This window comes from Vibrio sp. SSH13-20, assembly GCF_040104475.1.
Classification (GTDB): Bacteria; Pseudomonadota; Gammaproteobacteria; order Enterobacterales; family Vibrionaceae; genus Vibrio; species Vibrio harveyi.
Genome location: NZ_JBECOU010000001.1, coordinates 1,037,249 through 1,094,919, shown reverse-complemented (window position 1 = coordinate 1,094,919; position 57,671 = coordinate 1,037,249). Strand labels below are relative to the sequence as shown.

Annotated in this window: 54 protein-coding genes (2 of these 54 running past the window's edge); 33 read left to right on the top strand and 21 right to left on the bottom strand. The window is 44.0% G+C overall.

All coding sequences use genetic code 11. The features are described from left to right. From ABMY42_RS04870 to nirD, 5 genes are all read left to right on the top strand, one after another. Window positions 1-842 carry the 3' portion of a CmpA/NrtA family ABC transporter substrate-binding protein gene (locus tag ABMY42_RS04870; RefSeq protein ID WP_349266065.1) on the top strand. The gene continues 523 nt to the left of window position 1, outside the view, so 842 of the gene's 1,365 nt are visible here — the last part of the coding sequence; its start codon lies off the left edge, out of view; its stop codon occupies window positions 840-842. A gap of 72 nt (window positions 843-914) precedes the next feature. Next, a complete protein-coding gene (locus ABMY42_RS04865; RefSeq protein ID WP_005375889.1) occupies window positions 915-1,880 on the top strand; it encodes an ABC transporter permease in 966 nt (321 codons plus the stop codon). An 11-nt stretch (window positions 1,881-1,891) separates the two neighbouring features. Further along, window positions 1,892-2,728: an ABC transporter ATP-binding protein gene (locus ABMY42_RS04860; RefSeq protein WP_005450080.1), complete on the top strand. Its 837-nt coding sequence runs from the start codon at window positions 1,892-1,894 to the stop codon at window positions 2,726-2,728. A 10-nt stretch (window positions 2,729-2,738) separates the two neighbouring features. Continuing rightward, complete coding sequence (gene nirB / locus ABMY42_RS04855; RefSeq protein ID WP_349266064.1) at window positions 2,739-5,258, top strand: nitrite reductase large subunit NirB; 2,520 nt, start codon at window positions 2,739-2,741, stop codon at window positions 5,256-5,258. Further along, entirely contained in the window at window positions 5,259-5,594 is a 336-nt protein-coding gene (nirD, locus tag ABMY42_RS04850) for a nitrite reductase small subunit NirD (protein WP_069687627.1), read from the top strand. It abuts the gene before it with no gap. Window positions 5,595-5,696: 102 nt separating this feature from the next. Here the strand turns inward: nirD and ABMY42_RS04845 are convergent, their stop codons facing one another. Together ABMY42_RS04845 and ABMY42_RS04840 are read right to left on the bottom strand one after the other, a co-directional pair. Then, the gene (locus ABMY42_RS04845; RefSeq protein ID WP_349266063.1) at window positions 5,697-6,101 is read right to left on the bottom strand and encodes a DUF296 domain-containing protein; all 405 of its coding nucleotides are present in this window, start codon (window positions 6,099-6,101) and stop codon (window positions 5,697-5,699) included. Window position 6,102: 1 nt separating this feature from the next. Then, complete coding sequence (locus ABMY42_RS04840) at window positions 6,103-6,678, bottom strand: TetR/AcrR family transcriptional regulator (RefSeq protein WP_009701863.1); 576 nt, start codon at window positions 6,676-6,678, stop codon at window positions 6,103-6,105. 284 nt (window positions 6,679-6,962) lie between these two features. On the opposite strand from ABMY42_RS04840, the gene ABMY42_RS04835 reads away from it, so the two are divergent. The 4 genes from ABMY42_RS04835 to ABMY42_RS04820 all read left to right on the top strand — a co-directional run bounded on the left by ABMY42_RS04835 (window position 6,963) and on the right by ABMY42_RS04820 (window position 10,381). Continuing rightward, entirely contained in the window at window positions 6,963-7,577 is a 615-nt protein-coding gene (locus ABMY42_RS04835; protein ID WP_005450075.1) for a glutathione S-transferase, read from the top strand. 254 nt (window positions 7,578-7,831) lie between these two features. After that, complete coding sequence (locus ABMY42_RS04830) at window positions 7,832-8,092, top strand: hypothetical protein (RefSeq protein WP_349266062.1); 261 nt, start codon at window positions 7,832-7,834, stop codon at window positions 8,090-8,092. A 21-nt stretch (window positions 8,093-8,113) separates the two neighbouring features. Then, window positions 8,114-9,796, top strand: a complete 1,683-nt coding sequence (locus ABMY42_RS04825; RefSeq protein ID WP_349266061.1) for a SpoIIE family protein phosphatase — start codon at window positions 8,114-8,116, stop codon at window positions 9,794-9,796. Window positions 9,797-9,820: 24 nt separating this feature from the next. Next, window positions 9,821-10,381: a phosphohydrolase gene (locus tag ABMY42_RS04820; RefSeq protein ID WP_349266060.1), complete on the top strand. Its 561-nt coding sequence runs from the start codon at window positions 9,821-9,823 to the stop codon at window positions 10,379-10,381. 75 nt (window positions 10,382-10,456) lie between these two features. On the opposite strand, the gene ABMY42_RS04815 is transcribed toward ABMY42_RS04820, so the two are convergent. Next, window positions 10,457-10,882 (bottom strand): ester cyclase, encoded by a 426-nt coding sequence (locus ABMY42_RS04815; RefSeq protein ID WP_349266059.1) that lies wholly within the window; start codon window positions 10,880-10,882, stop codon window positions 10,457-10,459. Window positions 10,883-10,998: 116 nt separating this feature from the next. On the opposite strand from ABMY42_RS04815, the gene ABMY42_RS04810 reads away from it, so the two are divergent. The 4 genes from ABMY42_RS04810 (at window position 10,999) to ABMY42_RS04795 (ending at window position 17,896) form a co-directional block, all read left to right on the top strand. Beyond that, window positions 10,999-11,889, top strand: coding sequence for a LysR family transcriptional regulator (locus ABMY42_RS04810; RefSeq protein WP_009696291.1), 891 nt, complete (start codon window positions 10,999-11,001; stop codon window positions 11,887-11,889). A 298-nt stretch (window positions 11,890-12,187) separates the two neighbouring features. Next, window positions 12,188-13,507, top strand: coding sequence for a peptidoglycan DD-metalloendopeptidase family protein (locus ABMY42_RS04805; protein ID WP_349266058.1), 1,320 nt, complete (start codon window positions 12,188-12,190; stop codon window positions 13,505-13,507). A 765-nt stretch (window positions 13,508-14,272) separates the two neighbouring features. Beyond that, complete coding sequence (locus ABMY42_RS04800; protein ID WP_349266057.1) at window positions 14,273-17,161, top strand: Ig-like domain-containing protein; 2,889 nt, start codon at window positions 14,273-14,275, stop codon at window positions 17,159-17,161. A 135-nt stretch (window positions 17,162-17,296) separates the two neighbouring features. Beyond that, entirely contained in the window at window positions 17,297-17,896 is a 600-nt protein-coding gene (locus tag ABMY42_RS04795) for a cytochrome b/b6 domain-containing protein (RefSeq protein WP_009703574.1), read from the top strand. A gap of 83 nt (window positions 17,897-17,979) precedes the next feature. Here ABMY42_RS04795 and ABMY42_RS04790 read toward each other — a convergent pair whose 3' ends face one another. Further along, window positions 17,980-18,552, bottom strand: a complete 573-nt coding sequence (locus ABMY42_RS04790; RefSeq protein WP_005447112.1) for a YceI family protein — start codon at window positions 18,550-18,552, stop codon at window positions 17,980-17,982. Window positions 18,553-18,981: 429 nt separating this feature from the next. On the opposite strand from ABMY42_RS04790, the gene ABMY42_RS04785 reads away from it, so the two are divergent. Then, entirely contained in the window at window positions 18,982-20,541 is a 1,560-nt protein-coding gene (locus ABMY42_RS04785; protein WP_005447108.1) for a methyl-accepting chemotaxis protein, read from the top strand. Window positions 20,542-20,611: 70 nt separating this feature from the next. Here ABMY42_RS04785 and ABMY42_RS04780 read toward each other — a convergent pair whose 3' ends face one another. Beyond that, window positions 20,612-22,135, bottom strand: coding sequence for an AGE family epimerase/isomerase (locus ABMY42_RS04780; RefSeq protein WP_349266056.1), 1,524 nt, complete (start codon window positions 22,133-22,135; stop codon window positions 20,612-20,614). Between the two features lie 99 nt (window positions 22,136-22,234). Beyond that, a complete protein-coding gene (locus ABMY42_RS04775) occupies window positions 22,235-22,780 on the bottom strand; it encodes a sugar O-acetyltransferase (RefSeq protein WP_239212458.1) in 546 nt (181 codons plus the stop codon). A 329-nt stretch (window positions 22,781-23,109) separates the two neighbouring features. On the opposite strand from ABMY42_RS04775, the gene ABMY42_RS04770 reads away from it, so the two are divergent. The 6 genes from ABMY42_RS04770 (at window position 23,110) to ABMY42_RS04745 (ending at window position 28,530) form a co-directional block, all read left to right on the top strand. Continuing rightward, window positions 23,110-24,255: an AI-2E family transporter gene (locus ABMY42_RS04770; RefSeq protein ID WP_045487228.1), complete on the top strand. Its 1,146-nt coding sequence runs from the start codon at window positions 23,110-23,112 to the stop codon at window positions 24,253-24,255. Window positions 24,256-24,545: 290 nt separating this feature from the next. After that, window positions 24,546-25,391 carry an enoyl-CoA hydratase/isomerase family protein gene (locus tag ABMY42_RS04765; protein ID WP_005447102.1) on the top strand — a complete coding sequence of 282 codons (846 nt, stop codon included), beginning with the start codon at window positions 24,546-24,548 and terminating at the stop codon, window positions 25,389-25,391. A 443-nt stretch (window positions 25,392-25,834) separates the two neighbouring features. Further along, on the top strand, window positions 25,835-27,160 hold the full coding sequence (locus tag ABMY42_RS04760; RefSeq protein ID WP_045487225.1) for a sensor domain-containing diguanylate cyclase: 1,326 nt from the start codon (window positions 25,835-25,837) through the stop codon (window positions 27,158-27,160). 141 nt (window positions 27,161-27,301) lie between these two features. Next, window positions 27,302-27,652 (top strand): DUF3147 family protein, encoded by a 351-nt coding sequence (locus ABMY42_RS04755; RefSeq protein ID WP_005447099.1) that lies wholly within the window; start codon window positions 27,302-27,304, stop codon window positions 27,650-27,652. A 242-nt stretch (window positions 27,653-27,894) separates the two neighbouring features. Continuing rightward, complete coding sequence (locus tag ABMY42_RS04750; RefSeq protein ID WP_047515937.1) at window positions 27,895-28,167, top strand: DUF3601 domain-containing protein; 273 nt, start codon at window positions 27,895-27,897, stop codon at window positions 28,165-28,167. A 30-nt stretch (window positions 28,168-28,197) separates the two neighbouring features. After that, entirely contained in the window at window positions 28,198-28,530 is a 333-nt protein-coding gene (locus tag ABMY42_RS04745) for a hypothetical protein (protein WP_009696276.1), read from the top strand. Window positions 28,531-28,842: 312 nt separating this feature from the next. On the opposite strand, the gene ABMY42_RS04740 is transcribed toward ABMY42_RS04745, so the two are convergent. After that, complete coding sequence (locus ABMY42_RS04740; RefSeq protein WP_050907802.1) at window positions 28,843-29,673, bottom strand: AraC family transcriptional regulator; 831 nt, start codon at window positions 29,671-29,673, stop codon at window positions 28,843-28,845. 108 nt (window positions 29,674-29,781) lie between these two features. On the opposite strand from ABMY42_RS04740, the gene ABMY42_RS04735 reads away from it, so the two are divergent. Beyond that, window positions 29,782-30,258, top strand: coding sequence for a YHS domain-containing (seleno)protein (locus tag ABMY42_RS04735; protein ID WP_009699010.1), 477 nt, complete (start codon window positions 29,782-29,784; stop codon window positions 30,256-30,258). A gap of 138 nt (window positions 30,259-30,396) precedes the next feature. Here the strand turns inward: ABMY42_RS04735 and ABMY42_RS04730 are convergent, their stop codons facing one another. Beyond that, window positions 30,397-30,729: a PepSY domain-containing protein gene (locus tag ABMY42_RS04730; RefSeq protein ID WP_017818757.1), complete on the bottom strand. Its 333-nt coding sequence runs from the start codon at window positions 30,727-30,729 to the stop codon at window positions 30,397-30,399. 266 nt (window positions 30,730-30,995) lie between these two features. Between ABMY42_RS04730 and ABMY42_RS04725 the strand changes: the two genes are divergently transcribed. Then, window positions 30,996-32,300, top strand: coding sequence for a ferric reductase-like transmembrane domain-containing protein (locus ABMY42_RS04725; RefSeq protein ID WP_349266055.1), 1,305 nt, complete (start codon window positions 30,996-30,998; stop codon window positions 32,298-32,300). Between the two features lie 91 nt (window positions 32,301-32,391). Here the strand turns inward: ABMY42_RS04725 and ABMY42_RS04720 are convergent, their stop codons facing one another. Together ABMY42_RS04720 and ABMY42_RS04715 are read right to left on the bottom strand one after the other, a co-directional pair. After that, complete coding sequence (locus tag ABMY42_RS04720) at window positions 32,392-33,723, bottom strand: MFS transporter (protein ID WP_005447086.1); 1,332 nt, start codon at window positions 33,721-33,723, stop codon at window positions 32,392-32,394. A gap of 114 nt (window positions 33,724-33,837) precedes the next feature. Further along, entirely contained in the window at window positions 33,838-34,629 is a 792-nt protein-coding gene (locus tag ABMY42_RS04715; protein WP_349266054.1) for a CLCA_X family protein, read from the bottom strand. Window positions 34,630-34,878: 249 nt separating this feature from the next. Between ABMY42_RS04715 and ABMY42_RS04710 the strand changes: the two genes are divergently transcribed. Further along, window positions 34,879-35,883 carry a metal-dependent hydrolase gene (locus ABMY42_RS04710; RefSeq protein WP_349266053.1) on the top strand — a complete coding sequence of 335 codons (1,005 nt, stop codon included), beginning with the start codon at window positions 34,879-34,881 and terminating at the stop codon, window positions 35,881-35,883. On the opposite strand, the gene ABMY42_RS04705 is transcribed toward ABMY42_RS04710, so the two are convergent. Continuing rightward, window positions 35,880-36,272: a hypothetical protein gene (locus tag ABMY42_RS04705; protein ID WP_069687616.1), complete on the bottom strand. Its 393-nt coding sequence runs from the start codon at window positions 36,270-36,272 to the stop codon at window positions 35,880-35,882. The two genes, ABMY42_RS04710 and ABMY42_RS04705, sit on opposite strands and share 4 nt — an antisense overlap. A 486-nt stretch (window positions 36,273-36,758) precedes the next feature. On the opposite strand from ABMY42_RS04705, the gene ABMY42_RS04700 reads away from it, so the two are divergent. After that, a complete protein-coding gene (locus ABMY42_RS04700; RefSeq protein ID WP_005447081.1) occupies window positions 36,759-36,950 on the top strand; it encodes a hypothetical protein in 192 nt (63 codons plus the stop codon). Between the two features lie 110 nt (window positions 36,951-37,060). Next, window positions 37,061-37,519, top strand: a complete 459-nt coding sequence (locus ABMY42_RS04695) for a hypothetical protein (RefSeq protein WP_009699017.1) — start codon at window positions 37,061-37,063, stop codon at window positions 37,517-37,519. A 409-nt stretch (window positions 37,520-37,928) separates the two neighbouring features. On the opposite strand, the gene ABMY42_RS04690 is transcribed toward ABMY42_RS04695, so the two are convergent. Continuing rightward, window positions 37,929-40,646 carry an SO2930 family diheme c-type cytochrome gene (locus tag ABMY42_RS04690; protein ID WP_349266052.1) on the bottom strand — a complete coding sequence of 906 codons (2,718 nt, stop codon included), beginning with the start codon at window positions 40,644-40,646 and terminating at the stop codon, window positions 37,929-37,931. 45 nt (window positions 40,647-40,691) lie between these two features. Continuing rightward, entirely contained in the window at window positions 40,692-41,978 is a 1,287-nt protein-coding gene (locus ABMY42_RS04685; protein WP_349266051.1) for an outer membrane protein transport protein, read from the bottom strand. Between the two features lie 468 nt (window positions 41,979-42,446). On the opposite strand from ABMY42_RS04685, the gene ABMY42_RS04680 reads away from it, so the two are divergent. Then, window positions 42,447-43,424 (top strand): ribonuclease Z, encoded by a 978-nt coding sequence (locus tag ABMY42_RS04680; RefSeq protein ID WP_349266050.1) that lies wholly within the window; start codon window positions 42,447-42,449, stop codon window positions 43,422-43,424. An 87-nt stretch (window positions 43,425-43,511) separates the two neighbouring features. Here the strand turns inward: ABMY42_RS04680 and ABMY42_RS04675 are convergent, their stop codons facing one another. Further along, complete coding sequence (locus tag ABMY42_RS04675) at window positions 43,512-43,991, bottom strand: YbaK/EbsC family protein (RefSeq protein ID WP_187993081.1); 480 nt, start codon at window positions 43,989-43,991, stop codon at window positions 43,512-43,514. Window positions 43,992-44,120: 129 nt separating this feature from the next. Here ABMY42_RS04675 and ABMY42_RS04670 point away from each other — a divergent pair, with 129 nt between their 5' ends. The 3 genes from ABMY42_RS04670 to ABMY42_RS04660 all read left to right on the top strand — a co-directional run bounded on the left by ABMY42_RS04670 (window position 44,121) and on the right by ABMY42_RS04660 (window position 46,700). Then, window positions 44,121-45,662, top strand: coding sequence for a glutamate synthase-related protein (locus tag ABMY42_RS04670; RefSeq protein ID WP_050933067.1), 1,542 nt, complete (start codon window positions 44,121-44,123; stop codon window positions 45,660-45,662). 113 nt (window positions 45,663-45,775) lie between these two features. Then, window positions 45,776-46,228 (top strand): antitoxin Xre/MbcA/ParS toxin-binding domain-containing protein, encoded by a 453-nt coding sequence (locus ABMY42_RS04665; RefSeq protein ID WP_005426938.1) that lies wholly within the window; start codon window positions 45,776-45,778, stop codon window positions 46,226-46,228. A 1-nt stretch (window position 46,229) separates the two neighbouring features. Continuing rightward, window positions 46,230-46,700 (top strand): RES family NAD+ phosphorylase, encoded by a 471-nt coding sequence (locus tag ABMY42_RS04660; protein WP_005447071.1) that lies wholly within the window; start codon window positions 46,230-46,232, stop codon window positions 46,698-46,700. 47 nt (window positions 46,701-46,747) lie between these two features. Here ABMY42_RS04660 and ABMY42_RS04655 read toward each other — a convergent pair whose 3' ends face one another. Continuing rightward, window positions 46,748-48,595 carry an acyltransferase family protein gene (locus tag ABMY42_RS04655; RefSeq protein WP_349266103.1) on the bottom strand — a complete coding sequence of 616 codons (1,848 nt, stop codon included), beginning with the start codon at window positions 48,593-48,595 and terminating at the stop codon, window positions 46,748-46,750. A gap of 255 nt (window positions 48,596-48,850) precedes the next feature. On the opposite strand from ABMY42_RS04655, the gene ABMY42_RS04650 reads away from it, so the two are divergent. Continuing rightward, entirely contained in the window at window positions 48,851-49,126 is a 276-nt protein-coding gene (locus tag ABMY42_RS04650) for a nitrogenase-stabilizing/protective protein NifW (RefSeq protein ID WP_005441361.1), read from the top strand. A gap of 134 nt (window positions 49,127-49,260) precedes the next feature. Here the strand turns inward: ABMY42_RS04650 and ABMY42_RS04645 are convergent, their stop codons facing one another. Both ABMY42_RS04645 and gloA read right to left on the bottom strand, forming a co-directional pair. Continuing rightward, entirely contained in the window at window positions 49,261-50,361 is a 1,101-nt protein-coding gene (locus ABMY42_RS04645; RefSeq protein ID WP_349266049.1) for an alkene reductase, read from the bottom strand. A gap of 11 nt (window positions 50,362-50,372) precedes the next feature. Next, window positions 50,373-50,759: a lactoylglutathione lyase gene (gene gloA / locus ABMY42_RS04640; protein WP_017818768.1), complete on the bottom strand. Its 387-nt coding sequence runs from the start codon at window positions 50,757-50,759 to the stop codon at window positions 50,373-50,375. Between the two features lie 291 nt (window positions 50,760-51,050). Here gloA and ABMY42_RS04635 point away from each other — a divergent pair, with 291 nt between their 5' ends. Beyond that, a complete protein-coding gene (locus tag ABMY42_RS04635) occupies window positions 51,051-51,428 on the top strand; it encodes a MazG nucleotide pyrophosphohydrolase domain-containing protein (protein ID WP_017818769.1) in 378 nt (125 codons plus the stop codon). Between the two features lie 140 nt (window positions 51,429-51,568). Here the strand turns inward: ABMY42_RS04635 and ABMY42_RS04630 are convergent, their stop codons facing one another. From ABMY42_RS04630 to ABMY42_RS04615, 4 genes are all read right to left on the bottom strand, one after another. Continuing rightward, the gene (locus tag ABMY42_RS04630) at window positions 51,569-51,748 is read right to left on the bottom strand and encodes a hypothetical protein (protein WP_005447058.1); all 180 of its coding nucleotides are present in this window, start codon (window positions 51,746-51,748) and stop codon (window positions 51,569-51,571) included. Window positions 51,749-51,788: 40 nt separating this feature from the next. Further along, a complete protein-coding gene (locus ABMY42_RS04625) occupies window positions 51,789-52,127 on the bottom strand; it encodes an Hpt domain-containing protein (RefSeq protein ID WP_005447056.1) in 339 nt (112 codons plus the stop codon). 3 nt (window positions 52,128-52,130) lie between these two features. After that, entirely contained in the window at window positions 52,131-53,675 is a 1,545-nt protein-coding gene (locus ABMY42_RS04620; RefSeq protein ID WP_349266048.1) for a response regulator, read from the bottom strand. A 122-nt stretch (window positions 53,676-53,797) separates the two neighbouring features. Beyond that, window positions 53,798-55,942, bottom strand: a complete 2,145-nt coding sequence (locus ABMY42_RS04615; protein ID WP_038899498.1) for a serine/threonine-protein kinase — start codon at window positions 55,940-55,942, stop codon at window positions 53,798-53,800. A 318-nt stretch (window positions 55,943-56,260) separates the two neighbouring features. On the opposite strand from ABMY42_RS04615, the gene tagH reads away from it, so the two are divergent. Both tagH and tssJ read left to right on the top strand, forming a co-directional pair. Continuing rightward, window positions 56,261-57,433, top strand: coding sequence for a type VI secretion system-associated FHA domain protein TagH (gene tagH / locus ABMY42_RS04610; RefSeq protein WP_009699028.1), 1,173 nt, complete (start codon window positions 56,261-56,263; stop codon window positions 57,431-57,433). 9 nt (window positions 57,434-57,442) lie between these two features. Beyond that, a protein-coding gene (gene tssJ, locus ABMY42_RS04605; protein WP_009699029.1) for a type VI secretion system lipoprotein TssJ crosses the window boundary here: on the top strand, window positions 57,443-57,671 show its 5' portion. Its footprint extends 227 nt past the window's final position; 229 of the gene's 456 nt are visible here — the first part of the coding sequence; the start codon lies at window positions 57,443-57,445; its stop codon lies beyond the right edge, outside the window.

Here is a 57,671-nt window from a genome sequence, read left to right as displayed (position 1 = left end):
ACAACTATGAGTTGCGATACTGGTTAGCGGCAGGTGGGATTCATCCAGGCTTTTACGCACCAGACTCAGGCGATAACAGTGGCCAGTTGGATGCTGACGTTCTTTTGAGTGTTACACCGCCACCACAAATGCCAGCCACAATGGAAGCGGGCACGATCAAAGGGTACTGCGTAGGCGAACCATGGAACCAGCAAGCCGTATTCAAGGGCATTGGTACGCCAGTCGTGACCGATTACGAAATCTGGAAGAACAACCCAGAGAAAGTGTTTGGTGTTTCTAAAGCTTGGGCTGAGAAGTATCCAAACACGCACATTCGCGTAGTGAAAGCCTTGATTCGAGCTGCACATTGGTTGGATGAAAACGACAATGCCAACCGCCAAGAAGCAGTGAAGATGCTATCAAAAAGCGAATACGTTGGAGCGGATGCCGAAGTTATCGCCAACTCAATGACGGGCACATTTGAATACGAGAAAGGCGACAAACGAGACGTGCCAGACTTCAACGTGTTCTTCCGTCATAACGCCACGTATCCGTATTACAGCGATGCGATTTGGTATCTGACCCAAATGCGCCGCTGGGGGCAAATCTCAAGCGAGAAATCCGATGATTGGTACATGGATGTGGCAAAAGAGGTTTACCGTCCAGATATCTACCAACAAGCAGCTCAAGCGCTAATTGAAGATGGTGTGTTGAGCAAAAAAGACTTCCCAGATTTCAGCGCTGAAGATGGTTTTCGCGCGCCACAAACACACTTTATCGACAACATTGTTTATGACGGTCGTGAGCCAAATAAATATCTAGAGAAGTTCTCTATCGGGCTTAAAGGAAAAGACAAGGTTTAACCATAACGATAAACGCCACAGGCGAGGGGATTCGCTTGTGGCAACAAGGATGTAAATTTCTTAGGAGTGAGTATGTCTAGTAACGTCATTTCCCTTTTTCCTGCTAAGCAGGTAGTGAACCGAAGTCGGCTGGTGCTTTTGCCCGTCATTGGCTTGCTGATCTTTTTGGCAATGTGGCACTTAGCAGCGAGAGAAGTGCAAACTTCATTAGGTACGCTACCGGGACCTGTGCAAACTTTTCAGCAGTTCAGCAACCTTGTCGATGACCATTGGCAAGAGCGAGAAAAAGAACAAGCGTTTATCGAGCGTCAGGAAAAACGAAATGCTGCGAAGTTAGCCAAGAATCCAGACGCGGAAGTGAAGATTCGTCCTTACACAGGTAAGCCGACGTTCTTCGATCAAATCATAACAAGCTTAGTGACTGTGACTGCGGGCTTTTTGCTGGCGACGGTTATCGCGATTCCACTTGGCATCGTGCTTGGTCTGAATCAAGGACTGTATCAAGCGTTCAACCCAATCATTCAATTGCTCAAGCCCGTATCACCTTTGGCTTGGCTGCCTATCGTCACTATGGTGGTGAGTGCCACTTATGTGAGTGATGATCCGATGTTTGCTAAGTCGTTCATTAACTCTCTGATCACAGTAGCGCTATGTAGCTTATGGCCGACGTTGATTAATACCGCTGTGGGTGTAACGAGCGTTGATAAAGACTTAATCAACGTGAGCAAAGTGCTTCAACTTTCGTGGTGGCAGCACATTCGTACCATCGTTTTACCTTCTGCCATTCCAATGATCTTCACCGGTTTACGTCTCTCTTTAGGTATCGCTTGGATGGTGTTGATTGCGGCAGAAATGCTCGCTCAGAACCCAGGGTTAGGCAAGTTCGTTTGGGATGAGTTCCAGAACGGCAGTTCAGCATCATTGGGGCGCATCATGGTGGCAGTCATCACTATTGGTTTTATCGGTTTGATGCTCGATAGAGGCATGCTGCAACTTCAAAAGTGGCTGTCTTGGAATAAACAACAAGCGTTGAGATAAGGGAAAAGATCATGGAAAAAGCATTATTAGATCTAACGCGTTTAGGGATGCGATTCCCAACGCCAGATGGCGAGTTCATCGCGCTTAAAAACGTCGATTTACAAATCAATAAGGGCGAGTTTGTATCCCTAATTGGTCACTCTGGCTGCGGTAAATCAACGGTATTGAACTTAGTCGCAGGGCTACACATGCCAACAGATGGTGGTGTGATCGTTGATGGACGAGAGGTGGCAGGACCGGGACCAGACCGCGCAGTGGTGTTCCAAAACCATTCATTATTGCCTTGGTTAACCGTGTATCAAAACGTTGAGCTAGCTGTAAAACAAATTGCCGGCAAAAAGGGCAAAGCGTGGATTCAGGAACAAGTGAATCACTACTTGGAGTTGATTCAAATGCAGCATGCTGCGCACAAAAAGCCGGATGAAATCTCGGGCGGTATGAAGCAGCGAGTCGGCATTGCGAGAGCACTGGCACTTCAACCAAAGGTTTTGCTGATGGATGAACCATTTGGCGCGTTGGATGCGTTGACACGTGCACACCTACAGGATGCACTGATGAAGATCCAAGCCGAGCTAAACAACACTGTCATCATGATTACCCACGACGTGGATGAAGCCGTGCTGCTATCCGACAAAATCGTGATGATGACTAACGGACCGGCAGCAACCATTGGAGAAGTGTTAGAAGTGAATCTACCTCGCCCTCGTGAGCGTGTCGCACTGGCGGATGATGCGCAGTATCAAAAGTGTCGACAAGCGGTGTTGAAGTTCCTTTACGAGAAGCAATCCAAAGTCGAGATTCCTGCTTCGAAAGAAGACAAACCCAAAACCGCAGCGCAAACGGCATAAGGAGGCAACGATGAACAGTCCTTTAACGATTCCAGTAAAGAACGCATTGAGCCACATCGTTGTGGTAGGCAACGGTATGGTCGGGCAACACCTCGTCGAGCAATTAGTGCAGAAAAACGCGCATTTGGAGCACCGAATTACCGTGATTGGTGCAGAGCGTTTTATTGCATATGACCGTGTACAGTTGTCCTCTTTGTTTGCGGGTAAGTCTCATGATGATTTGATGCTGAGTAACCAAGAATGGTACGACATGCATGGCATCCAACTCGTACTTGGCAGCCAAGTAACAGGCATCGACAGAGAGCAAAAGCGCATTCTGCTTGATGGTGAAGATGTGCTGGGTTACGACCAACTCGTGCTCGCTACCGGTTCTTACCCATTTGTGCCGCCAATTGAAGGTAAAGACCGAGACAACGTGTTTGTCTACCGCACGCTTGATGACCTTTCACAAATCAAGAAGGCATGTGAAGGCGCAAGAACAGGTGCAGTGATTGGCGGTGGCTTATTGGGTTTAGAAGCGGCAAACGCACTTAAATTATTGGGGTTAGAAACTCACGTCATTGAATTTGCGCCTCGCCTGATGCCCGTACAGTTAGATGATGGTGCTGGCTTAGTGCTAAAAGAGAAGATTGAAGCGCTAGGGTTAACCGTACATACCTCGACGGGTACGGAGCGAATCTGCGATGGTGAAACGGCTAAACATCGCATGGAGTTTAAAGACAAAGATCCTCTCGAAGTGGATGTGATTGTCTTTTCCGCAGGGATTCGCCCTCAAGATGAGTTGGCAAGAATAGCTGAGCTAGAAGTAGGCGAGCGAGGCGGTATTGTGATTAATAACCAATGCCAAACCAGCGATGAGAACATTTACGCGATTGGCGAATGTGCCCTTTGGGAGCAGAAGATCTTTGGATTGGTCGCACCCGGTTACACGATGGCGAGAACCACTGCCGATGTTTTGACTGGTATGCCGAGCGAAGGTTTTAAAGGTGCAGACATGAGCACCAAACTTAAGCTGCTTGGGGTGGATGTGGCGTCTATCGGCGATGCACAAATGCAAACCGAAGGCGCACAGGAAATGGTATTGCAAGATGCGGTTGCAGGTATCTACAAAAAGCTGGTGGTTGATGCGAGCGGCACCCAATTACTTGGTGCGATTCTCGTCGGTGATAACAGCGATTACGATGCGCTCTTACAGTGTTATTTGAACAAAACAGTCTTGCCAGACCACGCGGCGAACCTGCTATTTGATACCGGAATGCTGGATGGAGAGATGCCAGACAGCGCCATCATCTGTTCTTGTCACAACGTCACAAAAGGTGACTTAGTTGCCGAGATTCAAGCCGGCACTACCAACCTAACGGACCTTAAAGCCAACACTAAAGCCGGTACTGGCTGTGGTGGCTGTAGCAATATGGTCAAGTCGGTATTGGATACTCAACTGGCAGCCATGGGGGTAGAGGTTAACAACCACCTTTGTGAGCACTTTGAGCTCAGTCGCCAAGAGATGTTCCATATTTGCCAAGTGGAACAAATCAAAGACTTCGACACCTTAATTGCACTGCATGGCAAAGGGCATGGGTGTGATATCTGTAAGCCGACAGCGGCATCTGTGTTTGCTTCTTTGTGGAATGAACACATCATGGAGCCTCAACATCAATCTCTGCAAGATTCTAACGATGCCTTTATGGCAAACCTGCAAAAAGATGGTTCTTACTCGATTGTACCTCGTGTTCCGGGCGGCGAAATTACACCAGACAAACTCATCGTGCTAGGCGAAGTCGCTCAGCAATACGATCTATACACCAAAATCACTGGCGGTCAACGCGTGGATTTATTTGGCGCGCAGTTAGAACAACTCCCTGAAATCTGGCAAACCTTAATCGATGCTGGTTTTGAAACAGGGCACGCCTACGGAAAATCGGTCCGCACCGTGAAATCTTGCGTCGGTTCTACTTGGTGTCGCTATGGTGTTGATGACTCGGTCGGATTAGCTATTGAGTTAGAGAACCGCTACAAAGGATTGCGAGCGCCCCATAAGCTTAAGTTTGCCGTATCGGGCTGTACTCGCGAGTGTGCAGAAGCGCAAAGTAAAGACATTGGGGTGATCGCCACCGAAAACGGCTGGAATCTATACGTTTGTGGTAATGGCGGCATGAGACCACGACACGCTGATTTGTTTGCATCCGACCTATCCAAATCAGAGTTGATCACCATGATCGACCGAGTATTGATGTTCTACGTCAGCACCGCAGATCGTTTGCAGCGTACGTCGGTGTGGATGGAGAATATGGAAGGGGGCTTAGATTACCTTAAACAAGTGATTTTGGATGACTCTCTCAACCTATGTGATTCATTGGATGAGCAAATGGCGCGAGTCATAGATACCTATCAATGTGAATGGAAGAGTACGCTGGATAATCCTCAGAAATTGCAACGCTTCCGTCCTTTCTTGAACAGCACGTCGGGCAGCAAAGTCTTGCCGTACCAACGTGTGCGCGGTCAGCGTATTCCAGTGAAACAGGAGGTGTAAATGGCAGCTTTAACAAAAGTGAAATTGTGTCAGCTTGATGACTTAATGCCGTTTATCGGTGCTACTGTATTGATTGAAGGCGAGCACGTTGCGCTATTCTACATTCCAGATAGCGGTGTTTACGCCGTTCAAGATTGGGACCCAATTGGTAAGGCTTATGTGATGAGTCGAGGGATTGTCGGTGATATCGATGGTGAGATGTGTGTTGCATCGCCTCTATACAAACAACACTTCAGTTTAAAGAGTGGGCAATGTTTAGAAGACGAAGTGCACTGTCTAAAAACGTGGCAAGTAATGGTCGACGATAATCAGGTTTGTTACTTAGTTGAAGAATGATCCTCGAAGTTCTTTAGTGTGCTCGATATGAGTAAATTCTTAGCGTAAGAGACAAGCGAATAAAGCTCCAGAGACAGCACAGTATGGCTCTGGAGCTTTTTGCTATTTGGAAGAATTCACTTGTAGTTCGGTATAGCCAGTCGAGTCGTCCATCGCTCTAGTGAACTCAAGTTCTGAGTAAGAATGGATGATCAATTCTGCGGTAGTATCAATCACTGTGTCTTCCAGCAAATGCCCACCCCAGACTCGTCCTTCACGATCAGACACCGAGATATGAACGTGTTGATGTTCAGCCGTTAGGGTTCCCATCACAGAGACGATTTCAAATGGCTCTTGTTTGGTTAACGTACTCTCTGCTCCTGCCAAACGAAGGTTGAGGTGAGAGATACAGCCAACGCATGAGGCAATCGAGCCTGCTTTGATACCATACTGCTCGACCAATTTCGCTAGGTTCAGCTTTAAGTCCATGCCTTTGGTAAGACGTACCGCTATCACTTCAATCGACATGTCACTTCCTAATCAAAACCAGCAAGCAGGAAAGCGCGGTATCCAAGTCGGCATAACGTTTGGCTTTGCCAAGCACGCGCATGCCTTGCATGTTGTTGAGAACAAAACGAGCAAGCTCTTCTGGTTTCAGCGTTTTCGGCACTAAGGTTTCTTTTTGTGCATTGGTCAGCGCATCCGCAATGATGTCGATAAGATGGTCAAACAAAAAATGCCCTTTGCGCAGTACATCATCGTCTTCACCAGCGTGCTCAATCAACGCATTTTGAATAAAACACCCACAGCTGCGTTTGCGTTGCAGATCAGCAAAAGATTTAAGGAACGATTCCAACTCAGGTAAAGACGCGTCGTCTTTTTCCAAATCATTCAGTGACGGTAGCGAGACCTTTTTCAAGTAGGTATCGAGCGCTTCGTAGTAGAGCTGTTGCTTGTCACCATAGGTGTTGTAAAGACTGAAGCGGTTGATGTTCAACTCGTCGGTGAGATCCGAGATAGACGTGTTCGCAAAGCCTTTGCGCCAAAACACATCCATAGCCACGAGAAGCTTTTCATCTCGGTCGAAGTTGGCTTTTCTTGCCATAAATTACCTGCCTGGGTCTGCTTATCGGGTAATTAAATTGCTTTGGAGGGATGGTACAGAGAACCTCTAGCGTTCGAACTGAACCAATATGATGAATACCCATCTATTCTTGGGTATCAGCCTCCAAATTCATGTGAACTCACAAACGGCATCAAAAATCTCGCTCAGCAAACAGACCCACAACTGTTTGAAAATTTTTGATAGTGAAGTTCTTGACTGATCGTTTATAAACTGGATACAGTATATCCTAACCAATCGGTTAGAAAAAGATAAAAGGATGTGAAATGAAGCTCTATGAAACCGCAATGACTCCAAGTTGTAAGCGAGTTAGCATTTTTCTAAAGGAAATCGGTGGCGAGGTTGAGCGAATTGCGCTGAACGTTCGTGAGGGCGATAACCTATCTGAACCGTTTAAATCGAAAAGCGTGAATGGCAAAGTGCCTCTGCTGGAACTGGATGATGGTACGACGATCTGTGAAAGCGTGGCGATTTGTCGCTACCTAGATGAAGCGTTTGAAAATGATCTGGCGCTGTTTGGTGCTAACCAGCTCGAACGTGCTCAGGTAGAAATGTGGCATCGTGTGGTGGAGTTCCAAGGCTTGTACACGGCTTTTCAGGCGTTTCGTAATATCACAGCAATTTACCAAGACCGCGAAAACTGTGTGGCTGCGTGGGGTGACGAGTCGAAATCTCGCGTATTAGAATTCCTGCCAATTCTCGACAAACGCTTGTCAGAAAGTGAACATATCGCTACTGACAACTTCACCATCGTAGACATTACCGGCTACATTTTTGTTGGTTTTGCCGTAAATGGTTTGAGTATTGAAGTGTTCGAAACCTACCCAAATATTGCGCGTTGGTTTGAACAAGTATCGGTGCGTGAAGCGTTTCAAGGCTAACTTCTAGCGTAATTTTTCTAAGCAGCAAGGCTTTTGTAGACTTGCTGCTTTTTGTCGTTTTAAGCGCAAAGATCTTCAATTTGTTCAGGTTTTCTCTTCTTTTTCTGCCTTTCTCCTATAATTAACTCTGTTAATGAAACAACATCAATTGGCTCTCACGGCGTTTTGGAACCTTGAGTTCTTAGTTTGTAGACGTCCCAATCATTATTGGACTTCACCAAGTAATGAAGGACACCAAGCGACAAGGAGAGGTTATGCGTGTTCGAAGTAAAACCATCAATGGCGTGTTGTGTATGCTGCTCGTAGTGTCTGTGTGCGGACTCGTTGCTATGTATCAAAACCACAGTCAGCAGCATCAACAAATCGAATTGCTGCGTGGGCAATTGATGGAAAAAGAAAACCAAATCGTCATCTCGAATGAGGCGTTGTCTTACACTCGTTATCAACATCAACTTTTAGCGGAAGATTACAGCCGTTTCAGAGATGCCCAATCCATGAGTAGCGTGCTGCAATAGAACAAACAGGCAAGGAGAGGTATGAAGTCCATATTGTTGGTCGACGACAGCAAAACGGTCCTACTCTACATGACCAGTGCATTGCAAAAGCAAGGGTACGAGGTCATTGCCGTTGAAGATGGTGAGTCTGCGTTAGAAGTGCTGACTCACCGAACTGACATTCAGTTTGTCCTCAGTGATTTGATGATGCCGGGCATCAGTGGCATTGAGCTTTGCCGTGAGCTTAAATCGTCGGCTTTTTCTCGTTATATCTTCTTTGTGCTTCTCTCTTCCCGTAACGATCAAGAATCCATCATCAAAGGCATGGATGCAGGCGCTGATGACTTTGTCGACAAGAAGACGTCTGTAGAGGAACTACAAGCGCGCATCCGTGCGGGCTTTCGTACCTTAGAACTGCACAACACGCTCACGACAAAAAACCAAGAGCTCGATTTAGCGTATCAGACCATTCAGCAGGATTTGGATTCTGCCGGAGAGTTAATGGAACAACTGTTGCCCGTTGAAGAACAAATTCACACGGCACAATTTAGCTTCACTTATGTTCCTTGTACCAAGATCGGTGGTGACATGTTGGGCTATGTCGAGCTTGATGAATCGCATGTTGCGTTTTACGTCTTCGATGTTTCCGGACACGGTATTTCTTCGGCGTTAATGGCATTCTCGATTCAACAAAGTTTGTCACAACGTAACAAATCGGAGTCGATAACGTTAGACTGGAGCGACAACGAGTACCGCATCTGTGAGCCTGCTGCTGTGATTGAAAGGCTTAATCGACGCTACCAGCAAACGCAAAACAGCAAGCTCTATTTCACTATCGAATATGCCGTGTTGAACACCGAAACTGGTGAACTGAATTATTGCACAGCAGGGCACCCTAAATTTGTTTGGCAACAGACGGAACAAAACCGCTTGGAACTTGTTGGCGACAACAACTTCATCGTCGGGGCATTGGAGCCGATGATGTACCAAGGTGGAAGTATCCAACTCAAGCCCAATGACGCCCTTTGGTTCTTCTCCGATGGCTTATTGGAAGCCAAGCAAGGCGAGGAGCTTTACGGCATTGACCGACTGCTAGCTAACATCGAAGGGAGTAAAGCGATGCCAGAAAAGGCACAAACCAATTCCGTTTTGGAGCAAGTGCAAAGCTGGCAAGGAAAACCAGAAATCGACGATGATGTGAGCTTGTTGAAAGTGCAATGGTTGGGCTGTGCACAATCGCAAGCCGTTAAGTCGACAAGTTCGGTATTCCAAAAATCCTATCAAGCGTCTTTAGAAGTTTCACGCCAAGCGAGTCTCGAATTGGTTGAATTCCTTCAACAACATTCGGTTTCTTCTCATGTCGCGCAAACTCTAGAGTTGTGCGTGGTTGAGTTGATGAACAATGCTTTCATTCATGCCTATCAAGAGCAAACCGGAAAAACGGTTGAGTTAGAATGCGAACTAACACAAGGTGAGCAGCACAATATAGAAGTGCGTGTATTTGATTATGGCAATCGCATTTCTGATGAAACCTTCCAAAGTTACATCTCAAAGCAAATTGAGACGCCAAATCTATTCGATGAAGAGAGTTGGATGCCTTCAGGGCGAGGTTTGATGCTCATAGCCCAAATGACAAACGCGTTTTCTGTATCACATCAAGGGGAGCGCAATTGCTTTACGGTGGTGATAACTCCCGACGAAAAGACAAAGTCTATAATCCTTTAAAGACTTTATCCGTGGAAACCAAACATGTCGCAAATAGAAATCAAACGAGATCGACCACGCGTCGAATTGTTGTTTGCTAAATACAAAGAGCAGATCGGTGACGATTTTCCCGGTTATCGAAATCATGTATATCGGACAATCACCTATGCGATGCATTTTCTAGGTAACGATGAACGGTATGAACCGCTCGTTGAAACGGCTTTTGTGTACCACGATATCGGACTGTGGACCGATCATGAGTTGGCTTATTTGGAGCCATCAGAGGCTGCGGCGTTAGCTGACAATGAACACTTTGAATGGGGTTTAGATCCTGATGCTTTGCGTGGAGCGATTCATTGGCACCATAAGATTTCTCCGTACAAAGGTCCGCACCAAAAAGTCATTGAAGCATGCCGCAAAGCTGACTGGATTGATGCGACCAAAGGCAGTGTTCGTAAAGGGTTGAGTAAAGAAACCATCGCAGAAGTTGAGGCGGTCTTTCCAAACTTAGGTTTTCATGACACTTTGCTGCGCCTAGCAAAAGACTATGGTGGTTCGACGTTAGTCGGCAGTGTTAAAGTCACGCTGGGTATCGTGAAGTGGTAGCCTGAATAATCTTATAGATCGAATGTAAAAAGAGGACTCCATTTGTGAGCCCTCACGTTTACGTAACAGCATTGGCTATTGTGTGATCGTTAACCCAAGTTGAGTTGCCATGCTTAACTCGTTGCGCTGTACGATTTCTTCAATCACTTTACCTTCTTGGTTAAAGCGAAAGTAGGTGAGGCTTGTCCATGTAACGTCTTTACCTGATACATCGAACTCCATCCACGTATTTGCATTTTTAGCTTTGTGAGTCAGGGCGACAACCACTTGATCTTCTGCTTCTACAATGCGTTGAAAGCTTGTCTCAAGGCTCTCATAACGTTCAGTTACGCAAGATTTCAACTTGGCTTCAAATTCGACTAATCCTTTTAAGGTTTTTCCACAATCAGGGCGGTGAATAAGAGCATCTTCAGCGAAAAATTCTCCCACACGTTCTGTTGCCTTACCGTCAACACAAATCTTAAAGTAATTTCTAATGGTTTGGACTTGTTTACTTTCCATTTATTTATCTTCTCTTTGTTTGTTGAATTGCTGGGATTTTTAATCAAAAAATGAAGCTTGAATAGATCAGATAAGGTCGATAGTCTGTCAACAAATAGTAAACAATGAATGTTTCGATGAACTTAATCACGCTAATTAAATCGTTTATTTGCACCGTAGAGGAAGGCAGTTTTACGGGCGCATCTAAGAAACTAGAAGTGTCTAAATCTCTCGTGAGTCGCAATGTTAGAGATCTAGAAACGTATCTTGGAACGCGATTAATGAATCGCTCAACCAAGGCGCTGTCTCTTACGGACGCTGGTCATCAGTATTATCAAGAAGCACATGTTCTGATTTTGCAACTTGAAGCGCTGAATGACACGATGAGGTTTGATAGTAACGAAATCTCTGGCACCTTGAATGTTCTCGCGCCAAATGGTTTGACAGAAATCTTGCTCATGCCGTTTATTTGCGGTTTCAGTGATAAATATCCGGAGCTAAGAGTGAATTTGCTGCTTGATGATGGTTTAGATGATATCTCCTCACAAGGGTATGACGTAGCAATTCGATCTGGTCGTTTGGTTAGGCAAGATTCAGATTTGATCGCAACAAAGATCACTGAAAACAGGAATATCATATGTGCCTCGCCGCAATACTTAGAAGCCTCTTCTTCACTTTTGCAACCGAGAGATCTGCATTCTCATCGAATTATCGAAGACCCAAATTTAAAGAATTATAAGGTGTGGCGATTTAACAAAGCGGGAAAAGAGCTGGATGTGCAGGTGTCACCATCTCTTTCCGTTAACAGCGTACAGGCAGTGAAAACGGCGCTAAAACAAAACTATGGAGTTGCGATGCTTCCAAGAGCATTGGCGGAAGATGAGTTGTGTAAGGGCGAATTGATAGAAGTACTGAAAGACTACCAATTACCAACAAGAACGGTCTATGCGCTTTATCGAGCACGCTCTAACACACCGAGAAAGGTCAAAGTCTTTATCGAAGAGCTAAAAGCGTACTTTGTACCTTAACGTCAGCTCATTTCTGAGTATCCGTTGCTCTATGTTTATCGGTGCTGAAATCAGGTATGAGCGTTTAGTTTGTTTACTTTTCAATTCATCAAAGAGGATGGAACTTCAAAACGATTTGGTAATCATAGGGAAGGGTAAGATAATTTTCCCTTTTTTGTTGTAAGGTTTATCTAAGCAAAATAGACGTTTAGTGAGAATAGCAAAGCTTAGAAACAAAGTTCTCAAATACGTAACGTTTAAATTGTGCCTGTATGATGTTATAACATAACAATTACTATTCTCAGTTAACCCTAGTACTATGAAGTTTGTTCGTTATTCCTTAATTGCTGTCGCTGCTACCGCATTCTCTCTTGCAGCTTATCTCACCTATCAAGCAGAAACGAAACCAGAAGAAATCACCATTAAGGTCACGCCTTATTCAGAACTAAAGAGCGCTCAAAAAAACGAGACTCAAACAAATGAAACACCTCAAAATCCCGAACGTGAAGTCAAAAAGCATGACAACATCGCGCGTATTCACTACTTCGTTAAAGTTGGTGACACGCTCAGCACGATCTTTTCCTCATGGGGGGTATCATACGACACCACTCAAAAGCTTCTTGAAGCTGACTTAACGTCACTGAAGCTCGATACCATCAAACCAGGCGACCACCTTGAGCTCGTGGTAGATAGAGATACTAAGACCCTAAAACAAGTGATTTTCCATGAAAGCCTTGTCGAACGCGCGGTCTATACGCAAAACGACGATGGCACGTTTGCTTATGACTTTATTGAGGAGCCGGGAGAGTGGCGTGAAGAAATGTACTCAGGCACGATCAATGGCAGTTTTTCTTCTTCTGCGCATAAGCAAGGATTGACCACAACGCAGATTGCTAACATCACTCGCGTATTACGTGACAAAGTAAATTTTGCTCGTGAGCTTCGTGCTGGTGATAGCTTTCATGTATTGGTGAATCGACAATATCTTGATGATCACTTTACTGGTAATGCAGAAGTGCAGGGCATCGCGATCAAAATGCGATCTAAAGACGTTGAAGCATTCTTAGCGGAGGACGGTCGTTTTTATGACAGAGCAGGTAACAGCCTTGAACAAGCATTTAACCGTTATCCGATCGACAAACAGTTCCGTCGTATTACCTCTCCATTCAACCCTTACCGAAAACACCCTGTTACGGGACGAATCTCTCCGCATAACGGTACGGACTTCGCAACACCAGTTGGTTCCCCGGTTTACTCAACTGGCGATGGCAAGGTGATAGCGGTTCGTAACCATCCTTATGCGGGTAAATACTTAGTGATAGAGCACAATAGTGTCTATAAAACGCGTTATTTGCATCTAAGCCGTTTTCTCGTCAAAAAGGGCGACCATGTTAAGCGTGGGCAGAAGATTGCATTGTCGGGAGCGACAGGACGATTAACTGGACCACACCTTCATTTCGAAGTGTTGGTACGTAATCGTGCAGTGGATGCTATGAAAGCGGATTTACCATTAGCGAGTTCCATTTCTACTAAAGACAAGCCAGCTTTTTTAGCAAGAGTCTCTGAATTTGATGATTTGGTTGCTCGTGAGCAAAGTGCCAGTAGTGCGCAAACAATGCAGAACAAACAATCCTCTTAGTGGGTATAGCAGCATCAAGGCAAGCATTTTCGCTTGCCTTTTTTGTTTTTAGCGAACTAGGTATTAGGTTCTTAAAATAGATGAAAAATAAAGCATATCAGAAGAATAAGCCTATGGGATGAGTCGGTTAATTATTGCATTTAAATGACAGTAAAAATAGAATTTATACTCTATTTTTATAGGATCATAACTCATTTTACGCGATATAAATATGTGATATTTATTCCATAAAGTTCCATTGTCTTTGCTTACTATTATTTCCTATTTTACCAAGTGTATTTATTTTAAATCATTATTATTTGGTTTAATTTATAATTCCAATCAATGGGTGGATAATTTATCTTCATTGTTGATTTTAAATCGCTGATTTTTAGTTCATTGTTTTTTGGTGCGAGCAAAGTGCTTTAAGAAAGACTGTTGATTCTATCTTTTTGTTTTTAAAGGTTTTTATTCTCTTTTTGGTTACTTTTCTAGTGTGTGGTGACCGGTGATTAGTGCTAGCTTTTGATTAAATTAATATAATCTAATTAAGTTTATTCTTTTTCTTTTATTTTGATGTTTCATTTATAACTTATTGGTTTATAAATTGAACAGTAAATAGTTATAGAGAAATAAATTTTGATATTTATCCCAGAAACAATAATGAATTTTTGCCTTGGTTATTTTTATTTATAAATTAAGTGTGCTTGCAAAACACAAATGAAACATTAATTGCAGGTCTTTGTGCAGTACCTAAATAATTAATATAAGACTAAGGACTTTATTATGTATCTAAGAAAGAGCAGTGCTACGCAGACAAACTCCATTGGTTATCGCACGCTAGGGCTTACAATGCTTTGCTCCGGTTTATTACTGAATCCTATTTCACAAGCCATGGCTGCGGAGTTTAGTACTGATGCGGTTGCTCAATCAGAAAGTGAATACTGGAGCACTTATAAGCTGGATATCAAGAACACAGGTTCTGAAACGGCAGACATGCGTGAAGCTGTCATTGAGTTCGTATTGCCTGTTGCAATCAATGACATCGGTTGGGCGTCAAATCACCTTTCGTATCCGTCATGGGAAATCTCTCATACGACACAATCTAACGGTGTACTGAACTCTGTCTCGCTGAAGTTTCCGCAAGGATCTTGGGTAGATAGCGAGCTTGCTTCTGGAGAATCTGCGGCACTGACGATTTCTTTCGGTGGAGAGTTGACGGATCTGAATGCGTTTGAAAATTCAGTGGTAGTGAAAGTGGATGGTGAAGTCGTTCCTCCACCTGAGTTCTCGCTCGATATTTTGGCTCCTGCACAAAACTCAGTGGTTTATACTGGCACAAATGTAGACATCATCACGGATATTGCGGGTAAAGGTGCAACCAAACTAGAGTTCTGGGTAAACAACATCAAGTTGGGAGAGCAACCTGTTGTAGAAGGCACGACAGAGTATCAACAGGCTTGGCTCCCTGACACTATTGGCGCAGCATCGATTGCGGTCATGGCATTCGATGAGAGTGGAAAGAAACTGACAGAACAAACGGTTCAAGTAACGGTTGAATCGGAATCTACCGCACCAAATCCACCTGTGATTGAGTTTATCTCACCAGACGCTGGCTCTTCTCACCAAAAAGGTGACACCATTACAATCTCGGCCAATGTCTCTGATGCAGATGATGATTTAACAACCGTCAAATTCTTCGCCAACGATGCTGAAGTATGTCAGTTAGACGCCAAAGCGACTCAAGATTTCTCATGTGATTGGACGGTACACACTGCGGGGTCAACAACGCTTCGCGCTGAAGCTCAGGATGACGAGCAGCATACTTCACGCAAGAGCCTAACCATTACGGTCACAGACACGGGCACAAGTTGTGGCGATATTCCTCAGTACGAAGATGGTGTGCCATACAAAGTAGGCGATGAAGTCACGAATATTGGCAATATTTACTCATGTACCGTCGCGGGTTGGTGTGGTAATCCGGTTTGGACACCGGGCACCGGCCACCCTGATTATCCTGATGCGTGGAAAGACGCATGGAATGAAGTAGGGCAATGTGATCCGAACCCTGTGCCAGTTGTTAAGGTTCAGTCCCCTCAAGATGGACAAAAAATCGCACCAAACCAAGCATTCGATGTGGTAGTTGATGCAACGGATGATACCGAAGTTGCTCGCGTTGATGTTCAGTTGAATGGACAAGTGGTAGCAACCTCAGGCACACCTTCACAGGGCGATACTTATACCATCACGGTTCCTGCTCAAGTTGAAGGTCAATACACATTGACGGTTATTGCATACGATGATCAAGGTGCGAGTGCAGAAGCTGCGCCAATTTCTTTGGCTATCACTGACAAGGACTTGGTGGTTTCGCTTTCATCTCCTGTCGATGGTTCTAGCTACTTCGAAGGTCGTGCGATTTCTATCAAAGCGGATGCAAAGAGCTACGAAGGTGATATTACTTCTGTAAGCTTTATCGCCAATGGTAATGAACTGTTCAAAGATACCGAAGCGCCATACGAGTATGAATGGCTAGGTGCGCAGAAGGGGGCTTATGCCATCACGGCAAAAGCGGTAAACACAGCAAGCCAAGAGCAAACCTCAGCGACATCTAACATTACAGTTAAAGAAAGCACGGGCGGTGGCGGTTTAGTTGATAACCCAGATCGCTCTATCAGTTACCTAACATCTTGGGGTCTAAATGACTACGAGCAGTTGTTCAACTCAGAAGGAGACGGTTACCTATTGTCATTTGGTAAGTGGGATTCAAGCGGTAATATCACGATCTCTGACGGCATGCTCACACCGCCGGATTACAACCCAGATTGGATGCCAACGCAGTACCTCGCTTGGTCAACGCTTAAGCATGACAATGAAAACGTCACGATGATGGTAGCGTTCGGGGGGCAAACTTACGAAAGTATTTGGTCGGCGATCAGCACCCCACAAAGTCGTGAAGCGGTCGCGACAGGATTGGTTGATTTGGTCCACACGCCATTTCCTGTGTACAAGAAGAACCTGAAACCTGAAGAGATGGAAGGTGAGTGTCTTGCATCAAAACCAGATGGCAGCTGTGATTACAGCAAGTATCAGTTAGCTGGTTATGTGCATATTGATGGGTTGGATTTCGACTTCGAAAAAGCCGCTCGAATCACAGACAAAGAGAACCAAGACTTAACGGCATTGATCAAACTGATCCGTGAGAAAGTCGGCAACACCAAAGTGCTGTCCCTGACCACTTATCATGTAGGTGCCGACCCTGTCGAGTGTATGAATGCAAACGTATTCGAAAACTGTTCTTATGTTGAGCCATCTGGTCGCTCATCGCATCATGGTGAAGTCATTGATCTACTCAAAGCGACTAAAAATGACTTTGATTTCTTCAACGTCATGACATACGACGCTGGTCGAAACTTCCTATACGATGTCGCGATGGCGAACTATGCTGAATATATTGGAGACAAGTCGAAGATTGTTTTAGGTAACACGATCAACAGTCAGTGGGCACCAGGTGGTAACTTTGTTGAAACGCGTCAGAACAACCTAGACCGTGCTAAATGGCAGAAAGATAACGGTTATGGTGGTTTCTTCATGTGGACGTTGGGTTCAAACAACCAAGGTTTGAGTATGGCAGAACAAGTTGACTACTTTAACGACATGATCAATGTAAGTAAGTAGTACCTACCTCATCTTGTAATCTACTTGAACGACGGAAGGCTCAATGCCTTCCGTTATTTCTTCAATCTTCATCATGGGAAAGCCTTCTCTCGTCGTATTCCCATGCAAATCTCAAACTAATTCAGTGGTGACAATATGTCGAGATTAGATTCTGGTCAGCACCAGAAAGCGATTCCGTGCGTCCAAAATACCTCCACTCAACACTACGATGCGTTCAGTAAATGGCTACATTGGGCTATGGCGGTGATTATCATTTATGCAACGCTTGCAGGCTACGGCATGTTATTCGTTATGGATATGCCGCAGGTGTTCCATGTTCTATCTACGCTCAATATGTCGTTTGCAACCATCGCCTCCGTGTTATTGATTGTACGTTGGGGGTGGTCATTCTTTCGTAAAGCCCCAGAGTTACCAAAATCGGTTTCTAATACCCAGAAAAGCATCGCTAAACTCACGCATGGCGCTATCTATTTGGTGATGTTTGTAGTGTTTGTTAGTGGCTTTCTAATGCTTAAACATGAGTATCCATTCTTTTGGCTGTTTACCATTCCAAACCCAATTTCTAATGCCGAAGTGAATGCGTTCTTTTTTATGGTTCACCGTTTTGGCTGTGCCACACTCGCGAGCTTGGTGTTGCTACATGCGTTAGCAGCGTTGAAACATCACTTTGTGAATAAGAACGACGTATTGCGGAGTATGGCATTTAATGTTACTAAGCAAAGTCAGTCGTCGTAAGCCGCACAGTACGGTTGGTTGAAGGCGTGTAGAAAGAAAAAAGGCTTGGTGAGCCTCCAAGCCTTTGTGTCCACTTAATCTAACTATTTTTTAAAGGTTAGATTCAAAGTGAGTGGAACTCGATCAGAAATCTTAATCCCGCCAACTGTTGCCGCGAGGTCAGTTAAGTTCTTACTAGGAATACCAAAGTCAGCAGCGCCAATAATCACAGGTGCACTTGAGCTCACCATTACCGTATCGCCAGCGTTTAGGATAACAACCGGAAACTCAACGGATTTTGTCTTACCAAACAGCGTTACTTCAGCAGGTACTTTTACCTTGTGTGAGCCCTCACCCAGAGAAGCCCAATCAACTTTTCCTGTCACTTTTACTGGTGCGTGTTTCGCAGATTCAAAGAAGATTTCATTAAGACGGGTGTTACGAATAGGGATACCTGTCTCAATGCTATTTAGATCGATAGCAACATCAAATTTGCCATTGCTGTCTAACGTGCCGGAAAGAGTATTGATGGTCGCTGGCTCGACAACAAACTGGTTCTTGATGGTAGCAAAGCTTACTGAAGAAAAGTTTGAATCTAATGTGTAGTTGTCAGCAGCAAATGAAGCACTAGAAAACAGCGCCAGCGCAATGCTTAGGGTGGATAAAGTCTTTTTCATTATTATTAGCCTTATATACGTTGAACGGTTGTTCCCCTTGATACTAGTCCGGATTTATAAAAGTTAATAAGGAATTAAATCGATTAATTTTGGTGATTTTTTCGATGTGATTAACTGTGCATTAATGATATTCGAATATCAATTTGAATGATTATGAGAGCGTATTGTTTGTCAGAAACTTGCTAATTAGCAATAGCTTATTTAGGTGTTGGTAAATCTATACGGTCTACATGGTTATTCTATAAAAGTGTGATACTGATATAAAAACGGTTCATTTTATTAAAGTTGTTGCATTTGATGCGGATAACGTAACTGAATAGTTAAAACCAGTGTCGCGGGAGAATGGGTTGGCAAAGAGAGTAATGCCAAGTCATCGGCTTAATTAACCCCCGTTGATAGAAATTAATCGCTTGCGTTGAGACAACCATAATGAAAAGAATCATCCTATTAGCCGTTTGTGCCATGTTTGGCATTGCTGTCATGGCGAGTATGGCGTCTACCTACTTTATCTCCAGTCAGAAAATCGATGACATCATCTTGCACAAATCTCAGGTTCAGGCTGAGTTCTTAGCTGAGAATGCAAGTTACATTTTAGAGAACTCAAACCATCCAGTCCAAGATCTCCAAGCGTTAGTTGACCAGTTAAAGCAACGCTCAGATGTAAGTTATGCCATTGTAATTGATAGCAATGTTTCGGCTGTTGCACACAGTGATAAACAAAAGCTAAACAAGAAGTACGAAGATGACTATACAGTGGCGGGTGCAACCAAAGGTGTGCAGCAATACTCGAAGTGGTACGCGGATGTGCAGCAAGTGTGGGTGTTCGATATCATGGCTCCAATCTACGTGAATGGCCAGCTCTACGGCACGTTCGATATCGGTATTCCAATTACGGAAGTGAGCCAAGCAACGAACGGTATTATTAGTTACCAACTTGGTTCAATGATCGTGATATTTGTACTCTGCGTGCTACTACTTTCACTTCTGCTAAGCCACTTAATGCAGCCGTTATCTGTATTGAAAAATGCACTGCATGACATTTCCCAAGGGGAAGGCGATCTGACTGTTCGTTTGCCAACAAAAGGTAATGATGAAGTGGCTCAGATTTCATCAGCATTTAATGTCTTTGTCGAAAAGGTTCATGGCATTATTTCGCAAGTGGTGAGCACTGGTGTTGCATTGAATGGCTCTGCAACTGCCTTACGTGAGCAATCTCAACAGGCGTTGACTCGTGGGCAGGAGCAAAACGAGCAAACCATGCTGGTGGTGACGTCAATGAATGAAATGATTGCGACGGTTAACGAAATTGCATCGAATGCAGCAGGTGCAGCGAGTGCGGCAAGTACTGCAACGGATGAAACGCAAGAAGGCTACAAGACGCTGCAAAAGACCACTACGGCAATCACAAACCTTGAAACCGAGATGAACAGCACGTCCAGCATCATCGTCAGTTTGGCAGATAATACTCAATCGATCGGTTCAATCCTTGAGGTGATTCGAGGTATCTCAGAACAGACGAACTTATTGGCACTTAATGCTGCAATTGAGGCCGCTCGTGCTGGTGATGCAGGCCGTGGTTTTGCTGTGGTAGCTGACGAAGTACGTAACCTTGCGACGAAAACCGCGCAGTCAACCGATGAGATTGACCTGATGATCAAACGCTTGCAAGACGAAGCGCAAAATGCCGTCAATTCGATGGGGAACAGTAAAGCTCTGATCGAAGAAGGAACTACGGAGACGGAGCTAGCTCGACAAGCACTAGAAGCGATTTCTAAACAGGTAATGACCATTCTGGATATTAATACTCAGGTTGCAACGGCAACAGAACAGCAATCGACGGTAGCTAACGAGATCAACATGAACATGGATACGGTGAGCAATTCAGTGAAGCTCGGTCTAAATGCAAGTGAGCAATTAGAGCAATCGAGTCAACAACTGGCTGAGCTCTCGCAAACGCTTGATCATTACGTCGGCTCGTTCAGAATCTAACCCACAACAAGCATGCAAAAGGCGACCATCGAGTCGCCTTTTTGTTTGCCGATATGTATCCAAAGTGTGGTTATGGGGTGATGTTACTATAGGTCACTGCTTGAATTTCGCCTTGCGCCGTTCGTTCGACGTTATCCACTTTACCTTGGAAATAATAAGGCGTGAAATCGGATTGCACTTTGCTCGCATTTGCATAATACAAAGTTACTGGCTGATGGTTTAGTGCGCTAGACGTTAAGGTGCCGATCAATGCGTGCTCGAATTGATGATAACCATTGCCCCAATGAAACGCTTTGGTTGACTTTGGATCGAGACCGACGCCTCCATATTGATGATCAACCCATGCATCCATAAAAGTACGTGTGGTGTATGGCAGTACATTTCCCACCTTGTTATCTAAAATGGCAAGTGTCATTGCTGATTGGTCAAGCTCTGCCCATTCCCAAGAAGAGCTGCCGTTAGAATAAGGGCGGCTTTGCCAAGCAGGAATGGATTGATTCGCCCATTCGCTTTGCAGTTCGGGAGAAAAAAAAGTGCTAACTGGTTCAAACTGTTGTTGATATTGCGCTCGCTCTAATGTCGTTCGCATGCCTTGTTTCGCAAATTGTTTCCAATCGGCATTGTTTATTTGTTCTGCGACAAGGTAAGTCATCCAATACGCTTTAATGGTGTGACCGAAATCGTTATGTTTGGCGTTTGGCTGCATGACAGCTTTATGATGAATGGCACCGTAGAAGCGTTGCTCTTTATCTGAGTGATAATGTTGAACTAATGTATTTGTTAACCAGGTCAGGTCACTGAACCACTTCGTTCGATGTGGCTCAGGCAATAGGGGAGCGACCAAAAGCATATAGCCGTTAATTTGGTCTAATTGTGCAACCAACTCATGCTGTTTTGCACTTTGCTCATCTCCATCTTGTAAAACCCAAGCAAGTCCTACTTCATCGTTTAGTCTGTAGTTATCGAAGATAAATTTTTGCTGATCAATAAGTACTTTTTCTACCAGATGATCGCCCGTTAGGTAGTAATACATTGCAAGTCCAACGAGTGCGTAAGCTTGGTCTTGCGAAGTTCTCTGTGTCCACTTTAAACCAGCTTGTTTGTTTTGCGTGAACGAAATAAAGCCGCCATGCTCTTTGTCTTGCAGTTCATTGATTAGGTAATAAGCCCCTTGCTTCGCTAGTTCAAGCGCTTGAGTGTCTCCAGTTAGGTGGAAAAGCACCCCATAGGCGTAGGTTTGGCGCGACTTCATCCGCGTATATTCACGACCAAAATAAGGAGTAATCCAACCTCGATCTAACTCAGGACAAACATTGGCTGTATTCAGTTTGCGACCATCGTTGCAGCGGAAAGTGGGGAAGTTTCCAACAGGTTCTCCGTAAGCTTTCTCATCCATCCAGTAAGGGGCTAAGCCTGTTGTGATGTGGTTTAGCCATGTCTGTGTAGATGGAAAGGTCGTTGATGCCGCATTATTTGCAATCGCGTCTTGGGAAACAGTTTCGTTTGAAGCTGAGTTTTCAATTGTCGCCGCCAGTGACACCGAACTGGTGGCGAGAGAGAACGCTATTATTAACGACTTTGTCGAAAAAGACATAAAGCAAGTCCTTGAAAGAAAAGAAAGAGTATATCGGTTGGTGACCTCTACAAACCGTTGAATCTCTCCGGTTTTCCATTCCCTCTGCTGACAAGCTTGTCAGTCTTTTTTGATGGAGCGAGCGGGGTTACCAGCAACGCGGTCTCTCGGAGCCACATCTTTCGTTACGACAGATCCAGCACCAATGACAGCTTCTTCTCCAATCGTCACGCCCGGCATAATGATCGCACCACCACCAATCCATACTTTATCTTTTATGGTTACAGGTTTTGCAGTTTCATCACCAGCAAGGCGTTGCTCTGTCTCTAAAGCATGCGCAGCGGTGTAGATTTGAACTCGCGGACCAATCATCACGTTCGCGCCAATGGTTACCTGTCCGTTGTCTATGATGATGGCATCCCAATTAATGTAAGTATGCGAGCCCACTGAAAGGTTGCATCCATACGTCAATTGCAACGGGGCTTGGATACAAGCACCATCACCAAGATTGACGCCTATTTCAACGAGAAGTGCATGACGCTTTGCTGCATTGGGTTCATGGTTGAAGTTGAAAATGAGCTCACATGTGCGCTCCCGCATGAGCTGAAGTTCTTCGTCCAGACAGTTATAAACCTTTCCTAAACGCATAAGTTCGAGCGCTGACATCTTTTTGCCCTTACCGCTTAAATCGTGCAACAAAGTGAGCAATATAAAGCGCGCGCTATACAAGTGGAAATTGAGAACCGTAAAATCAGAATATGGTCACTCAATAACACTTCACAACATCGCCTTGATAAACAATTCAATACTAAACCGTTGAATGTACGGGGAAGTGTACTAGGTTTTATATGAGTACTTGTTTATGAAACCGCGGCGATTTAAGCCATCGGCCTTTCATTAAGTGCGGATAAATACTGTGTTGGGTCTATTCACGCGTCATCGATTATCGGATTACCGATGAATAAGAATATGGCGCGAAACCAAAGGGAAAAACAGTGAGTAATTCAAACGAAAACCTAGAAAAAGTGTTGGCGAAGGCATTCACGACTTCTTTGATACGATTCTCCGTCACAACGCTTATCGTCATTGTATGTTGGTGGGCGTTTTTACCATTCCTACCTATCTTACTCTGGGCGTTAGTGTTGGCTATCGCGCTCTATCCAGTCAAGTTGGTCATTGAAAGCAAGCTCGGGTTGAGTTCGGCTCGGTCTGCAACGCTTATAGCAATTATTGGTGTCCTGATTCTCGGCACGCCAACAGCAATGGTGGGCAACTCTTTTGCTTCTAAAACCTTAGGTGCGTTTGAGTCTTACCGAGATGGCACTTTGGTGATCACCAAGCCAGCAGACAGTGTGAAAACCTGGCCGTTGGTCGGTGAAAAAGTTCATGCGGTCTGGTATGAAGCGGCGGACGATCTGCCAACTTTTATTGAAAAGCGTCAGCCACAAATTAAAGGGTTCTTTAGTTGGTTTGTTGACAGTGCGACAGGTGCGGCGAAAAGTGTGTTTATGCTGATTGGTGCGATTATTATTGCGGGGATCATGCTTGCTTGGGCACAACCTGCGGCTAGGTCGATACGTAAGATCTTCATTAGTTTTACCGATGAAGTAAGAGGTCCGGATTTGCACCAACTTACCACCGCAACTATCAGGCAAGTCGCCGTGGGCATCATTGGTATTGCTTTCTTAACAGCAATGGCATTTGGCGGTGTCGTTGCATTATCCGGCGTACCTGCCGCAGCCTTGTTTACACTTATCGCACTAGTCTTCGCTATCGTTCAACTTCCGGTCACTATTATTGCTTTAGTCGCCGTTGGTTTATTGTGGGCGGGGGACAGCGGAACGGTTCATAACGTGATCTTTACCATCTTACTGATCGCCGCTAGCTTGATTGATAACTTCTTAAAACCATTGATTCTCGGGCGAGGGTTAGAAGTCCCGATGCCTATTGTCCTTATCGGTGCCGTTGGCGGCATGATGTCCGGCGGTATACTGGGTATGTTTATTGGCGCTGCATTCTTAGCTGCTGGTTATCAGGTGTTTATGAAGTGGGTCGATACGGAAACTCAGGACGTTGTTGATGTCGTAGAGAGTGAAGAGTTTCAGGAAGAGAAAACAGAAGCTAAAGAGTCCAAGGATTAAGTTAGTTATGAATAGGCAGTTAGACCGTGAGATCGTACAAGCCCATGTGAAGTGCGCTTGTTGATAATCATTCGAGCAACTAGAAGGTCGCTGTTCTAGTTGCTTGTGAATGCAAATAATCAGCGCTGGAAACTTAACGACTAGTCGTTAACGGACAAACAACCTTTTAGTTTTCGTAAATACTGTTTCAATTTATAAATCATTGTTTGATGTTTTTCAGAGGCGTAACGTTAATTGTGTTGCTTAAGTGAATCGCAACGTTATGTTTTTATTGGAAAAAGGAAATGGATATGGCTTACGAAGGCTACAAAACATTTACTGCAAAACAAGAAGAAGCAGTTCTTTATGTTACGTTTGATTTTGGAACGGTAAACGTACAAGGGCAGGAAATGTTGACGGATTTGAACGGTTTAGCGCTACGTCTGGAACGTGACCGTAACGTGAAAGTGGTTGTATTCCAATCTGCTAATCCAGAAATTTGGGTTTGTCATTACGACACCGAATTGCTGAAAGAAATGTCGACAGAAGCGGTTTCACGTGAAGAAGCGAAATTGCTTGACCTTCAATCAGTGTTAGAAAGGATCAGCAAGCTACCACAAGCAACGATAGCTAAGTTGGAGGGATTTGCCCGTGGTGGTGGTCATGAATTTGCATTGGCATGTGATATGCGCTTTGCCGCACGCGGTAAATACAAATTTATGCAGATGGAAGTTGGCATGGGCATCTTACCGTGCGGTGGTGGCGCATCTCGGATGGCACGCCAGGTTGGTTTAGGACGTGCTCTAGAAATCATCTTGAGTGCTCGCGACTTCGATGCGGACGAAGCAGAAGCGTACGGCACCATAAACAAAGCGTTGGAGCCTGATGAGATTGGTCCTTATGTTGATGAGTTAGCGCAGCGAATTTCTAAGTTCCCTGCTGAATCTATTAATGCATGTAAGCAAATGGTGTACGAGTCAATCGATAAGCCAATCGATGAAGCGTTGAAAGCCGAAGCTTACTGGCTTTACCAAGCAACCAGTAAAACGCCAGCGGTTAAGCGCTTCCAAATTGCCGATGACCAAGGTTTAGAGCACGATATCGAAAACCAAAGAAACTGGGAAGAACTGGTTATGAAGGTGCAAGACATTAACTGATCATTCATAGCTTGATTGTCGATATAAGATTAAAGGCGAGTTTTTTGGCTCGCCTTCAATTGACGAGTAAATTTGGCTCTGCTTGCTGTCGCTCATGTAAACCAGACGATTATCAGTGACAATTCTAGAAAATGGCTAGATTTGTTTGAAAATTCATCAGTTTAGGCATTAAGTTTTTGCCGTGTCGGTCAATATTTTTAATTAATAGAATCGATTGTGTCGATCAATCAAATCGATCGATAGAAATTTACTGTTGATTGATAAAAATATTTATCCGTAACGACACCTTTTGATCATCGAACAGTATACAATTATGCGTATAATCGCCGCTTCTTAAATGCATCAAGTTCAAATCTTGATCAGAATTGCAGTGAATGAAAGCTAAACGGATTTTAGTTGTTGAATTAGGGATAGGGAGAGTGGGTTAATCTAGGACAGTTGTAATGAGTTGGGGCATCAAAGTAGTATTTTTAATTTCGGTATTATTGCTAACGGAATTACTCGCCACAAAACTAACCGCCATCAATAACGAAAAAGAATCTGAACAAGTTATCAGTGCTATCAATAAAGAGATGAAAGTCATCTTTAATGACGCATTGATTACGGCTGAAGTATTGAAAGAAGTTGTGGTGCTTTCTAAGAACCATGACATGTCATCAGCAGAGTTTAATAAACTTAGTCGTAAGCTTTTATCCACTTATACCAATGTGGATGCCTTGTTATACCTTCCAAAAGGGGTCGTGCAATATGCTTATCCCTACGACGAGCATAAAGCGGCAATTGGCCACAACGTTCTTGAAGACCAAACACGAAAACTTGGGGCAAACCAGTCTGTAAACTGCAAGAAAAACACGATTATAGGTCCCGTCACCTTAGTTCAAAATGGTAAGCAAGCATTCATCCTCAGAAAAGGTATCTCAGACGATGCGAATTTCATCGGTTTTTCTTCTTCCGTTATCTATTTAGAATCAATCGTTAGCAAACTAGAGCAAGTATTAAACCAAAACCACGTGAATCATTACTCTGTTGTTGGCTATGATCCTGATAACAGCAACTATTATGACAAAGTGATCAGCTCTAAAGGTGAGATTGATTGTGACATTCATACTGGCGTCGTGACGATTTTTAACACCAATTGGCAAATCTCAATATCGCCAGAGGACAGTGGCTTGATCCCACGAGTGGTTATTTTTGCCACTTTGTTGACGCTACTAATATTGGTGACAACACCGGTGAGGTACTTCAACAAGTTTCGTCATTCAGAAATGCAGCGAGATAGCCTGCAAAATGAAGCGCATACCGATTACTTAACTGGACTCCTAAACCGTCGTGGTCTTGAGACCAAGTTTGAGGTGTTAAGAAAAGAGAATACGGCAGGCTCAATTGCTGTGTTTGATATCGATTTTTTTAAGAGCATTAATGATACTTATGGTCATGAGGTGGGGGACATCGTATTAGCTCAGTTCTCTAAGCTATGCGAAGCAAACACGAGCCATGATTTCACTCTTTCTCGCACTGGTGGTGAGGAATTTATGTTGTTGATGCCAAACACTAACGCTCGACAAGCATACCTATACTGCGAGCGAGTAAGAAAAACAGTGGCGAATACGCCCGTGTTTATCAATGATATGTACATTGATATCACGGTAAGTATTGGGGTCGCCTATTTTGACGGCACAGACTCTCTAAAAGACGCATTAAGAGAAGCGGACCGAGCGTTATACAAAGCGAAAAACTCAGGGCGAAATCAAGTGTGTTGGACTCGTTAAGAATGAAGTCTCAAATAGTATGCCTATAGCTTTACTTGATGTCTGAGAAGACTCACAGATATTAGGTTATCAGCTTGTAAACAAAGCCTTGTTTTTGTTTAACTTTAAGAGCGGAGCGAAGTGAATTGAAGGTGCAATACAATGCTATGGATAGTGACCAAGTACTTAACCACGGCGGCAATCGTCGTATTAATTTCTGAAGTGGCGAAAAGAAGTGACAAACTTGGTGCCTTGGTAGCAGCCTTACCAACGGTGACTATTTTGGCGCTGGTATGGATGTATATTGAAGGTCAAGGCACAGAAAAACTGTCCAACCACGCTTTCTACACATTTTGGTTTGTCGTGCCGACGCTGCCAATGTTTTTACTCTTCCCGTATTTGCTAACCAAATACTCCTTTTGGCTGACACTATTAATCAGCTGCGTAGTATCGGTAGCTTGTTTTGCTTTGACAAACTTAGTAGCAAAGCAATTCGGAATCAATTTGCTGTGACAAGGTTTTTCTGGCTCCCAACCTGACATACCAGCGTTTACCTTAATAGATTCGCTATCTGCTGTGGTAAAGCGTGAAATAAATGCAACGCTTGCTGATAACAACACAAGCGCATCGCACTTCAATCATCGACTTCAACAATGACCCGAAACATACGGTATTTATTGGCTTCGTTGTTAGTGGTTAGGTCGCAGGATTACTTATATTAGGTTGAACGCAACAAAATAGGGTCGTTGAGAAAAATGAACAACACTTGTCAAAATAAGAGCTTTGGCGTTTTACATCCTGGTGTTCGCTACCGAGTCAAAAAAGAATTTTATGATTATAACGGTGAGCGGTATCAAGTTGATGAGGAAATGGTGTTTATTGACCATAACTTCGTTCCTTATGAAAGTGGTTTATCACTCTTTTTCCGAACACATAACCGAGAACTTCAGATCATGCTTTGCAATCGGGAGGGCTTACAACAACACATCGTTCATGAGCTAGGTGCGTATTTTGAACGCCAGCAATAAATTTAGTTAAAGGTGAACTGGAAAACCAAAATGAGTTGTGAAGATTGTTCAGATGCCGCGAGAAAAATAAACAACCCTAAAGATTTGGCGAATGCAATGTGCTTTCTCAATGAAAGAACGGAGGCTAAAACGCTTAAATACTTGGGTTACGGCAGTTGGGGTGAGCCTTTTTCTCAGATGGTAAATCGGAAAGGGTGGAATGATTTAATCTGTAACTACTTTGCCTGTCGAACCTGTGGTCAAGTATTCAATCTATATGCTGAAACCTACCACGGTTCGGGAGGAGCCATCGCCGCGATCGATTCGATTGCAGGAAAGTTGTTTATCGATGAATTTGTCACTTCTCAGATTGACGAGGATTGAAAGCATAAGATGCTGTTGTTTGTCCTTATCTTGCTCTTTACGGCTTTATCAGTGCATGGCTCGGTGGTAGGGACTTGTACGCAGGGAGACGATAGCCGTTTTTTCAGCTCTGGTAGTTATACCCAAGTAACCTCAAGATGTTAGGTTCAGCGAGAATGACTTGGTTTGTAGACGCGGCGGCGATTTAAAGGTTTAGTGGGTCTAAATCAAGAATTGGCAACAAAGTATACAAGCCAAGGCCCTTATATTTGCAAAGAGTGCCCTTTGGGAGCATGTCTTTGACTCGCTTTTTTAGTCAAACAAATGGCTGCGTCAAACAACTCCATCCTTTTGCTCTTGTAACCAGCGACGTGGTGACATTCCTGAGACATTTTGAAAAGCGCGGGAGAAGCCAGAATAGCTACTGTAGCCGACTTCATCAGAGACCCAATTCAACGGCTTATTTTGCAATAACATCGATTGCGCGACCAATACTCGCCACTTTTGTACATAATCCCCCGGAGTTTCACCAACCACTTGTTTAAAGGTCTCGATAAATTGAGTCCGAGACATCGCAGCGATGGACGCCATTTCATTGATATGAAAGTGACGAGGTGGTAATTGATGCACTTCAGTAATGACCTTGGCAAGGCGAGGGTGGGAAAGGGCGGCAAATAGACCGTGCTCGATTTTCTGCTCTTGAATTAAGTGACGGAAGATCAAAGCCATCAGAGTGTCGCTTAGCTTGTCCATCAAAAACTCCTGTCCTACTGAGTTCTTGCTGGCTTCTTGAGACAACATATCTAATACCGGTGTTAAGTTTGGCGCAGCTTCAAAGGGGATGACTATCACGTCTGGTAATACGGACAACAAAGGATTTATCTGACCACCTCTATAATCCACGTTTGCACACACCAATTTACTGTCTTCACCTCCTTCCAATCGATGAGGGGTATTATTCGGCAGATAAATAACGCAAGGTTGTGTGAGCCGTTTTGGATTTTCTCCTGCAGGCGTCAAGATTAAATCACCCGCATTAAGTACATGAAGGTGGCCTCTGTTGTGGTGATCTGATTGAAATGAAGAAATGCCACACAAATGCCCGGAATAGAAAACACCAGTCCGTATTGAGAAGTGTTCCATTAGCTGTGATAACAAGTCCATTTTACCTCCGAACGATTTGCGTATTTTTTTGGTCATTAGTCCCTCTTTAGACCGGAAGAGTCCGCTAATTTATTCACACAAGGTAAACAAACAGACAAGGAGCTTACTATGTCACGCATTAAATCAACTGGTCGAAAACTCACTTTAATGACCGCTTTACTCGGAACCAGTTTTTCATTAATGGCTGCGGATGTAGGCATGAGCGTTGATGCTAATGATCTTGCGATCAAGGGATATGACCCAGTTGCGTACTTTACAGATAATGGCGCAGTGCAAGGCAAGCCTGAATATTCAGCCACTTACAACAATGCTATCTACCACTTTGCTAATGCGGCAAACCGTGATCAATTCAAAACGGATCCACAAGCTTACGCACCACAATACGGTGGTTACTGTGCATTTGGTGTAGCGATGGGTAAAAAGTTCGAAACTGACCCTCAAGCGTGGAAAATTGAAGACGGCAAACTATATCTGAATCTTGATAAATCGGTGCAAAAGCGCTGGTTGGAAGATACACAAGGCTTCATCCAAGATGCCAACTCTAATTGGACAACCATAAAAGTCGTTGACGCTGATAAGCTGTAACTGTCTTCGATAAATTCCTTTCCTACTGTCCGCCTAAGGCGAATCATTTGGTTCGCCTTTTTTCGATGGGCTATTAGAAGGGTGGAATACACAAAGTGAGATTAATAGGAGCGGTTTATGTTGCCCTTAACTCACTCGTTATTTATCGACATCGCCAATCACGCCTTCATGTGAAAGATCGCCAGAAAGTTCTGCTTGAACTTCGGCTAGACTTTCCTCTTCCGCCGCAACAATCTTACCTGTGAGAGCATCAACCTCGACTTCGTACGCTTTATCTCCACGTTTAATAAACACATCCCACTGGGTATCAGGTTCATCGTGACGAATGCCTAGCACCTCAACATCTAACGCCCCTAGCGCTGCTTTAATGGCATCTTCTTGACTGATGATTTCTGCATCGGCGGCAGCATAACTTGGCAGGCTTAACACACCAAAAGCGGTTAGGGCGATACATAATATGAGTTTTTTCATTGAGTTCTCCTTAAGCGCTAATTTCATCTGAGAGAGGTCTTTTATTGTCGTCTCCATAATGTAGGTGACGGTGTAAAAGAAATGTGAATACGGCATTGAACAAGCTCGTCCCGATAGAATTGTCGTACTGCGTCTATCGCTGCGTTAACGAACTTTAGCGTTCAACCCTTCCCTGATGGTCTGGAGGGTTCGAGCTATACAAGTTTTTCACACTTCTATTGATAGCTTAGTGACGATTAAAATCATGATTGGATTGAACTCGTTGTATGAATAGAAATTTGATGCTCAATTTTGGTGTTGTACTCATTACGTTACTTGTCCCTTATGCTGTGTTGCAAATTGGAACTCCAACTCTTGAATGGTCCTTATTTTGGCAGGTGCGCACTTATTTGGTTAACTACAGTGGCATTGTGTCAATGTTGCTTATGTCGTTGTGCGTGATTTTATCTGTTAAACATTGGCCTTTAGAGCGCTGGTTAGGAGGGTTAGATAAACAATATCGATTGCATAAGTACCTTGGTATTTCTGCCGTGTTTTCGGCGTTGTTTCATTGGGGCGCATTTTTAAGTGATGATTTCGCTATGGGTTTTGGTTTTGTCGAACCAAAGGATGAGACTTTCCCGTTTTGGAAACTAATAGATGCAATGGGCGACCCTGCTCAGCTTATTGGTGAGTATGGCTTTTACCTTTCCGCTGCGTTTGTTCTGATCGCATGGATTAAAAAGTTTAAGCACAACGTCTTCCAACTCACCCACAAAGTGCTTCCGTATTTATACTTATTTTTAGTTTTACACATGGTGATGTTTTTTGAGGCGAGTCTATGGCTAACCCCTTCTGGAGCCATTCTCTTATGTGTGAGTGGGTTAGCAACGGTAGGGTGCTTCATGACCATCTTTAATTTGAATGGTAAGAAGAAATGCCATGATGCCAAAGTACAAAGTATCAAGCCGATCAGTAATGGCATTGAAGTCATGCTCAAAGTTGATTCAGCGGAGTTTGTTTATCAACCAGGTCAATTTGCCTTTGTCGATTTTGGTGATAACGAGCGCCCACACCCTTTTAGTTTAGCTTCCGCTTACCATCAAAATGGTGAAGTAAGGCTCATGATCAAAGCGAATGGCGATTACACCTCTGCGTTGAAAGGTTCTTTAAAGGTTGGACAAGCTGCGCGTATTGAAGGACCGTATGGACGGTTCAATTTTCAAGATAATGCAGAACGACAAGTTTGGTTTGCCGCAGGCATTGGTATTGCGCCATTTTTAACTGCGATAGAGACAGTTGGTACGAGCAAAACGGTGTACTTGTTTTACAGCTATCGAGAAGAAGATAAGCCACTTTTGGACGAGCTAAAACAAAGAGCAAAGAAGGCTGGTGTTACGCTATATACGAAGAACACAAGTGTACAAGGTCGATTCAGAAATGCAGAAGTCACAGAGTGTGTAGAAGGTACTAGACATTGCAGTGTGTGGTACTGCGGACCATCAGAATTAGGCAAGACACTTGAGAAAGCATTTGTAAGGTTAGGTTTACCGGCGAAGTCATTTCATCGAGAGTTGTTTGAATTGAGGTAGTTAGAAATCGCTATCTGTTTACACAAAGGCGAACCGTTTGGTTCGCCTTATTTGGTATCTTTAGATGGGGTTGAATCGCCAATATCTGCGGTTAGAAAATGGTCTGCTTCTTATCTTTAAAGTAGAAAAATACGCTGATGGCGATAAACAAGAACGTAAAGTAATAAAAGAATGAAGATAGCGAAGCGATGAAATCGATGTGCTGTGCGATCTGTTCTTGCGTATAGTTTTGCGAGATTAACTTGTAGTAATAGGCATAAAGAATACCAATTGAGCCGTAGCCTAGGTTAAACATTAAACCTTTAAAGCTAAGTACCGTCGCTCGGTTGTGAGATTCCGTTTTCTTGTTGAGATGATAACTAATGAAAATGTTCATCGTCATAATGATGAAGATAAGGATCAACGCCGGAATGACGCCGTAAATAGACCATCCAAGGCTAATCCAATAATACGTCGCCATACTCGCAAACCCCATTATTGCAATGAACGTTTTCGGAGCCATGCTTTCTGCTAAACGACGACTTTGTCCTGCCAACAAAATCTGCAACACACTGATGCCTGCACCAATAAAACCAAAGTAAATAATCGGAATATCAATGGCACGGTAGTACTGGCTATTCATGGTTAAAAACATACGTGATGTATGCTCAAACAAGCTGTAGTAGAGAAGAATGAACAATACATAAGGCGTCGACAATACCCATTTTGCCGTGTTGAGGGTCAGCTTCATACTCTCCATCGTGGACGCTAACTTACTGCTGTTGCTCGGGATGACTTTTTTCGCTTCTCTCATGCTGAATGCCGAGTAGATAGCAATCATTGCTACAAACAAGGTCGCATAGACGGGGATTCTCATGATGTCTTGTGTAGACTCTGGCTCTGCGAATCCTAAGAAATGATAAACGCTTGCCATAAAGTTGACGTCGTACATGGCTGCACCCAAAAGGGTGACGACTATACCGATACTCGAAGACAGTCGAAGTTGGATTTGCAGCACTCGTGGCCACAAATCTTCTTTGCCTTGCTCTTTTAGCGTGTCGTAAGCCAGCGCTTCATCTGCGCCGCTTGCCAATGCCATAGCTAAGCCACTCAACACTCGGTTAATCAAAAATACAATGAAAACAAAAGTGGGATTTCCTGTAGGGACAAAGGCGATCATTGCAATTTCGATGAACATCACTATCGAAGATAGCACCACCAGTCGTTTGCGTCCTAATGTGTCGGCAAATGCACCGGATGGGACTTCAGCTAGCACGATGGTTGCAGCCCAAACCACGTTGAGCATCGCAAATTGAGACAGTGTTAAGCCGTAATCTAAATAGAGTAGAGTGAACACTGGATAGTAGAATCGCGCAAAGTAGCTGCTTCGGAACATTAAGAAGCAGCGGACATTACGGATTTGCAGAATTTGTTTTAGCGTCATGAAATATCAGCACTTTGAATAATATAAGTTTATGTATAAACCTTTTTTAGTTCTGTGGTAAAGGTCTGTACTGGGAAATCATGATATCTCGTGGCGCATAGTCGCTATTCTTTGCTATCGGCTCAATGCCTCACCAAGCGGTCTGAAATAAGCTTGCAGTGCCTGGTGAATGACTTGGCGATGAGCAATGTCTGGATAGACGATAATGGCGTCCGCCTTAGTTGTGCCGGAAACCAAATAAGAGTTTTCGATGCCCGAGCAAGATTCGACGACGGCTTCAAATGCTCTTGCCATCATCTCCGTAGGTTGAGAAAAGTAACTAGCGCCCATTGCTTTATCCGCTTTAACGCTTCGAGTCACGTAATCCTGTTTATCTTGTCCGTCGGCACTGAGCAAAGTTGTATCGAAAATCTTAAGCAGTCGCTCGTTTAATGGGTGAGGGAAATGCTCTGCGTTATGCAGCCAGCAATCACTGGCAAATATCGTCTTACGTTGTGGACCTGATCTATCACCAATATCAAACGCTTTTTCCGCGATGTAATGGTCGAACGCATGCCAGAACTCATGAGCAAGTGCACCAGCACCTGCATTCTTAGCTAAAGCAAGTTCGCGTTGATTCGGTGCATAATGCGCTTGAACACCTTTACTTCCACCTGTACCGAAGGCGAGGTTCAAATTGCCTCTTAGCCCTATGGCGGAAGGTGGCAACGCTAAGAGATAAGCTAAGTCAGCCAAAGAATCAAAGATCAAGTTTGCAGCGAGATCTTTTTCCTCCGTATTAACCCATTTGCCAATCCGGATACCACCAATGCCAAAGGTCTCTTTAATATCGATGAACGACACTTGCTCCCCATGACGATAGTCAGGACCTTTTCGCGTTTTGTATTTAAAGCTGGTTAATTGCAAGGCATTCCTCGGAATTGGCGTTGATTGAGTTTCTTCAAACTTATACTCAAAAGGTAAGGTGTCAGATTATAGCGTAATAGAGGCGGAAGTAACTGACTCCTTCTACACTAAAGGTAGTGCTCTTGTGCAAATAACTCAGAGATTCAATCACTTTGATGCGCTATGTCGTTCCTTTCTCGAGTTCACTAAATACGGATATTTTATGCAGCCAACCTTTCTGGTTTTTAGACAAAATAAAGAACATAGCCGATGGACCCGTTAACTCAAGGACTCGTTGGGGCATCTTTGTCTCAGTCGGCAAGTAAAAAACAGCATTTAGTGGCGGCAGGTGTGCTTGGAATGCTTGCGGGCATGGCGCCAGATTTAGACATTCTGATTCAGTCTTCGAGCGACCCGCTGTTGTTTCTTGAATACCACCGACAATTCACCCATTCATTGGTGTTCATTCCTATTGGCAGTTTGCTCTGTGCATTGGCTTTATACCCAATGCTCGGCAAAAGGTTTGGGTTATCGTTCAAACAAAGCTGGTGGTATTGTGCACTTGGTTACGCGACACATGGTTTACTGGATGCGTGCACCAGTTACGGCACCCAACTGTTCTGGCTGCTAACCAATGCTCGTTATTCGTGGAATACGGTTTCTGTTATCGATCCTCTCTTTACGCTTCCAATTTTAATTGGCGTTCTGTTTGTGTTATTGAAACGTAACCCTTGGTACGGGCGAATCGCTTTAATTTGGGTACTCGCTTATCTCTCCTTCGGAATGATTCAAAGAGAAAGAGCAGAAGAGACTGGATGGAAGGTGGCTAAAGCAAGACAACATGTGCCGTTGCGATTAGAAGCTAAACCCACGTTCGCAAACATTCTGGTTTGGAAAGTCATCTACGAAGCTGATGGTAACTACTATGTGGACGCCATAAGAGTAGGGACGTACATAAAAATCTATACTGGTGAATCTGTGACTAAATTAGATGTCAGCAAAGATTTTCCTTGGTTAAGCCGTACATCACAGCAAGCCGCAGATATTGAGCGATTCCGATGGTTTTCTGATGGCTTTGTCGTACGAGATCCCAACAATGAACGGCGTATCATTGACGTACGTTACTCACTAGTGCCAAACCAGATAAATGCCTTGTGGAGCATTGAGCTTACGAAAGCTGCTAAGGAAAGCGCTCATGTGGCATACACGACACATCGTGATATGTCTGCTGAATCAAGACGAGCATTTATCGATATGCTAAAAGGCGACGACTAGGCGCATTGAAAGTCTTTAACGAGCGTGGGCTTTTTGGAGAAAAAAAGTTTGCTAAACAAGGATTTGTATTCCCACCCAAGAGATAGCAACCTTTTCGCTAAATTTTGGTTTTCGATGATTGCAACTTCAACGCCTTGGTAGTGATGTGGATTGCTTTTGATGTAGTTGATAAAAGCCGTTAGCACACCTTGACCTCGTACCGAAGGATCAAACTTGATCGACACTATTGAAAAACGTTGACTGGCGATAGAGCAACGAACAAAGCAATAACCGAGTGGGTGACGGATGGTTTCTGATAGCTCAGGAAAAGGGCGAGTAGCTAAGTCTTGAGACAGCTCGTCGTATTGATGACACAGATGGTGAAAAAGTTGTTTTGCCTCGTTGTTCATAGGTGAGCCTCCTGAGTGTTACGTTTGAAAGCTGTTGATTTCATAAATATTGTAAACACAGGAAGCCGTACTAAATGCGGTGAACTTTGATGGAGGCAAGTTCCTCTTTTTGAAAGTGATGGAATTTCAAATGAAAATTCGTGATCTCTATAAAGCCCTTACCCAAAGTTAAAAGCGAGGTTGCACGGGTACATTCAAAGCTCCTAGTTCTCCAAAGTTATGACAAACTACGATTTATGGTCAAATAAGGGACAGAATGTGTTCTTCGGGGGTTAAGGTTGGCAGCCAGAGAGTAATTGATTGGCATCACTTGGCGCTTCCTCAAATATGCAATATTAGCTTACCGACTTTCAGACCTCGGTGGTGTTGACGACGACAATCATGGCGCGCATTCTTTTAAGTTCACTCAGGGCTAAGGCTCTTATTTAGCAAACAACTCGATAACTGCGTTTGGTGCGTGGGACTCGACTTTGAAAGGTAGCGCGTATGAACAAGGTTATTATGTTGGTGATGGGGCTGCTTTTTGCCAGCAGGTTGTTTGCAAGCATTGTCCCTCACGCAACCCAACTCGAACACGATGCGCCCATTCTCCTTCGCTCTGCATTGATCGTTGGTGTGGCAGCGTTCGCTGTTTGGAAAGTGTTCCAGTATTTTAAGAAGAGCAAATCTACCGACTAAGGCGACGTGAACAAGATTCGTTGGACATCCAACAAAAGAAACACTGGCAATTGAAATCACAGCCCTTAGAATGCGCACTCTAAAAGTTATAACTGATATAGAGTGATTTTATGCTTCGTGATTACACGTTCGATTGTCTTGTGACTATGCCTCGCCATGAACTGGAAGAGTTCAGTGCTCGCATGATCAGTAAAATGGTGCCAGAAGATGTGATGAACGAGCTGTTTACCTTTGATCAAGAAGAAGTAGACAGCGAAGACCGTATGTTATCGGCGCGCCTAGATGCAATGTTACGTATGACTGCAATCGCGCTAAGCGAAATTCAGCAAGCATTTGATGAATCCGATAATGCGAAGCAGAACAGTGAGCGAATGACTCGGCTTGTGCTGTGGCATTTCTACGCGATTTCATTCCGTTTAGAAGAAGCTATCACACTTGAAACGCACTGCGCGCAAGTTGAAAAGCTATTAGAAAATACACCAAACGACGTTTTTGCATGGGTGAAAACGCTAACTGAGCTTCTTCACACCTACGCAGAAATCAACGCGAAAGAGAATCCACAAGACTAAATCAATTTGGATTAAGCATAAAACCGCAAAAAGTCTCCGGCATAGCTGGAGACTTTTCATATGCTCTTCTATTTCGTTAGCCTTTATACCCAAGTGACTTCAAGATGCAGGATTCAGAGCGTTGTCATTGATTCGAGAGCAAGGAAAGCAACGCAGTGTAATAGCCAGCTCTTTCCAAGTTGTTTGACGCAGCAATCGGGTCAATGACACGCTCCCAAAGGGCGAGCTGCCTTGGCTTGTATACTTTGTTGTCGATTCTTGATTTAGACCCACTAAACCTTTAAATCGCCGCCGCGTCTACAAACCAAGTCAGTCTCGCTGAACCTAGCATCTCGAGGTTACTTGGGTATAATACGGCTAGTTGAAGTAAGTTAATGGTTACTTAAACACTTGGTAGCCATTGATATTATTACTCTACACAGCTCCAGCCCGTGGTATCAATTGAGTTAATCCAATCGGCAATTAACTGAACACCTTCATCGTGAACAACGTGTCTGCCTAGTTCTGGCATCATATTTCCGTTGTCGACATTGATGCGGTAGTGCAGCACAGAGTTTTCTGGATCACCCGGTACAATCACATACGGAGATGGACCTTTGTGGAAGGTGATACCACGAGCGCAAATACCCATTTCACTGATCCCTTCACGCCAGTATTCAAACTTGAATGGATTACTCGCCGCTTTACCTTCGGTGCGATGGCAGTGCGCACAGTTCACATCAAGGTACGCTTTGGCGTAATCCAGTAGCTCAGTATCCGTTAGATTACTTGCTCCCGCTTCGGTATCAAAGACAGGGGTCTTAGGTAAGTTCTCTGGTGTATCTGGTAAAGCTTCTGTAAATAGCCCCAGCGTTTCCCAATGTACAAGTTGGTTGACTGGCGAGCCATCAGAGACATCTTGAACACTGTTTAGGTTACGAGCTTTAGGACCAATAGGAGAGAAACCTTTTGGCTGTGTGTTACCAGTAGGATCGGAGACATCAGATTCTACTTTGTGACACAAGGTACACTCATTTCGGCTTGGTACTTCATAAGTGAAATTAAGCGTTTCGCCGTTATGTTCTACGCTGCGCTCAAAAGGCACCGATACGGCAGTCAGGTAAGCGTCGGTTTTGTCTTCGTTCCAGACGTAAGGCAGGGCAATCCAACCGCTGTCACGACGAATCAATAGGCGAGTTTCAATGAGCTCTTCGTTTTCACCACGAGCATTCTCTGTGCTTGAAGGTAGCGCAAAGGTTTTAATCAACACGGTACCTACTGGGAAGTCGAACACCTCTTGCTCACGATAGCTTGCTGAAGCCTCGTTCGGCATCACTACAAAGCGGTATTTGCGTGCATAGTCAGTAAAGAGTTCAACGTTCATCTCATACAAAGTACCTTTCGCAGATGCCGCTAAGTTAAGATTTTGTGTTGGATCTTTGGCATCTTCAAACAGATTGTATTGCGACAAGCTCACACAGTTTTCACCGTATGTCGCGCTTTCACGAGTAATCGCATCCCAGTTAATACCCGTCACGTCATCTAGGGCGCAGCTTGCGTTGCCGACGATACCGTTTGGTGTATCTGGATTATCAGGATCCGTCGCTCCGTCTTCGGTTTGATTGTAGCCATACACCACGCCATTAATTGTGACGGTATTGATGTCTAATGGCGTCTTAGAATCACAACCAGCGGTAAGTAGCGTTGTTTGCTCTTTCTCGTATAAGAAATCTGCATTGGCTGGGTTTTCCGCATAACGACCAATTGCGGTTGGGTCCATGTTATCAACCAATACACCGACACTTGCGCCATTGTTCACTAAACAGTTGCTGTCTGCATCGGTAAACTCGGTAAGGTAATTCCAGTTGGTTGTTCCTGTCATACCGTTGAGCGCATCACGCAATGGTGCAAACATCTGTGAACGAATCAGTGACTCACCAGCGCCATCATAAAACAGAGCAGGGAAGGCTTGATGATTTAACGTGTATGCCAAAATCATATCTTCAATGAGAGAACCATTTGGGTTAGCCCCAGTATTGGTAATGGTGTTGTCGTGGAAATACATGTTGGTCGGAACCGGGTTCCAGCCCTGCATAACGGCATTGCCTTCAGATGTCCCATTGAGAGGGCTGTAAGCGTTGGGATCGCCGTTCACCAACAAGTAACTCGTCATAGCAAGTGCCATTGAGTCGTGGTTAGTAATCGTGTTGTTGAAGAACTCACTATTACGTCCGGACAGAATGACGACGCCAGTACCAGGAGGGACGATGCCTACCACGCCACAGCCGCCTAGTCCATTTTGACAGGTAGTATCAACGTAGTTCTCTAAGTTGTTGTCACGAATTACGTTATCAAAGATGCGTACATCATCAATTAAGCGACCAATAGTGGTGGCGCCCGGTAGGTCAAACAGCAGCACACCGCCCGTGTTTCCGAGCGCTAAGTTGTTGTAGACATCTACATTCGAACTGTTTTCAATCTCGATACCGGCGATGTTCTTTTCCGCTACGTTGTCACGGATAACCGCACCGATGGTTTGACCCACATAGATACCTGCATCGGCACTGCCGTAACTCCATGTATCTTCAATCAAGACGTTTTGAGATTTTACTGGATAGATGCCGTAAGTACCGCGTAGGTTGCCATCTTCGTCACGTGCACGAGGCACTTCGAGCCAAACCGCCGCGACATCACGAATAATGATGCCTTCAACCCCGTCTGCTTTAAGACCGTTTTTAGAGGCTTCTGCAATTTGGAGATCGGATACGGTGATGTTCGAACCACCACTGATGGCAATACCATCTTTGCCATCCACGCCACTGAAGTCGAGGTAGGTTTGGTCGATACCAGCACCACGTAACACGAGGTTATTCTTCGAATCGACCGTCAATTGATTGTTCATTTTGAAACAACCAGCGGGCAGTGTTACCACGCTGTTGTCTTCGGCAAGTTCGACCAGGTTTTCAATTGCGGTGACTTGTTCTGCGCTAGCCCATTCCTGACCGTTGCCACATAATTCTGGTGTACCGTATTCAGATAATTCATAACCGCTAGAGGTTTGCGGTTCATCATAATCGTCGCTGTTACAACCCATCAAAAGACCGGAACTGATGAGTGCAGTGACAACCGTTTTGTTTATTCCGTGCATGATTTGCTTCCCTGTAATTAGTGTTATTGACTCAGTCAGGAATAATTAGAAAGAGTGGTTGTATTGGATTCCGTATATGTAGGCGTCCCCTTCGGAGCGATAAGCGATATCCACGCCTGGTAGAGCGTGCGGCTCAAGCGGTTCAGTGAACGTGACTTCTTCGGCATCAATAAAGGTGAATCCAAAGTCGATTCGGCTGTTTTGATTGAAGGCGTAGGTGGCACCAAAGCTGTAATTGATTCGGTCGGAATCTGGCAAGCTGATGCTCTTGTCATTCACGTTAGGCGTTTCGTCGTAAGCAATACCCGCGCGCAGAGTGAAGGATGGGTTAAGTTGGTAAGTTGCCCCAAACGCATATTTGAAGGCATTTTCGAAGTTCTCATCCTTTTGCAGAACTTCTTGCCCATCTACGGTGGCGCGGATTTCTTCAAACACATCCCAACCCGTCATCATCACACTGTAGTGAATAGCTAGTGGATCGGTAATCTGATGGAAACCAGAGAACTCAGTAATGCTCGGCAGATTTAGGGTTAGGTCACCCGTCACGGTTTCACCCGGCATCGAAATCGCACTTGGGATGTCTGAGTAATAATCGCCTTCGAAATCCACATCCACTTTAGATCGATAGCTTAATCCGAAACGGTGCCTCTCGTTGATCTCCCAAAGTGCGCCGAGGTTAAACCCGTAACCCCAGCCATCACCATCGAGTGATTTTGCCACGTCGGTACGAGCAAAATTTGCGCCCGTATTAGCATTAATCGCATCGGCAAGAATACCCAACGTACGTGTGAGCTTGGCTTTACCATAAACAACGCTAGCACCAGCGCCGACACTGAACTCGTCGTTGATTCGGTAGGCGATGGTAGGGTTAAAATTAATCGTTTCTAAACTGGTTTCCCCACCAATCGGTCCGGCTAAATAGTCATCAGGGTATTCGGTTGCCAAACCAAAGTCAGTGAAGATACCAAGCCCCCATGACCACGAGTCATTGATTGGGGCTGCGATATAAAAAGATGGCACAACCACATTGTCGACGACGTCATTGTTGGTTAGCTGATTATTGAAGGATTCTGAAGGTCCGTTACCGGTTACGCGAACTTCTGGCATGATGTAAGCAGCACCTACGGACAATTGGTAAGAATCGAACATCGTAATGGCAGCAGGGTTATGGGCAACCACCGATGCGCCGTCTGCTATGGCGGCTTCGCCTGCATTGGCGCGCCCTAGACCAGCGGCAGAATGTTCGGATAATTGAAATCCAGCGGCGTATAACTTAGGGGAGCTGAGCGCTATACCTATTGCAAGCGCGAGTTTTGCATTCCTTGTCTTCATATCACTCTGAAACTCCATGTGTTTTTAGGATGCGTTTTAAATAAAAGTGCCTAATAACCTATACAGGGGATGAGTAGGTTATTTGCTAAACACTCAACTCAAGCATAAAAATAATTAACATAGTTGTAACATTGAATTTCAGGATTTGTTATTACCATCTCATATAACTAATGGTTTGTAGTTTTGGGTATAAATATCTGTAAATGTTATAGTTAAGCTCTATTTATACATCGTGGATGTTTCACGAAAAAGCCCTGTGGTGTTTGATGTCCACTCAAAAAGTGCGGCTTAAGTGTTATAGAATAGTGAATGGTAATTAGTGTGTTTTGGTACGCTTGTTTTAAACGGATGTTTAATTGATATTTAAAGCTTAGTGTTAAAATCGGTCAGAATCATGCAATTTATCACTGAATCGAATGCTAAACTTTATGAGTGATTAGAGCTTTTACTTAAGGAATGAGAAGTCATATGGAGCTGTATTTTTTAGGAACGTCCTCTGGGGTTCCAACTAAATCCCGTAATGTTTCTGCGATTGCTTTGCTGGAGAGCAAGGGGAAAGGGTGGTTTCTGATTGACTGTGGAGAGGCGACTCAACACCAATTGCTACACACTCCGTTATCACTGAATTACTTGCGAGCTATCTGTATTACTCACATTCACGGTGACCATTGCTATGGTTTACCGGGCTTGCTCGCCAGTGCAGGCATGAATAACCGCAAAGATCCTCTGACGATCATTGCGCCAGAGGGGGTTAAACAGTGGTTTGAAGCGACTCAGGCGTTCACCAAACTCTATCTACCATTTGAACTTCACTTCATCGAAGTTGAGCAGTTTGATTCGATTGAAATTGGTCAGTTTACGATTACCGCAACTGCACTTTCCCATCGTGTTCCTAGCTTTGCTTACTGTTTTGAAGAGTCAACCATTCGTATGTATCCAGACATCGATAAGCTTGAGCAATTGAACATACCGAGGGGATCTATCTGGAGAGAACTTGTGCGGGGTAATGATGTGGAGTACCAAGGTCAAACCTTAATGAGTAAGGCGTTTACTAAGCTTGCACATCCACCGAGAAAAATGATTATTTGTGGTGATAACGACAAACCAGAAACGCTCGATAGTCTAATTGAAGGCGCGCATCTGTTGGTACACGAATCAACGTACTCAGAAGCGATGAAAGAGCGAGCAGGAGAAGTCGGTCACGCTTATTCTTCACAAGTCGCCAGTTATGCTCAGACAAAGCAAATTCCGAGCTTGATTCTCACTCATTTTAGCCCTCGCTATCAATTCAGCCCTGAAGCGGAAGTGTCGATCGAGCAGATTCGGAAAGAAGCTCAAACCGCTTACTCTGGTCATCTCCTTCTTGCTCACGATCTCGCGCATTATCGAATTGACAGGGCGGGTTTGGTTGAGGAGATTAAAGGCGCTGAAGATAAGGACGAATAAAGGCTCTTGTCGCGAAAGCAATTCAAAATGAAATCGTCACAACAAGAGCCAACTTGTTCTAGGCACTGCATTCATTGCAGCTTAAGACTAATGAAATACCTGACTACTAAAACGTAGAAAACGACTTTCTCCCATCAGTTCACGAAACGCTTCTTTGTCTAACTTAATCAAGGTTTCGTGATCGCCTGCTTCCAAATACACATGCTCTAAATTGGCGAGCATTTCATCGCAAATGGTTGCCATGTGATACGCGCTACCCACTGGAGGTATCGCACCGTTATCGCAATCGGTAAACAAACGATAGACTTCTCTTTCTTTGATTAAATGGAAAGAGGCGTTGAGCTCGTCATTCAATCGAGACAAGCTGATTTTATTATTTGCAGGCAAGACAGCCATCATATGACGACCTTGGTGATCTTCCAAAATCACGCCTTTTGCCAAGTTATTGAGAGGGATACCCGCTGAAACACCGCTTTGCAGCGAACTATTACTATGACTGTGGTTCACGGTTTGAAAGTGAATATGGTGCTCAGTCAAATAGTGGTCGAGCCGGGTTGACATGGTCATGTTAGCCTCCAGAGTGTTGAGACCCACATTAAGTATAGGTAAATCTCTATTCCCCTGACGCTTTACTTGAGCTGTTCTACGCTTAACGAAAGCCAACCACAGAGTATGGCATTGAAAAAGGGAAGCAAAATGAGCAAACCAGTAATAGCGGATAACAAACCCATCAAAGTTGAGCTTGTGCAAGGGCAAGAATATTACTTTTGTCGATGCGGGCGATCTAAGAACCAACCTTATTGTGATGGCTCCCACGCCGGAACCGATTTTAAACCCATGAGCTTTGTCGCTGAAAAGGATGAAGATGCGTATCTGTGTCAGTGTAAGCACACCGCAAATGCGCCTTTCTGTGATGGGACGCATAAGCAGTTCACCTCTGAGCAAGTAGGGCAAGAAGGTCCGGGTATCCAAGCGGGACATAACGAGATCCCAATTGCAGTGGCGACGCAAGAAGAACCCACGGTTGAGTTTATTCACCAACTGGCAAGAGAAGGGCTGTCAAAGTTAGGGCACCATGGACCGATGACGGCGATGGGTGTGCCGAGAGACCAATTGCCCCATTGGGATGACCTGCAAATGATGGTCGCACAAATGGCAACCAAACCTCTGATGGAGGATGTGTCAGTCAAAACTGAATTGGTAATTGGTCCGAAAGCGAAGAAGCCGCTGGTACTAAAAATTCCATTGTTTGTCTCTGACATGAGCTTTGGTGCGTTATCAGAAGAAGCCAAAATCTCACTCGCGAAAGGTGCGGAGTTAGCCGGAACCGGAATCTGCTCCGGAGAAGGTGGCATGTTGCCAGAAGAACAAGCGGCGAACTCGCGTTATTTCTATGAACTGGCGAGTGCGCAATTTGGTTACGACGAATCTAAGTTGCTCAATGTTCAAGCCTTCCACTTTAAAGGTGGGCAGGGAGCAAAAACAGGGACTGGTGGTCATCTTCCAGCCAATAAAAATGTGGGTAAAATATCGCAAGTGCGTGGCATTCCCGAAGGGCAATCTGCGATTTCACCACCGACGTTTAAAGATCTGCATACCTCAGAAGATTTCAAAAAGTTTGCAGATCGGGTACGGGAAGTGACAGGTGGTATCCCGATAGGCTTCAAGCTCAGTGCAAACCATATCGAAGAAGATATTCAATTCGCACTCGATGCCAGTGCGGATTACATCATTTTGGATGGTCGTGGAGGAGGTACGGGCGCAGCGCCTGCTATGTTCCGTGATCACATCAGCGTGCCAACTATTCCCGCTCTCGCTAGAGCAAGACGCTACCTGGATGCACAAGGTATGAGTGACCGTGTCACGTTAATTGTCACGGGTGGACTGCGTGTTCCAATGGACTTTGTAAAAGCGATGGCGCTCGGTGCAGATGGCGTTGCGATTTCTAACAGTGCGATGCAGTCGATAGGTTGTGTAGCCGCGAGAATGTGCAATACCAACAATTGTCCAGCAGGCATTGCAACGCAAAAAGCCGATTTAAGACAGCGGTTGAATGTGGATAAAGCCTCGGTTCAATTGAAGAACTTCTTTGAAGCCTCGGTTGAGTTGATGCAAGTGATGGCAAGAGCGTGTGGACACGATGATCTCAGCAAGTTTAATCAACACGACCTCGCCACTTGGAATCGCGATATGGCGTTGCTTTCTGGAGTGAAATACGCAGGCGTAGACAAGCCTTAACGTTTCTCTTGCTCTGATTAGCGCCTGTTTTACTGTGGCTGCAATTTGTGCGATTGATAATTGAGCTCATATGGACCATAATAATAAGACCATTTGGTCTATAGGAGCTCAGTATGGCAACGGCAACATTAAAAAGCTTTAAACCGAAGCTGCCTCATAAGGCAAACTTCTGGTTTATGCTGGGCATTGAAGATGCCGAAACCGGTCGTACCGATGCGGTTCATAAAGGCTTTGAGCCAAAGGTATACCGTAATATCGTCGAGCGTGTGAAGCTTTCTCAAAGCGAATTCCAACACGTCACATTGATCCCGGTGAGCACCATCAAACGTCGACTCAAAAACGAAGAGCGCTTCAACACGCAAGAGAGTGATGCCATCTATCGTTTAGCGATGCTACTTAAGCTAGCAACAGAACTGTTTGATGATGAAGAACGCGCGCTAGGTTGGATGCGGGAAAATGTTTACGGTTTGGGTGGCAAGCGCCCACTAGACATGGTTTCAACCACGGTTGATTTTGAAATCGTCAAAGATTTGATTGGACGACTAGAGCACGGGGTATTCTCGTAATATGAAGCTCTATCGACTGACTCAAAAGAAGTTCTCTGAGTCTCCATTTAGCCCAATCGGTGCCAAGTTATACGGTGGGCGATGGAACTCCAAAGGAACCGAAGCACTGTACTTTTCTCAATCCGAATCTCTTTGCTCGTTAGAAGTTTTTGTGCATGTAAACAACGATCCGGCGATCACCAAGCTTTACGATTTGTATCGTATCGAGATGCCGGAATACTTAATTGCAGCACTGGATGAAGAAGACTTACCTGTCACTTGGCGCTCCATTCCTGCTAGTGAATCCACACAATACATTGGCGACCAGTTTCTCAACGATCCGCATCCTGAGTTCGCTGCACTGCAAGTGCCTTCGACAATTTCTCCTCGTGACAACAACTACGTCGTCAATCCAAACCATCCCAAGATGAAAGACATCCTGAAGAAAGCAGAGAAGCTTGATTTTGCTTTCGACCCACGAATCTTCAAATAAAAAAGCTCAGCGTTTGAATTCGCGCTGAGCTTTCTTTTGTCATTGCGTTAATGCTGAGCAGTCAGCTGTTGATTGTCACTCAACGCCTTCTGATAGCTACTCAATACAATTTCTGCGCCTTTGTAAGAGAGGTGGCTTGCATCGGTGTACATGGCATTGTCGCTGCCCACTTTCATTGCGCATTTACCCTCTTGGCAGATGTAGTTAGTAAGGTCGACAAACTCCACATGTTCAAATTGGTCAAAGTACGCTGCCAGCGTTGCTATATGATGCGGGTGTGACTGCTTCGGTGCAAAGTCACATTCATTGCCTGTGTTATCACCAAACAATTGCGCTTTCCATAAGCATTCGCCAATAGCATGCGGTGCAGAAGGTGTCGGACCAAAGACAACGATCTCTCTGTCTTCTAACTCGTTCAATAGATGGGTGAGCGACGCTTGGTAATCTTGCTTGGAAAGCTCTTTATTGAAGTTAGAAGAAATCACCACACGTCGAATTGAAGGCGTATTCTGAATGGTTTCTACTGCATCGGTGAAGAAGCTTCGACAAGATAGATTAGTGACTCCTGCAATCATGTCGACATAACCGATCGCACAAGAATCTTGCGTAAGCTGGACAACTCCCGTAGATGTGTCATTCGAGAGCTGCTGAACAAAGACCATGCTGTGGCTGTTACCCAATACTGCGACAGTAGGCTCTGAAGATGAAGAACAAATATCGTTGATGGTTGTATTACCATTACATGCAATGCCGTAGCCATTGTTTACGCGCATGGCTTCGAAAAACGCACTACGGTCGGGAAAGCCTCCATTTTTATGACCGACGACACCAAAAGCAAGCAGCGGCAGGGTGACTAACACAAGTGAAGTAGCAAGTGTGCTCATGCCGATTTTCTTGCGGCTACGGAAAGGCTTTTCAACAAAGCGCCAAGTAAGGTAAGAAAAGGCAAATAGAGCCACTAGATAAAACGCGAGGCTGAACTCTTGTCCGGCAGTAAGTGCGTAGCGATAAAAAACCAACAAAGGAATGTGCCACAAATAAAGGCTGTAGCTGATCAACCCAACAAAAACCACTGATTTGAGGCTTAGAGCTTTACCCAGCGTGTTGTCTTTGGATGAGAACAAGATGATAAGTGCGGTGCCAATCACTGGGATTAACAGCATGAGCCCGGCGCCGTCTTTTGATTTGTCAAATAACAAAGCAGAGGCGAGAACTAGGGTTAAACCAATCATAGCTATGGTGTTGTTGGGTTTGATGACGGTTTTGCGCATCACTAGGGCAATCAGAGAGCCCGCCGCCAGTTCCCACGCACGAGAGAAAATCATGTAAAAGGCGAAATCAGGGTCACCACTGGCGTACCAAATAGTCATCAGGCTTAGTGCAAACACCGCAATGAAGAAGGTGAGGTAAGATATGAGCTTGCCACGTGCCAGAAGCATAAGCAGAAGAGGGATTACAATGTAGTATTGTTCTTCTACACCTAAGCTCCAAGTATGAAAGAGCGGATTGGCTTGTTCTTCCAGCCCAAAATAATTGTGCCCTTTGAGGTAAAGCAAAACATTAGAAGCGGACAGAATGGAAGACACAGAAAACTCGCCCACCTCTTTGTGTGCGTGGGGAAGGAACAACCACCAAGAGAGTAGATAACATACTGCAATAACCAACAGCAGTAAGGGTAGAATTCGACGAATACGGCGCTCGTAGAAATCAGCAAGGCTGAATTGGTTCTTATCCAAATCGTTTATCACAATTGTGGTAATTAAATAGCCACTGATCACGAAAAACACATCTACGCCGATAAAGCCACCAGCAAACGCTTCAATGTCTGCATGGAAAAAGATCACCAATAGGACCGCAATCGCTCTTAATCCATCTATTTCTGCTCGGTAAGTCATCATCATCTCTCCCTAGTCAACAAACTCACTAACGCAAAATACGCACCAAAAATTAGGCTTATAAAATCAGTGAGTTAAAAGTTATTCTGCAGATGAGAAGAGTTTTACAGGGTGACTTCTTATATTGATTTTCATTTTGAAAATTTAAAACTCGGCGGTTTCTAGCAAAATGACGTGCTACGGATGTAAATCAAAGAACGATTGAACGGAAGTTTTTATACTGAAAGCTAAGTGAACAAACTCAGAAACGAGACTATGAGCCAAAACGATATTCAAGCCAAGATTGCTAGCTTTACTTGTATCGAAGAAGCTTTGGATTACTTCGATATTGGTTTTGACAGCCGCTTTATTGATAAACACAGAGTGGAGTTAGTGAAGCGCTTCAATGGCTATTTGATTCTGACTAAGCCTGAAGATTGGTTTGCGGCTCGCCGTGCATTAAAGAACGCATACTGTAAGGTGCAACGCAGTTTACTGGATAAAACCACACGCTCGGCTTGTCGTGGTTGCACTTCTTGCCAGCGTCGTTAGAGAAAACCATAATGTCAGACAACACCGGACGCTAAAAAGAAACCCCGCAGATGCACTCAAACGCATCTGCGGGGTTTTTGTCTATTCAACTTGCCTATTCAAATAAGTCGGCTGAACTAGGCAAGCGAAGCAATTTAGTTTGCTTGGTAAGTTGGGTAATCCAACAGACCTTTTTCGTTACCACCAAACAACGTCGCAGGATCGTGAGCCGCTAGCGGGTAATCGTTCTTGATACGGTTCGGTAGGTCAGGGTTCGCGATGAACGGACGACCAAAGCCAACCATATCTGCCAAGCCACTTTTTAGAGCTTCAGCTGCTTTCTCTGTGTTGTAGCGACCAGCATAGATGATGGTGCCTTTGTAAGCTTCACGAACGGCTGTTTTGAACTCAGCAGGCGTATCTGGTGCGTCATCCCAGTCTACTTCTGCAATGTGCATGTAAACAACGTTTAGCTTATCAAGCAGTGCCGCAGCAGCTGTGTAAGTTTCTACTGGTGTTTTATCTACAGTACCGTTTAGTGACGTAAACGGAGCAAGACGAACACCAACGCGATCAGCACCAATCGCTTGAGTCATCGCTTCAACCACTTCACCCAAAAAACGTAGACGGTTTTCAACTGAACCACCGTATTCATCTGTACGGTTGTTTGCTTCAGAATCGATGAACTGGTTTACAAGGTAACCGTTTGCTGCGTGCAGCTCGATGCCATCAAAGCCCGCTTCAATCGCATTCAATGCCGCTTGACGGTACTCTTCGATAACCACTTTGATGTCTTCTTTCGTCATCTCACGCGGTTCTACCACGTCAACGAAACCAGGTTCATCCGTGCCGTTATCGATAAACACTTTCACGTTTTCTGCTTTTAGTGCAGAAGAAGAAATTGGTTGCTCGCCACCGATATTGTCAGGGTGAGTTACACGGCCAACGTGCCAAAGCTGAGCGAAGATCGCACCGCCTTTTGCGTGTACAGCATCAGTGACTTTTTTCCAACCTGCGATTTGTTCTTGGCTGTAAATACCCGGAGTCCAAGCGTAACCTTGACCCATAGGTGAAATCTGTGTGCCTTCTGCAACAATCAAACCCGCAGATGCGCGTTGTGCGTAGTACTCAGCCATCATGTCGTTTGCGACGTTGCCAGGCTGGCTTGCACGAGAGCGAGTCATTGGTGGCATAACGATACGGTTCTGAAGCGTTAGAGAACCAAGTTGTACAGGTTGAAACAATGTATCTTTCATGACTAACCTCGTTATTTGCTTGTTTGAATCAATTCGATTTGGTAGCCGTCAGGATCTTTGATGAATGCGATGTGAGTTTCACCGCCTTTCATTGGACCGGGTTCACGAGTGACATTGCCACCAAGTGCTTTGATTTTGTCGCATGCAGCGTAAATATCTTCACAACCTAATGCCATGTGACCGAACGCGTTACCTAGGTCATAACTGTCTGTGTCCCAGTTGTAAGTCAATTCAATCGTCGCGCTGCCCGGTTGGTCCGCGTTACCGACAAACACAAGTGTGTAGCGGTATTCTGTGTTTTCGAAGCGATCAAGCTCGCTCATACCAAGAACTTTGGTGTAAAACTCGATGGACTTCTCTAGGTCAGCCACGCGGATCATAGTGTGAAGAAATTTCATATTTAACCTTCTTATCTCGGCTTGTGAGGCGATGTCGGAGTGACAGAGGCATTTCAACAAGCAACGTTGTTGAAGTTAAAGATAAAGGTATTGCATGCAAACATGAAATTATCATTGGTTATTGATTGCATAACATATTGTTATTAATGAGAGGCTTTAAGTTCACTTTGTTTGTGATGATACTGAAAAAGATGAGGTGAATAACGGATGCTTTCTTTTTGAATTTAAATTACTTAGAGTGAGTGACTATCTAATTGAAAGCACAAATCTTGGTGTAAAGAGGAGAAAGCAATGGAGAGCTTTAAAGCCTTGTTTGACATTGCTCGGCGCAAAGCTGAATACGACAAGAACAACACTTGGTATAGAGGCTCAGAAACGTATTTTGATGCGCTACACAAAGAGCTTGAAGAAGTCAGCGAAGAGATCGCTAAAGAGCGTCTGTGTTATCTAGAAGATGAACTTGGCGATGTGTTGTGGAACTACTTAAATATCCTGATGGCGTTAGAAAAAGAGCAGGGCATTGACCCTTATTCTGTTTTAAATCGAGCAGTAGAGAAATACCAAGCTCGGGTGACAGCGATTGAAAACAACGGAAGCTGGGCGGAAGTAAAAGCAGATCAAAAGGAAAAGTTACAGCAAGAATACCAAGGCAAGATGAATGAAAATTAAGCCTATACCCAAGTAACCTCAAGATGGGTGTCTATTTGATAAAAACTAGGGGTAAGGCTCGCTTACCCCTAGTTAGAAATCAAAGTGAACTAGACCATTAAAGTAAACTAATGAGTAGGTTAGCTTCTAACGTCTCGCTTTCACTTCGCGTTTGTCACTGCAAGCAAAAGCTCAAGCTCTTCGGGTGTAAGTAAGTCCTTGTTTTTAAGAAGTTCGCTTTCGTCCAAAGAGAGTTGAGTTTGACTTATTAAGTATTTTTTTTGAGTTGGAGTCAGATCCTTAAGTGAATCTATCAACTCTTTAAAATTCGTGTTATTCATAGCCTAGCATTCCAATTAACGTATATTTTTTATAGTGTTGTTACTGATCCATGTTAGATAAGTAATCTGTTATTTGCTGGTTTATCGTCACCAGCTCTTTATTAACTATAGCTAGATCCCCGCTATCCGGTGCGATATTGTCTCTTGTGTGCTCCTCAATGTTGCTCAATGCGGTTACAGCTGACTCTTCTCCAAAGCTAGAAAGGATGCCTTTTAAGCTGTGTGATAATAAGAATAAGTCCCCCCAGTTCTGCTCTGCGTTGAGTTGGTTGATTCTTTCTAATCCATCTTCGTAGTCTTCCATGTAAGTTGAGAAAACAGCAAAGATAATGTCGACATCGTTGTCCATGTAGGTATTCAACACTTCGAAATTGATCATTATTCATCTCCACTGTGTGGCTTGTAAGTTAAAAGGTATTGGTAACTGGGTCGAATACGATCCCGAAAGATAATCTTTGAGCCAGTTAGACCAATTTGGTGGTAGTGGACGCTGAGAAAGGAATTCAATGCTCTCATCCAAAATGATGTCTGTCGCTTCAATGTTGTTATCCGATAGCCGCTTGAGGCGCATCTCGACTGAGAAAGGGTATCTTTTGCCTAACGTCTCTTCATCGGAGTTCTTTTGTTCGCTGAGTTTTAAAGCGGTTCCTGACTTCGCTGCAAGTAAGGTTAACAAGCAACGCTTGATAGCAAACTCGCCGAAAAAGTCCATCAAAGGAATAGCTTGTTTTAATAGCAGTAAAGGTGCTTTGTTCGGCGTTGCGTAGTAGTAGCTAAGTGAGTGCATTAGCTTTCTGTGGGCGTACTCCGGACGTGATTCTAGTAAAAGAAGCTTACATTGCATCATCTGCTTAAAAGCGGCTAAATCAACTTGTTGGTTACGATTAAGCTGTTTCTCAGCGAGCAAACAAAATTCATTGAGCTTTAGGAGTACTTTCTTTTTGTCATTTGCATTAGTGAGCGTCTTAAAATGTTCACTAATCAAGTCAACATAAGTATTCATCGCAGCGAGCCACTGAGTATCCGTGGGTGAAACATTGGATGCGTAAAGGTAACCAACGTCGTACAGTCGCTCGAACTGAGCGAGTTTTGACAGAACCCTAGATACAGTAATCAGTCTTGCACTGCTACTAGGGGTGAGTTCAAAGGCTCGGTTTGCAAGTATAGAGGCGTTATTGTGTTGCCCTAAGGTTTCATAAAGCCCGACAAGATTATCGATAGCCCTTAAGCAAAGCGGATTGTGTGTGACGTAATTTGCAAGGACTTCAACAGCTTCACGGATCTTACCTTTTTGGTGAAGTAGGAATGCTTCAGCACAAATTCGACTCGCATGTTCTTTGTCGTTGCAAAAAGGAAGGAAGTTCTCTAGTACCTCAAACTGTTTCGCTTCAATCAAAGTATCAATTAAGAGTGATTCAACACAAACACTGGTCGCGTATTTCTTATGCAGTTGCGCAACGTCATTGAGAGAAAGCACTGAAACTTTGCTAAGGTATTGTTTTACTTCAGCAAGGTGATGCTGCTCTTGTAAAGCAGTGAGCATTTTAGTTTGTAGTGCTTTTGTCTGAAGCGGCTTAGTAAGTAGATGTCTAACACGACCAGAAAGCGCAGTGAGCACGGTTTCTTGCGTAGCGTCACCAGATATCATAAGCACGGCTGTTGTGTCTGATATCAATTTCGCTCGACTCATCAGGTTAATTAGATCAAGCCCGGTCAACTTAGAAGACAGGTGATAATCCATAATGATGAACGAGTAAAAGCGAGTCTTAGTAGCACTCAACGCCTGCTGCGCATTGTTAACGCAGGTAATGTTGGATATTTTGGCTCCCAGCGAGACGAGTTGATGCTTGATCAACGTTGAAGAGGTTGAACAGTCATCAATGACTAAAATGCTGATGTTATCGACTTCGATCTTCCCTGTGGTCAAACTTCTACCTATTTATACGGATTAGCACACTCTAAAATAAAATTAGTCATCAGTTTGCATAAAGGCAAGCGCTTTTACGTTAAAATAAGGGGCGATATGCCCCTCATCAACTTTTGTAGTCATTAACTCTGTTCAGCTTCCGTTTCGACGCGTTTTAACAGCTCGTTTGCCTTCTTCATCGCACGCCTCGCACTTTTAGACTTCCGCTTGTTTAAAAGAATGTCAGAAAACTGTAGGTACTTATCGGCGGTTTGGAATCGTAGATCATTAATATCTTGGAAACCCGGCGGGAAATTTTCAGAAAATGCATCAATATCTTTGACGAGCTTATCTAGGTTAACCGTTGTGCGAGCTTGGTTGAGTCGGTAGTGCAGTCCTTCAAACTCTTCCTGATACAACAATCGTGCAGCATCAGCAGGGAAAGGCAACGGCGTTGAGCTCTCTTTTGCGGTCTCGTAAAGTTTCATTTCCAATACCGCATCTTTCATCGTATTGCTAATCGCCAAATTTTGCTGATGTTCTTCAGACTCAGCAAAAAAGGAGTTTCCAACTTTGATGAGTGTGACTAAAGCTGCTGCATCGCGCATTTTTAGCGCTTCATTGAGGTGTTGACCAAAGACTTCGCTTGCCAACGAGCTAGGAGTGAAAGGGTACTCTTTATGTATTTCATGGAGTTCCTTTTTGAGATCGTAAATAGATTTAGCCTCGTCTTGCTGGGTGTACAAGGATTTTTCTAAGTGGCTGTTTATCTGTCTCGCAATAGAAAGCAGAGTAGAGTGTTTGCTTGATTGAATATCCAATGCCAAAACTTCGATTTTATGGGAGTCTGGGTAATAGTTTTTTGCTTGCTGTAAGATGGATTCAATCTGTTTGTAGTTTGGATAAGTCGTTACATCAGAGTTAAGTACGTCATCGATCTTTGCTTCAAATTCTCCAAGGATATGCGGTTTATACAAACGTAGGAAACCAGCAGCAATCACTGGGTGTATCCCTTGTTTGTTGTCAATTAACGCTTTGGTTTGCTCCGGAAGCGTATTTAACAGTTGCTCTGCAGATTCGATGGCGTGATCTTTTTCTATGAGAGTAAGGTTGAGTTGGTTAATGGTATTTTGCTGTTGTTGATAGAACGTACCTAACAAACCCATTAAGGCAAGACTGGCGGCTATACCTGAATAAAGTGACCAACGGTTCTTATTTAACAGGTGCTTGATATCAGTAGCGCTGAGCTGAGAAGGGACGACACCAGTAGCAAAAGCTTTAGAGAAGATTCGCCACTTTGAAAATGGAAAGTGAGATGGCTTGCTTACTTTAACGCTTTTTTTAAGCGCTTCGTTGACTGGGGTTCGTCCATATGGGTGTTTGCAGCTCAGCAACTCGAAAGTAATGCAGAAAAACGCAAACAGATCGTCACTTTGTTTCGGTTCTTTGCCCGATAAGATATCAAGTGAGGCATAATTCGGTGTATAACCCAGCGTGTCAGTGTCTCGTGATTTTCGTTTTGCTGCATATTGGTCATGCTTCAGTTGGTGCGTTTTAGAGACGCCAAAGTCCAGCAACTTCACTTTACCTTCCGAAGTGAGAATGATGTTTGCGGGCTTTAAGTCTGCATGGACCACACCAAGTGAATGTGCATACGATAATGCATCTAACGTTTGGTTCAGAATTGAAAGGGTGGCGTTGTACTTTAACCCGTCCGGTCTAGAGCGTTGAATAAGTCCTTCTAATGTCTCCCCATCAACATATTCCATCACGAGGAAATAGATTTCTCCGTCTACTCCAAAATCGTAGACTCGGATGATGTTGGGGTGACTAAGCTTCTGAGTTTGTTGTGCTTCACGAATGAGCATGCGGGCGGTTTCTGGCTGAGACGCATACTCTTTTTGTAGTACCTTTAATGCGACATAGGGGACATCTGCTCCAGAAGATTCAAGAATTTTGTCTTTCGCCAAAAAGACGTCACATAAACCACCATGGCCGATCAAAGATTCAATTTCATAACGGTTTTTTACCGTCTCCCCGAGCAATGAATCAGATCGAGTTTGCTTATCATCATTATCAATATTACGCACTAATTTGTTTGCTGGTGGAATTGTGTTTAGGTTCTGAGACACTTTTGTATTTGTTTCATTATTATTTAGGGCAGAGCCTTCATTGTTTATATTGCCCTTATTGTCATTTGTATTTTCTCTTTTTTGAGTCTTTACAATTTTGGTTTTATCGCCACTGCATTCTTTATTTATAGAACTGTCTTTATTTTTGTCGTCCATCACGAGGCTCCATATAAAATGATGGTGTGAATATATAACTCATCTGCTAATGAAAAATGATTAAATGAAGATTTCTCGGTTAAGCTAACATCGGTTTTTTGACGAATGAAAAGTTAAGCGTCAAAAATTTGAACCTCGTTGTATATTTTGTTTTGCGTAATAATCCTAGATTGCTTTGCTGAGAAATTAATTCATTATTCCGTTCGTGAAATACAATTATTATTTGATTAGGCATTATTAATCTTAGTGTTAATAAGTGGTTGCCTAACTATTAAGAACTAAATTTATATATTAAGCAGTTCCTTTGGCGAGGTTTACATGACGTTGGTTTTAACCATTACAAGTTTTCATAAGTTCACTCCAGAGATTGACACTGAGTTCGTTTTTGATGCGACAGGTGAACATGACAAGGTCAGTTTTGGGCGCTCTGAACAGTGTGATTGGACATTGCCTGACCCTGAAAGAGTCATATCAAGTAAGCATGGTGAACTGATCAAATTTGGTGAAAAGTACTTGATTAAAGACTTATCGACGAATGGTACCTTTGTAAATAATGCCGTGACGCCGGTTGGTCAAGGAAATGAATTGGCACTCAACCATGGCGATGTCGTGGCCCTCGGCGATTATCAAATTCAAGTAAGTTTAGAAGAAAGAATTATCGATGATAGCAATATAGTGCACAATACTATCAATGAGTTAGCTGTTGGTGATGTAGACCGAAATTTAACTCATGATGAGTTTGGCTTGAACGCAGCGGATCTGTTAAGAGACAGTGCGCCTTCTGAGTTTCAGCTTGATATTGGTCTGATGGATGACTTTTTAGAAGCACAAGAGCCGAGTGTTGAAGAAGTATCCCCTCATGCGTCTACCCCGATTAGCGCTCCGAAGCCTTTGGTAAAAAATGAAAGCAAAAACCAACAAGCCTTCGTCAGAGGTCTGGGTATCAACCCAAATATGGTTCCAGACGAAAATAGCGAACAGTGGTTCGAGCAACTAGGTCAGTCGTTTTCTTTGATGCTACTGGGCTTAATGGAAACATTACATAATCGAGCTGAGTTTAAACAAAATAATCGTTTAAACCATACCGCTTTTCGAAAGTCAGAAAATAATCCATTAAAGTTTTCCGCTAATTTAGAAGATGCTATTCATAATTTATACAACCGAAACACTGCTAGTTTTATGCGAGCAGACATAGCAATTAAAGAAGCATTTGTTGATATAGAAAACCATGAAAAAGCGTTGATGAAAGGTGTCGAAGGTACCGTTTCAAGTGTTATGTCGTTAGTTGAGCCATCAAGTATTTACTCCGATGCAATGTCAAGTGATAGTTTCTTCAATAAAATAATTCCAGCAAGAAAATATGCTCAAAGCTGGAAGAAATTTGAAGGTATTCATTATCAATTAACGGATGAAATTATAAATAAGGAATCACCTTTTTATTTGGAAGATTTTGCAAAGCATTATGAAAATGCACTGAGAAGTAAAAATTAAGGAATGATGATGAAAACAATAATGAAGACCTTACTTCTATTTATTACGGCAGTTTTAGTTGGTTGTTCAGCGGCAAACCTAGTAGTTGATCCCTATGCTGATTTAGCGCTCACCGCCAAACATAATATCAACCCAGATTCAAATGGCAGACCGTCGCCTGTTGTGATTTATGTGTTTGAATTGACATCTTCAACCGTCTTTGAAAGTCAGGATTTCTTTTCGCTGTACGAAAGCTATG

Bases quoted from the DNA above. Each gene is read 5' to 3' on its own strand.
- ABMY42_RS04865 (WP_005375889.1), top strand. From the start codon at position 915: ATGTCTAGTAACGTCATTTCCCTTTTTCCTGCTAAGCAGGTAGTGAAC.
- ABMY42_RS04860 (WP_005450080.1), top strand. From the start codon at position 1,892: ATGGAAAAAGCATTATTAGATCTAACGCGTTTAGGGATGCGATTCCCA.
- nirB (WP_349266064.1), top strand. From the start codon at position 2,739: ATGAACAGTCCTTTAACGATTCCAGTAAAGAACGCATTGAGCCACATC.
- nirD (WP_069687627.1), top strand. From the start codon at position 5,259: ATGGCAGCTTTAACAAAAGTGAAATTGTGTCAGCTTGATGACTTAATG.
- ABMY42_RS04845 (WP_349266063.1), bottom strand. From the start codon at position 6,101: ATGTCGATTGAAGTGATAGCGGTACGTCTTACCAAAGGCATGGACTTA.
- ABMY42_RS04840 (WP_009701863.1), bottom strand. From the start codon at position 6,678: ATGGCAAGAAAAGCCAACTTCGACCGAGATGAAAAGCTTCTCGTGGCT.
- ABMY42_RS04835 (WP_005450075.1), top strand. From the start codon at position 6,963: ATGAAGCTCTATGAAACCGCAATGACTCCAAGTTGTAAGCGAGTTAGC.
- ABMY42_RS04830 (WP_349266062.1), top strand. From the start codon at position 7,832: ATGCGTGTTCGAAGTAAAACCATCAATGGCGTGTTGTGTATGCTGCTC.
- ABMY42_RS04825 (WP_349266061.1), top strand. From the start codon at position 8,114: ATGAAGTCCATATTGTTGGTCGACGACAGCAAAACGGTCCTACTCTAC.
- ABMY42_RS04820 (WP_349266060.1), top strand. From the start codon at position 9,821: ATGTCGCAAATAGAAATCAAACGAGATCGACCACGCGTCGAATTGTTG.
- ABMY42_RS04815 (WP_349266059.1), bottom strand. From the start codon at position 10,882: ATGGAAAGTAAACAAGTCCAAACCATTAGAAATTACTTTAAGATTTGT.
- ABMY42_RS04810 (WP_009696291.1), top strand. From the start codon at position 10,999: ATGAACTTAATCACGCTAATTAAATCGTTTATTTGCACCGTAGAGGAA.
- ABMY42_RS04805 (WP_349266058.1), top strand. From the start codon at position 12,188: ATGAAGTTTGTTCGTTATTCCTTAATTGCTGTCGCTGCTACCGCATTC.
- ABMY42_RS04800 (WP_349266057.1), top strand. From the start codon at position 14,273: ATGTATCTAAGAAAGAGCAGTGCTACGCAGACAAACTCCATTGGTTAT.
- ABMY42_RS04795 (WP_009703574.1), top strand. From the start codon at position 17,297: ATGTCGAGATTAGATTCTGGTCAGCACCAGAAAGCGATTCCGTGCGTC.
- ABMY42_RS04790 (WP_005447112.1), bottom strand. From the start codon at position 18,552: ATGAAAAAGACTTTATCCACCCTAAGCATTGCGCTGGCGCTGTTTTCT.
- ABMY42_RS04785 (WP_005447108.1), top strand. From the start codon at position 18,982: ATGAAAAGAATCATCCTATTAGCCGTTTGTGCCATGTTTGGCATTGCT.
- ABMY42_RS04780 (WP_349266056.1), bottom strand. From the start codon at position 22,135: ATGTCTTTTTCGACAAAGTCGTTAATAATAGCGTTCTCTCTCGCCACC.
- ABMY42_RS04775 (WP_239212458.1), bottom strand. From the start codon at position 22,780: ATGTCAGCGCTCGAACTTATGCGTTTAGGAAAGGTTTATAACTGTCTG.
- ABMY42_RS04765 (WP_005447102.1), top strand. From the start codon at position 24,546: ATGGCTTACGAAGGCTACAAAACATTTACTGCAAAACAAGAAGAAGCA.
- ABMY42_RS04760 (WP_045487225.1), top strand. From the start codon at position 25,835: ATGAGTTGGGGCATCAAAGTAGTATTTTTAATTTCGGTATTATTGCTA.
- ABMY42_RS04755 (WP_005447099.1), top strand. From the start codon at position 27,302: ATGCTATGGATAGTGACCAAGTACTTAACCACGGCGGCAATCGTCGTA.
- ABMY42_RS04750 (WP_047515937.1), top strand. From the start codon at position 27,895: ATGAACAACACTTGTCAAAATAAGAGCTTTGGCGTTTTACATCCTGGT.
- ABMY42_RS04745 (WP_009696276.1), top strand. From the start codon at position 28,198: ATGAGTTGTGAAGATTGTTCAGATGCCGCGAGAAAAATAAACAACCCT.
- ABMY42_RS04740 (WP_050907802.1), bottom strand. From the start codon at position 29,673: ATGGACTTGTTATCACAGCTAATGGAACACTTCTCAATACGGACTGGT.
- ABMY42_RS04735 (WP_009699010.1), top strand. From the start codon at position 29,782: ATGTCACGCATTAAATCAACTGGTCGAAAACTCACTTTAATGACCGCT.
- ABMY42_RS04730 (WP_017818757.1), bottom strand. From the start codon at position 30,729: ATGAAAAAACTCATATTATGTATCGCCCTAACCGCTTTTGGTGTGTTA.
- ABMY42_RS04725 (WP_349266055.1), top strand. From the start codon at position 30,996: ATGAATAGAAATTTGATGCTCAATTTTGGTGTTGTACTCATTACGTTA.
- ABMY42_RS04720 (WP_005447086.1), bottom strand. From the start codon at position 33,723: ATGACGCTAAAACAAATTCTGCAAATCCGTAATGTCCGCTGCTTCTTA.
- ABMY42_RS04710 (WP_349266053.1), top strand. From the start codon at position 34,879: ATGGACCCGTTAACTCAAGGACTCGTTGGGGCATCTTTGTCTCAGTCG.
- ABMY42_RS04705 (WP_069687616.1), bottom strand. From the start codon at position 36,272: ATGAACAACGAGGCAAAACAACTTTTTCACCATCTGTGTCATCAATAC.
- ABMY42_RS04700 (WP_005447081.1), top strand. From the start codon at position 36,759: ATGAACAAGGTTATTATGTTGGTGATGGGGCTGCTTTTTGCCAGCAGG.
- ABMY42_RS04695 (WP_009699017.1), top strand. From the start codon at position 37,061: ATGCTTCGTGATTACACGTTCGATTGTCTTGTGACTATGCCTCGCCAT.
- ABMY42_RS04690 (WP_349266052.1), bottom strand. From the start codon at position 40,646: ATGCACGGAATAAACAAAACGGTTGTCACTGCACTCATCAGTTCCGGT.
- ABMY42_RS04685 (WP_349266051.1), bottom strand. From the start codon at position 41,978: ATGAAGACAAGGAATGCAAAACTCGCGCTTGCAATAGGTATAGCGCTC.
- ABMY42_RS04680 (WP_349266050.1), top strand. From the start codon at position 42,447: ATGGAGCTGTATTTTTTAGGAACGTCCTCTGGGGTTCCAACTAAATCC.
- ABMY42_RS04675 (WP_187993081.1), bottom strand. From the start codon at position 43,991: ATGACCATGTCAACCCGGCTCGACCACTATTTGACTGAGCACCATATT.
- ABMY42_RS04670 (WP_050933067.1), top strand. From the start codon at position 44,121: ATGAGCAAACCAGTAATAGCGGATAACAAACCCATCAAAGTTGAGCTT.
- ABMY42_RS04665 (WP_005426938.1), top strand. From the start codon at position 45,776: ATGGCAACGGCAACATTAAAAAGCTTTAAACCGAAGCTGCCTCATAAG.
- ABMY42_RS04660 (WP_005447071.1), top strand. From the start codon at position 46,230: ATGAAGCTCTATCGACTGACTCAAAAGAAGTTCTCTGAGTCTCCATTT.
- ABMY42_RS04655 (WP_349266103.1), bottom strand. From the start codon at position 48,595: ATGACTTACCGAGCAGAAATAGATGGATTAAGAGCGATTGCGGTCCTA.
- ABMY42_RS04650 (WP_005441361.1), top strand. From the start codon at position 48,851: ATGAGCCAAAACGATATTCAAGCCAAGATTGCTAGCTTTACTTGTATC.
- ABMY42_RS04645 (WP_349266049.1), bottom strand. From the start codon at position 50,361: ATGAAAGATACATTGTTTCAACCTGTACAACTTGGTTCTCTAACGCTT.
- gloA (WP_017818768.1), bottom strand. From the start codon at position 50,759: ATGAAATTTCTTCACACTATGATCCGCGTGGCTGACCTAGAGAAGTCC.
- ABMY42_RS04635 (WP_017818769.1), top strand. From the start codon at position 51,051: ATGGAGAGCTTTAAAGCCTTGTTTGACATTGCTCGGCGCAAAGCTGAA.
- ABMY42_RS04630 (WP_005447058.1), bottom strand. From the start codon at position 51,748: ATGAATAACACGAATTTTAAAGAGTTGATAGATTCACTTAAGGATCTG.
- ABMY42_RS04625 (WP_005447056.1), bottom strand. From the start codon at position 52,127: ATGATCAATTTCGAAGTGTTGAATACCTACATGGACAACGATGTCGAC.
- ABMY42_RS04615 (WP_038899498.1), bottom strand. From the start codon at position 55,942: ATGGACGACAAAAATAAAGACAGTTCTATAAATAAAGAATGCAGTGGC.
- tagH (WP_009699028.1), top strand. From the start codon at position 56,261: ATGACGTTGGTTTTAACCATTACAAGTTTTCATAAGTTCACTCCAGAG.